This window comes from Pseudomonas sp. MWU16-30323 (genome assembly GCF_020515595.1).
Taxonomy (GTDB): domain Bacteria; phylum Pseudomonadota; class Gammaproteobacteria; order Pseudomonadales; family Pseudomonadaceae; genus Aquipseudomonas; species Aquipseudomonas yamanorum.
In genome coordinates this window covers 112,814-168,813 of record NZ_JAIWYM010000008.1, presented here as the reverse complement: position 1 = coordinate 168,813, position 56,000 = coordinate 112,814, and the positions used below count along the sequence as shown (strand labels likewise).

At 60.4% G+C, this 56,000-nt stretch carries 57 protein-coding genes (2 of these 57 running past the window's edge); 36 read left to right on the top strand and 21 right to left on the bottom strand.

Going from position 1 to position 56,000, the window contains the following annotated elements; translation table 11 throughout:
- Window positions 1-466, top strand: partial view of a response regulator transcription factor gene (locus tag LIY45_RS12615; protein WP_003216016.1) — the 3' portion only. Its footprint begins 95 nt before the window's first position; only the last 466 of its 561 coding nucleotides appear in the window; its start codon lies off the left edge, out of view; its stop codon occupies window positions 464-466.
- Window positions 467-566: 100 nt separating this feature from the next.
- Window positions 567-2,291 carry an ABC transporter ATP-binding protein/permease gene (locus LIY45_RS12610; RefSeq protein WP_026078005.1) on the top strand — a complete coding sequence of 575 codons (1,725 nt, stop codon included), beginning with the start codon at window positions 567-569 and terminating at the stop codon, window positions 2,289-2,291.
- A gap of 198 nt (window positions 2,292-2,489) precedes the next feature.
- Here LIY45_RS12610 and LIY45_RS12605 read toward each other — a convergent pair whose 3' ends face one another.
- Window positions 2,490-2,927 (bottom strand): DUF1043 family protein, encoded by a 438-nt coding sequence (locus LIY45_RS12605; protein ID WP_003216019.1) that lies wholly within the window; start codon window positions 2,925-2,927, stop codon window positions 2,490-2,492.
- Between the two features lie 147 nt (window positions 2,928-3,074).
- On the opposite strand from LIY45_RS12605, the gene LIY45_RS12600 reads away from it, so the two are divergent.
- The 3 genes from LIY45_RS12600 to zapE all read left to right on the top strand — a co-directional run bounded on the left by LIY45_RS12600 (window position 3,075) and on the right by zapE (window position 6,249).
- Window positions 3,075-3,704: an alpha/beta fold hydrolase gene (locus LIY45_RS12600; protein WP_226476510.1), complete on the top strand. Its 630-nt coding sequence runs from the start codon at window positions 3,075-3,077 to the stop codon at window positions 3,702-3,704.
- 16 nt (window positions 3,705-3,720) lie between these two features.
- Window positions 3,721-5,076, top strand: a complete 1,356-nt coding sequence (locus LIY45_RS12595; protein ID WP_017477755.1) for a tryptophan--tRNA ligase — start codon at window positions 3,721-3,723, stop codon at window positions 5,074-5,076.
- A 78-nt stretch (window positions 5,077-5,154) separates the two neighbouring features.
- Complete coding sequence (zapE, locus tag LIY45_RS12590) at window positions 5,155-6,249, top strand: cell division protein ZapE (protein ID WP_026078003.1); 1,095 nt, start codon at window positions 5,155-5,157, stop codon at window positions 6,247-6,249.
- Between the two features lie 193 nt (window positions 6,250-6,442).
- Here the strand turns inward: zapE and LIY45_RS12585 are convergent, their stop codons facing one another.
- Window positions 6,443-7,363 (bottom strand): GlxA family transcriptional regulator, encoded by a 921-nt coding sequence (locus LIY45_RS12585; RefSeq protein WP_172834601.1) that lies wholly within the window; start codon window positions 7,361-7,363, stop codon window positions 6,443-6,445.
- 220 nt (window positions 7,364-7,583) lie between these two features.
- On the opposite strand from LIY45_RS12585, the gene LIY45_RS12580 reads away from it, so the two are divergent.
- Entirely contained in the window at window positions 7,584-8,720 is a 1,137-nt protein-coding gene (locus LIY45_RS12580; RefSeq protein ID WP_003216028.1) for an acyl-CoA dehydrogenase family protein, read from the top strand.
- A 106-nt stretch (window positions 8,721-8,826) separates the two neighbouring features.
- Here LIY45_RS12580 and LIY45_RS12575 read toward each other — a convergent pair whose 3' ends face one another.
- Entirely contained in the window at window positions 8,827-9,867 is a 1,041-nt protein-coding gene (locus LIY45_RS12575) for an NADP(H)-dependent aldo-keto reductase (protein WP_226476509.1), read from the bottom strand.
- 248 nt (window positions 9,868-10,115) lie between these two features.
- On the opposite strand from LIY45_RS12575, the gene rplM reads away from it, so the two are divergent.
- The 8 genes from rplM (at window position 10,116) to LIY45_RS12535 (ending at window position 15,924) form a co-directional block, all read left to right on the top strand.
- A complete protein-coding gene (gene rplM / locus LIY45_RS12570) occupies window positions 10,116-10,544 on the top strand; it encodes a 50S ribosomal protein L13 (protein ID WP_003216032.1) in 429 nt (142 codons plus the stop codon).
- Between the two features lie 14 nt (window positions 10,545-10,558).
- Window positions 10,559-10,951, top strand: coding sequence for a 30S ribosomal protein S9 (gene rpsI / locus LIY45_RS12565; protein ID WP_003216038.1), 393 nt, complete (start codon window positions 10,559-10,561; stop codon window positions 10,949-10,951).
- Between the two features lie 266 nt (window positions 10,952-11,217).
- Window positions 11,218-11,814, top strand: coding sequence for a ubiquinol-cytochrome c reductase iron-sulfur subunit (petA, locus tag LIY45_RS12560; protein WP_017477750.1), 597 nt, complete (start codon window positions 11,218-11,220; stop codon window positions 11,812-11,814).
- Window positions 11,814-13,025, top strand: coding sequence for a cytochrome bc complex cytochrome b subunit (locus LIY45_RS12555; RefSeq protein ID WP_017477749.1), 1,212 nt, complete (start codon window positions 11,814-11,816; stop codon window positions 13,023-13,025). Before petA ends, LIY45_RS12555 begins: the two co-directional genes overlap by 1 nt.
- A complete protein-coding gene (locus LIY45_RS12550; protein WP_093205137.1) occupies window positions 13,025-13,804 on the top strand; it encodes a cytochrome c1 in 780 nt (259 codons plus the stop codon). Before LIY45_RS12555 ends, LIY45_RS12550 begins: the two co-directional genes overlap by 1 nt.
- A 145-nt stretch (window positions 13,805-13,949) precedes the next feature.
- Window positions 13,950-14,567 (top strand): glutathione S-transferase N-terminal domain-containing protein, encoded by a 618-nt coding sequence (locus LIY45_RS12545; protein WP_010170749.1) that lies wholly within the window; start codon window positions 13,950-13,952, stop codon window positions 14,565-14,567.
- Window positions 14,568-14,584: 17 nt separating this feature from the next.
- Entirely contained in the window at window positions 14,585-15,004 is a 420-nt protein-coding gene (locus LIY45_RS12540; protein WP_017477747.1) for a ClpXP protease specificity-enhancing factor, read from the top strand.
- Between the two features lie 170 nt (window positions 15,005-15,174).
- A complete protein-coding gene (locus LIY45_RS12535) occupies window positions 15,175-15,924 on the top strand; it encodes a FadR/GntR family transcriptional regulator (protein WP_008437251.1) in 750 nt (249 codons plus the stop codon).
- A 166-nt stretch (window positions 15,925-16,090) separates the two neighbouring features.
- Here LIY45_RS12535 and LIY45_RS12530 read toward each other — a convergent pair whose 3' ends face one another.
- Window positions 16,091-17,245 (bottom strand): phospholipase, encoded by a 1,155-nt coding sequence (locus tag LIY45_RS12530; protein ID WP_226476508.1) that lies wholly within the window; start codon window positions 17,243-17,245, stop codon window positions 16,091-16,093.
- Between the two features lie 224 nt (window positions 17,246-17,469).
- Here LIY45_RS12530 and kdgD point away from each other — a divergent pair, with 224 nt between their 5' ends.
- The 5 genes from kdgD to LIY45_RS12505 all read left to right on the top strand — a co-directional run bounded on the left by kdgD (window position 17,470) and on the right by LIY45_RS12505 (window position 24,206).
- A complete protein-coding gene (kdgD, locus tag LIY45_RS12525) occupies window positions 17,470-18,381 on the top strand; it encodes a 5-dehydro-4-deoxyglucarate dehydratase (RefSeq protein ID WP_003216058.1) in 912 nt (303 codons plus the stop codon).
- Between the two features lie 54 nt (window positions 18,382-18,435).
- Window positions 18,436-19,881 (top strand): aldehyde dehydrogenase family protein, encoded by a 1,446-nt coding sequence (locus LIY45_RS12520; protein WP_003216060.1) that lies wholly within the window; start codon window positions 18,436-18,438, stop codon window positions 19,879-19,881.
- A gap of 217 nt (window positions 19,882-20,098) precedes the next feature.
- Complete coding sequence (locus LIY45_RS12515; RefSeq protein WP_017477745.1) at window positions 20,099-21,463, top strand: MFS transporter; 1,365 nt, start codon at window positions 20,099-20,101, stop codon at window positions 21,461-21,463.
- Between the two features lie 13 nt (window positions 21,464-21,476).
- Window positions 21,477-23,030, top strand: a complete 1,554-nt coding sequence (gene garD / locus LIY45_RS12510; RefSeq protein WP_226476507.1) for a galactarate dehydratase — start codon at window positions 21,477-21,479, stop codon at window positions 23,028-23,030.
- 234 nt (window positions 23,031-23,264) lie between these two features.
- Entirely contained in the window at window positions 23,265-24,206 is a 942-nt protein-coding gene (locus LIY45_RS12505) for an AEC family transporter (RefSeq protein WP_010170731.1), read from the top strand.
- Here LIY45_RS12505 and LIY45_RS12500 read toward each other — a convergent pair.
- The 6 genes from LIY45_RS12500 to gatC form a co-directional block, all read right to left on the bottom strand.
- The gene (locus LIY45_RS12500) at window positions 24,203-24,583 is read right to left on the bottom strand and encodes a carboxymuconolactone decarboxylase family protein (protein WP_177040252.1); all 381 of its coding nucleotides are present in this window, start codon (window positions 24,581-24,583) and stop codon (window positions 24,203-24,205) included. The two genes, LIY45_RS12505 and LIY45_RS12500, sit on opposite strands and share 4 nt — an antisense overlap.
- Window positions 24,580-25,626: a calcium/sodium antiporter gene (locus tag LIY45_RS12495; protein ID WP_226476543.1), complete on the bottom strand. Its 1,047-nt coding sequence runs from the start codon at window positions 25,624-25,626 to the stop codon at window positions 24,580-24,582. The genes LIY45_RS12500 and LIY45_RS12495 overlap by 4 nt, the downstream gene beginning before the upstream one ends.
- 59 nt (window positions 25,627-25,685) lie before the next feature.
- Window positions 25,686-26,057, bottom strand: coding sequence for a septal ring lytic transglycosylase RlpA family protein (locus LIY45_RS12490; RefSeq protein WP_226476506.1), 372 nt, complete (start codon window positions 26,055-26,057; stop codon window positions 25,686-25,688).
- Between the two features lie 156 nt (window positions 26,058-26,213).
- Window positions 26,214-27,659: an Asp-tRNA(Asn)/Glu-tRNA(Gln) amidotransferase subunit GatB gene (gene gatB, locus LIY45_RS12485; RefSeq protein WP_010170723.1), complete on the bottom strand. Its 1,446-nt coding sequence runs from the start codon at window positions 27,657-27,659 to the stop codon at window positions 26,214-26,216.
- A 10-nt stretch (window positions 27,660-27,669) separates the two neighbouring features.
- On the bottom strand, window positions 27,670-29,121 hold the full coding sequence (gatA, locus tag LIY45_RS12480) for an Asp-tRNA(Asn)/Glu-tRNA(Gln) amidotransferase subunit GatA (protein WP_226476505.1): 1,452 nt from the start codon (window positions 29,119-29,121) through the stop codon (window positions 27,670-27,672).
- A 16-nt stretch (window positions 29,122-29,137) separates the two neighbouring features.
- Window positions 29,138-29,425, bottom strand: coding sequence for an Asp-tRNA(Asn)/Glu-tRNA(Gln) amidotransferase subunit GatC (gatC, locus tag LIY45_RS12475; RefSeq protein ID WP_003216077.1), 288 nt, complete (start codon window positions 29,423-29,425; stop codon window positions 29,138-29,140).
- A gap of 210 nt (window positions 29,426-29,635) precedes the next feature.
- On the opposite strand from gatC, the gene mreB reads away from it, so the two are divergent.
- The 8 genes from mreB to tldD all read left to right on the top strand — a co-directional run bounded on the left by mreB (window position 29,636) and on the right by tldD (window position 40,834).
- Window positions 29,636-30,673, top strand: coding sequence for a rod shape-determining protein MreB (mreB, locus tag LIY45_RS12470; protein WP_002555108.1), 1,038 nt, complete (start codon window positions 29,636-29,638; stop codon window positions 30,671-30,673).
- 140 nt (window positions 30,674-30,813) lie between these two features.
- Window positions 30,814-31,923 carry a rod shape-determining protein MreC gene (gene mreC / locus LIY45_RS12465; protein WP_081585352.1) on the top strand — a complete coding sequence of 370 codons (1,110 nt, stop codon included), beginning with the start codon at window positions 30,814-30,816 and terminating at the stop codon, window positions 31,921-31,923.
- A complete protein-coding gene (gene mreD / locus LIY45_RS12460; protein WP_003216081.1) occupies window positions 31,923-32,411 on the top strand; it encodes a rod shape-determining protein MreD in 489 nt (162 codons plus the stop codon). Before mreC ends, mreD begins: the two co-directional genes overlap by 1 nt.
- A gap of 50 nt (window positions 32,412-32,461) precedes the next feature.
- On the top strand, window positions 32,462-33,058 hold the full coding sequence (locus LIY45_RS12455) for a nucleoside triphosphate pyrophosphatase (protein ID WP_226476504.1): 597 nt from the start codon (window positions 32,462-32,464) through the stop codon (window positions 33,056-33,058).
- 70 nt (window positions 33,059-33,128) lie between these two features.
- Entirely contained in the window at window positions 33,129-34,586 is a 1,458-nt protein-coding gene (gene rng, locus LIY45_RS12450; protein WP_003216085.1) for a ribonuclease G, read from the top strand.
- 76 nt (window positions 34,587-34,662) lie between these two features.
- The gene (locus tag LIY45_RS12445; RefSeq protein ID WP_226476503.1) at window positions 34,663-38,478 is read left to right on the top strand and encodes a YhdP family protein; all 3,816 of its coding nucleotides are present in this window, start codon (window positions 34,663-34,665) and stop codon (window positions 38,476-38,478) included.
- 48 nt (window positions 38,479-38,526) lie between these two features.
- Window positions 38,527-39,375 carry a carbon-nitrogen hydrolase family protein gene (locus LIY45_RS12440; RefSeq protein ID WP_226476502.1) on the top strand — a complete coding sequence of 283 codons (849 nt, stop codon included), beginning with the start codon at window positions 38,527-38,529 and terminating at the stop codon, window positions 39,373-39,375.
- A 16-nt stretch (window positions 39,376-39,391) separates the two neighbouring features.
- Entirely contained in the window at window positions 39,392-40,834 is a 1,443-nt protein-coding gene (gene tldD / locus LIY45_RS12435) for a metalloprotease TldD (protein ID WP_010170608.1), read from the top strand.
- 45 nt (window positions 40,835-40,879) lie between these two features.
- Here tldD and yjgA read toward each other — a convergent pair whose 3' ends face one another.
- On the bottom strand, window positions 40,880-41,401 hold the full coding sequence (gene yjgA, locus LIY45_RS12430; RefSeq protein ID WP_003216092.1) for a ribosome biogenesis factor YjgA: 522 nt from the start codon (window positions 41,399-41,401) through the stop codon (window positions 40,880-40,882).
- Window positions 41,402-41,509: 108 nt separating this feature from the next.
- On the opposite strand from yjgA, the gene pmbA reads away from it, so the two are divergent.
- The 6 genes from pmbA to LIY45_RS12400 all read left to right on the top strand — a co-directional run bounded on the left by pmbA (window position 41,510) and on the right by LIY45_RS12400 (window position 46,779).
- Window positions 41,510-42,856, top strand: coding sequence for a metalloprotease PmbA (gene pmbA / locus LIY45_RS12425; RefSeq protein WP_063027149.1), 1,347 nt, complete (start codon window positions 41,510-41,512; stop codon window positions 42,854-42,856).
- Window positions 42,857-43,005: 149 nt separating this feature from the next.
- Window positions 43,006-43,401 (top strand): FagA protein, encoded by a 396-nt coding sequence (locus tag LIY45_RS12420; protein ID WP_076014430.1) that lies wholly within the window; start codon window positions 43,006-43,008, stop codon window positions 43,399-43,401.
- Window positions 43,394-44,770, top strand: a complete 1,377-nt coding sequence (locus tag LIY45_RS12415; RefSeq protein WP_226476501.1) for a class II fumarate hydratase — start codon at window positions 43,394-43,396, stop codon at window positions 44,768-44,770. The genes LIY45_RS12420 and LIY45_RS12415 overlap by 8 nt, the downstream gene beginning before the upstream one ends.
- A 27-nt stretch (window positions 44,771-44,797) precedes the next feature.
- Complete coding sequence (locus LIY45_RS12410; protein ID WP_226476500.1) at window positions 44,798-45,241, top strand: hypothetical protein; 444 nt, start codon at window positions 44,798-44,800, stop codon at window positions 45,239-45,241.
- 1 nt (window position 45,242) lies between these two features.
- Window positions 45,243-45,854, top strand: coding sequence for a superoxide dismutase (locus LIY45_RS12405; protein ID WP_076014428.1), 612 nt, complete (start codon window positions 45,243-45,245; stop codon window positions 45,852-45,854).
- 31 nt (window positions 45,855-45,885) lie between these two features.
- Window positions 45,886-46,779: a ZIP family metal transporter gene (locus LIY45_RS12400; protein ID WP_226476499.1), complete on the top strand. Its 894-nt coding sequence runs from the start codon at window positions 45,886-45,888 to the stop codon at window positions 46,777-46,779.
- A 39-nt stretch (window positions 46,780-46,818) separates the two neighbouring features.
- Here the strand turns inward: LIY45_RS12400 and LIY45_RS12395 are convergent, their stop codons facing one another.
- From LIY45_RS12395 to LIY45_RS12350, 10 genes are all read right to left on the bottom strand, one after another.
- Window positions 46,819-47,091 carry an HPr family phosphocarrier protein gene (locus tag LIY45_RS12395; protein WP_017138240.1) on the bottom strand — a complete coding sequence of 91 codons (273 nt, stop codon included), beginning with the start codon at window positions 47,089-47,091 and terminating at the stop codon, window positions 46,819-46,821.
- 16 nt (window positions 47,092-47,107) lie between these two features.
- Window positions 47,108-47,965, bottom strand: coding sequence for an RNase adapter RapZ (gene rapZ / locus LIY45_RS12390; RefSeq protein WP_027604814.1), 858 nt, complete (start codon window positions 47,963-47,965; stop codon window positions 47,108-47,110).
- Between the two features lie 2 nt (window positions 47,966-47,967).
- Complete coding sequence (ptsN, locus tag LIY45_RS12385; RefSeq protein WP_226476498.1) at window positions 47,968-48,432, bottom strand: PTS IIA-like nitrogen regulatory protein PtsN; 465 nt, start codon at window positions 48,430-48,432, stop codon at window positions 47,968-47,970.
- Between the two features lie 12 nt (window positions 48,433-48,444).
- Window positions 48,445-48,750: a ribosome-associated translation inhibitor RaiA gene (gene raiA / locus LIY45_RS12380; protein ID WP_017477729.1), complete on the bottom strand. Its 306-nt coding sequence runs from the start codon at window positions 48,748-48,750 to the stop codon at window positions 48,445-48,447.
- 75 nt (window positions 48,751-48,825) lie between these two features.
- A complete protein-coding gene (locus LIY45_RS12375) occupies window positions 48,826-50,319 on the bottom strand; it encodes an RNA polymerase factor sigma-54 (RefSeq protein WP_026078000.1) in 1,494 nt (497 codons plus the stop codon).
- Between the two features lie 184 nt (window positions 50,320-50,503).
- Window positions 50,504-51,229 carry an LPS export ABC transporter ATP-binding protein gene (gene lptB, locus LIY45_RS12370; RefSeq protein WP_154744722.1) on the bottom strand — a complete coding sequence of 242 codons (726 nt, stop codon included), beginning with the start codon at window positions 51,227-51,229 and terminating at the stop codon, window positions 50,504-50,506.
- Window positions 51,229-51,801 carry a lipopolysaccharide transport periplasmic protein LptA gene (lptA, locus tag LIY45_RS12365; RefSeq protein WP_023659193.1) on the bottom strand — a complete coding sequence of 191 codons (573 nt, stop codon included), beginning with the start codon at window positions 51,799-51,801 and terminating at the stop codon, window positions 51,229-51,231. Before lptA ends, lptB begins: the two co-directional genes overlap by 1 nt.
- Window positions 51,788-52,360: an LPS export ABC transporter periplasmic protein LptC gene (gene lptC, locus LIY45_RS12360; RefSeq protein WP_003216122.1), complete on the bottom strand. Its 573-nt coding sequence runs from the start codon at window positions 52,358-52,360 to the stop codon at window positions 51,788-51,790. Before lptC ends, lptA begins: the two co-directional genes overlap by 14 nt.
- A gap of 8 nt (window positions 52,361-52,368) precedes the next feature.
- Window positions 52,369-52,893, bottom strand: coding sequence for an HAD family hydrolase (locus LIY45_RS12355; protein ID WP_010170579.1), 525 nt, complete (start codon window positions 52,891-52,893; stop codon window positions 52,369-52,371).
- Window positions 52,894-53,868 carry a KpsF/GutQ family sugar-phosphate isomerase gene (locus tag LIY45_RS12350; RefSeq protein ID WP_017477726.1) on the bottom strand — a complete coding sequence of 325 codons (975 nt, stop codon included), beginning with the start codon at window positions 53,866-53,868 and terminating at the stop codon, window positions 52,894-52,896.
- Between the two features lie 289 nt (window positions 53,869-54,157).
- Between LIY45_RS12350 and LIY45_RS12345 the strand changes: the two genes are divergently transcribed.
- The 3 genes in view from LIY45_RS12345 to mlaD are tightly spaced (each overlapping or abutting the next) and all read left to right on the top strand, a layout consistent with a single transcriptional unit that may run on beyond the window.
- The gene (locus LIY45_RS12345) at window positions 54,158-54,967 is read left to right on the top strand and encodes an ATP-binding cassette domain-containing protein (protein WP_003216128.1); all 810 of its coding nucleotides are present in this window, start codon (window positions 54,158-54,160) and stop codon (window positions 54,965-54,967) included.
- A complete protein-coding gene (gene mlaE / locus LIY45_RS12340; protein ID WP_226476497.1) occupies window positions 54,967-55,764 on the top strand; it encodes a lipid asymmetry maintenance ABC transporter permease subunit MlaE in 798 nt (265 codons plus the stop codon). Before LIY45_RS12345 ends, mlaE begins: the two co-directional genes overlap by 1 nt.
- Window positions 55,764-56,000 carry the 5' portion of an outer membrane lipid asymmetry maintenance protein MlaD gene (gene mlaD / locus LIY45_RS12335; RefSeq protein WP_017477724.1) on the top strand. The gene runs 231 nt beyond the window's last position, so the window shows 237 of its 468 coding nt (coding positions 1-237); it begins with the start codon at window positions 55,764-55,766; the stop codon falls past the right edge of the window. The genes mlaE and mlaD overlap by 1 nt, the downstream gene beginning before the upstream one ends.

Genomic DNA, 56,000 nt, shown 5'->3' with positions numbered 1-56,000 from the left:
GAGCCGTCGTGGCTTTCGCGTGAGCACCGCCGGTTCCGCCGAGGAAGGCCTGGCCATCGCCACGGCCGACCTGCCGGAATACGCGGCCCTGGACCTGAAAATGGACGGCGACTCCGGCCTGGTGCTGCTGCCCAAGCTGCTGGAGCTGGACCCGGAAATGCGCGTGGTGATCCTCACCGGCTATTCCAGCATTGCCACCGCCGTCGAGGCGATCAAGCGGGGTGCCTGCAACTACCTGTGCAAGCCGGCGGACGCCGACGACGTGCTGGCCGCCTTGCTCTCCGAGCACGCCGACCTCGACACCCTGGTGCCGGAAAACCCGATGTCGGTGGACCGCCTGCAGTGGGAACACATCCAGCGGGTGTTGACCGAGCACGAAGGCAACATCTCCGCCACGGCCCGCGCCCTGGGCATGCACCGTCGAACGTTGCAGCGCAAGTTGCAGAAACGCCCGGTTCGACGTTGAACGGCGACTGAACAATCTGCGTCAGGCCGCACGGAGCCCTGAACCGATCGTCTATGATCGGTTCAAACGCCTGTTATTTTTTTCCTACCGAGCCTGAACAATGAATCAGAACGCTGAGTATTCCGCGGTCAATGACGCGGTGCGTGGGCAATTTTTAAGGAAAGTGTGGGCGCTGATCACCCCTTACTGGCGCAGTGAGGAGAAGGGCAAGGCCTGGCTGTTGCTGCTGGTGGTGCTGGGGCTGTCACTGTTCAGTGTGGCGGTGTCGGTGTGGTTCAACAGCTGGAACCGCGACTTCTACAACGCCCTGGAAAAGAAGGACTACGACGCCTTCACCCACTTGCTGATGTATTTCAGCGTGATCGCCGTGGTGGCGATCGTCACCGGGGTGTTCACCTCCTATTTGCAGCAAATGCTCACCATCCGCTGGCGGCGCTGGCTGACCGAAACCTATTTTGCCAAGTGGCTGAGCCAGAAGAACTACTACCACCTGGAATACGGCGGCTACACCGATAACCCCGACCAACGTATCTCCGAAGACCTCAACGCCTTTACCAGCAGCACCCTGAGCCTGGGCCTGGGTTTTATCAGTAACCTGGTGAGCCTGGTGTCGTTCTCGGTGATCCTGTGGGGCGTGTCCGGCAGCATCGAAGTGTGGGGCATCACCATTCCCGGCTACATGTTCTGGGCGGCGCTGGTCTATGCGGTGCTGGGCAGTTGGCTGACCCACTTGATTGGTCGAAAACTGATCGGCTTGAGCAACCGTCAACAACGGTTCGAGGCTGACTTGCGTTTCAGCCTGGTGCGGGTACGCGAGAACGCGGAAAGCATCGCGTTGTTCAATGGCGAGCCCAATGAACACCAGCAGCTGAGTGCGCGTTTCGGGCGGGTGTGGAGCAACTTCTGGAGCATCATGCAGCTCAAGAAGCGCCTGAATTTCTTCACCAGCGGTTACTCGCAGATCGCGATCATCTTCCCGTTTGTGGTGGCAGCGCCGCGTTACTTTTCCGGCAAGATCGAATTGGGCGTACTGATGCAAGTGGCCCAGGCGTTTGGCAGTGTGCAGGGCAGCCTCAGCTGGTTTGTCGACGCGTACACCGTGTTGGCCAGCTGGCGTGCGACCTGTGATCGTCTGCTGAGCTTCGGCGAGGCGATGGAAGAAAACGAAGGCCGCAACATGGGCATCGAGTTGCAGCGCCAGGGCGGCGGCTTGCAGGTGAACAACCTCAGCCTGGACCTGGCGGATGGTCGTCACCTGCTCGAAGGCGCCAACCTGACGGTTGCCGAAGGTGAGCGCCTGATGCTCAGCGGTCGTTCCGGCAGCGGCAAATCAACCTTGCTGCGGGCCATGGGCAATTTGTGGCCAAACGGCCACGGCAACATTCGTTTGCCGGCCGAGCGTTACCTGTTCCTGCCGCAGAAGCCGTATCTACCGATTGGCACTCTGCGTGGCGTGTTGAGTTATCCACAGGAGGAGGGCGCGTACCCGGCGGAACGTTATGCACAGGTCCTGGAAACCTGCCGCCTGGCGCACCTGATTCCACGCCTGGACGAAGCCAATCACTGGCAGCGCATGCTGTCACCGGGTGAGCAGCAGCGCCTGGCATTTGCCCGGGCGTTGTTGTTTGAGCCGCAATGGCTGTACATGGATGAGGCCACGTCGGCAATGGACGAAGAGGATGAGGCGGCGCTTTATCAGGCGTTGATCGATGAGTTGCCGGGCTTGAGCATCGTCAGCGTCGGCCATCGCAGCAGCCTCAAGCGTTTCCATGGGCGGCATGTGCGGATACAGGACGGGCAGCTACAAGAACAACCCGTGTCCTGAGGCAGGGCGCGGTCAATGTGGGAGCGGGCTTGCTCGCGAAGGCGGTGTGTCAGTCACTCGATGTATTCACTGACCCACCGCCTTCGCGAGCAAGCCCGCTTCCACAATGGACCAGTGTTGTCTGGTCGACCTGCGTCCAACAAAAAAGCCCGGCTGATCATCGATCAGCCGGGCTTTTTCATGTCGCTTGAAAAGGTATTACTTCTTCAAGCCGTAATGCTCATCCAGCATCCCCGGGGCGTTTGGCGTTTTTGGCGCGTAGTCCCGTGGCGGTTCCTGATTTTCCCGGGGTGGGGTCAGGCGTTCCCGTGGAGCGTGCGGTGCATCGGAATGCAGCGCGGCCAGCAGGCGCTGGCGGGTGATGTCGTCCAGGGCCAGGCGGTTGGCACCCTCGGCGAGATGATCCTGTACTTCCTGATAGCTCTGAGTGAGCTTTTTCACCAGGGTCGCGGTGCTGTTGAAGTGGGTAACAACCTCGTTCTGATAACTGTCAAAACGTTCCTGAATGTCATCCAGCTGACGCTGCGTGCGGTTAGGCGCGGCATTCGGCAGCAGGCGGGCAACCAGGAATCCAATGGCGACACCGGCAACCAAGGCGAGAGTCGGCAACAACCAAACTAAGAGCGAGTGTTCCACGAGTCCTTCCTCTATAAACGGCTTTGCTTTACGTTAACGGCTCGGACCTGCGCTGTATACCGCGATTAAGCTCGCAATGATGCCATGCACAGACTTTTAGCTAGACGAGTCGACCCCTTGAGAGGTCACGGAGTTCCTTCCTTGCTGATGCGTGAAACCCCCGTTTTGATCGATGGCCCGGTAGGCCAACTGGAAGCCCTGTATCTGGATCACCCCGCGCCACGTGGCCTGGCGCTGATCTGCCACCCTAACCCGGTGCAGGGCGGCACCATGCTCAACAAAGTCGTATCGACCCTGCAACGCACTGCGCGGGATGCCGGCCTGATCACGTTACGTTTCAATTATCGCGGTGTCGGCGCCAGCGCCGGTACGCACGATATGGGCACCGGTGAAGTCGACGACGCCGAAGCCGCGGCCACCTGGCTGCGTGAAAAGCATCCCGACCTGCCGATCACCCTGCTGGGTTTTTCCTTCGGCGGGTTTGTGGCGGCCACCCTCGGCGGCCGTCTGGAAGCCAAGGGCGAAAAACTCGCGCACCTGTTCATGGTGGCCGCGGCGGTGATGCGCCTGCGGGATAACGACGTGCTGCCACAAGGCTGCCCATTGACCGTGATCCAGCCGGAAACCGACGAAGTGGTCGACCCACAACTCGTCTACGACTGGTCCGCCGCCTTGAATCGCCCCCATACGCTTCTGAAAGTGGCAGAATGCGGACACTTTTTTCATGGCAAGCTGACCGATCTCAAGGATCTTGTGCTGCCACGTCTTTCGAATTGATGACAAGCGATCACCCATGACGACCCGTACCCGCATCCTTACCGGCATCACCACCACCGGCACGCCGCACCTGGGCAACTACGCCGGCGCGATTCGCCCGGCGATCCTTGCCAGCCAGGACGCCAACGCCGACTCCTTCTACTTCCTGGCCGACTACCACGCCCTGATCAAGTGCGATGACCCGCAGCGCATCCAGCGCTCGCGCATGGAAATCGCCGCGACCTGGCTGGCCGGTGGCCTGGATGTGAACCGGGTGACGTTCTACCGTCAGTCCGACATCCCGGAAATCCCCGAGCTGACCTGGTTGCTGACCTGCGTGGCGGCCAAGGGCCTGCTCAACCGTGCGCACGCCTACAAGGCCTCGGTGGACAAGAACCTGGAAAACGGCGAAGACCCGGATGCGGGCATCACCATGGGCCTGTACAGCTACCCGGTGCTGATGGCCGCGGACATCCTGATGTTCAACGCCCACAAGGTGCCGGTCGGCCGTGACCAGATCCAGCACGTGGAAATGGCCCGCGACATCGGCCAGCGCTTCAACCACCTGTTCGGCAACGGTAAAGAATTCTTCACCATGCCCGAGGCGCTGATCGAAGAAAGCGTCGCCACCTTGCCGGGCCTGGATGGCCGCAAGATGTCGAAGAGCTACGACAACACCATCCCGTTGTTCACCAGCGCCAAGGACATGAAGGACGCGATCTCGCGGATCGTCACCGACTCCCGCGCGCCGGGCGAAGCGAAAGATCCGGACAACTCGCACCTGTTCACCCTGTACCAGGCATTTGCCACCAAGGCCCAGGAAGAAGCGTTCCGCGGCGAGCTGCTGCAAGGCCTGGGCTGGGGTGAGGCGAAGAACCGTCTGTTCCAGCTGCTGGACGGCCAACTGGGGGAAGCGCGCGAGCGTTACCACCAATTGATGTCGCGCCCGTCAGACATGGAAGACCTGCTGCTGATCGGTGCCCGTAAAGCCCGCGCCGTGGCTGCACCGTTCCTGGCCGAGCTGCGTGAAGCGGTGGGCCTGCGTTCGTTCGTCAACCCGGTCGCCGTTGCCGCTACCACCAAGAAAAAAGCGGCGAAAGCTGCACGTTTTGTCAGCTTCCGCGAAGACGACGGCAGCTTCCGCTTCCGTTTGCTGGCGGCCGAAGGCGAACAACTGCTGCTGTCGCGCAACTTCGCCGACGGCAAAACCGCCGGCGCGGTGACCAAGCAGTTGCAATCGGGGCAGGCGCTGGATGTACGCAGCGAAGCCCTGAGCTTCAGCGTATGGCTGGAAGGTGCTGCCGTCGCCGACAGCCCGGCGTTCGCCGACAGCGCCTCGCGGGATGCCGCGATCGAAGCCTTGCGCGTTGCGTTGACCCCAATCGAGGATTGACCCGACCAAGGGTTGATTGCCATTCTTCAGGGCCGTCGTTACAGTGGCGGCCCGTTTTTGTTGCCTTGCTAACGAATTATGACGCCCCTAGAACGATATCAAGCTGATCTGAAACGCCCTGAATTCTTCCATGACGCTGCCCAGGAAACTGCGGTGCGTCATTTGCAGCGCCTGTACGACGACCTGGTCCAGGCCTCGCAGAACAAGCCGGGCATGTTCAGCAAGTTGTTTGGCAAGAAAGACCACACGCCGGTCAAGGGCTTGTACTTTTGGGGTGGCGTCGGCCGGGGCAAGACTTACCTGGTGGATACCTTCTTCGAAGCGCTGCCGTTCAAGGAAAAGGTCCGCACTCACTTCCACCGCTTCATGAAGCGCGTGCACGAAGAGATGAAGACCCTGCCGGGCGAGAAGAACCCGCTGACCATCATCGCCAAGCGTTTCTCGGAAGAAGCCCGGGTGATCTGTTTCGATGAGTTCTTCGTCTCCGACATCACCGACGCGATGATCCTCGGCACCTTGATGGAGGAGCTGTTCAAGAACGGCGTGACCCTGGTCGCCACCTCGAACATCGTGCCTGACGGCCTGTACAAGGACGGCCTGCAACGCGCACGCTTCCTGCCCGCCATCGCCCTGATCAAGCAGAACACCGACATCGTCAACGTCGACAGCGGCGTCGACTACCGCCTGCGTCACCTTGAGCAAGCGGAACTGTTCCACTTCCCGCTCAATGAAGTGGCCCAGGAAAGCCTGCGCAAGAGCTTTCGTGCCCTGACGCCGGAATGCACCCAGGCGGTGGAAAACGACAAGTTGATTATCGAAAACCGCGAAATCATCGCGCTGCGCACCTGCGACGACGTGGCCTGGTTCGACTTCCGCGAACTGTGCGACGGCCCTCGCAGCCAGAACGACTACATCGAACTGGGCAAGATCTTCCATGCGGTGATCCTGAGCGGCGTCGAGCAGATGAGCGTCACCACCGACGACATCGCGCGGCGCTTTATCAACATGGTCGATGAATTCTACGACCGTAACGTCAAGCTGATCATCTCGGCGGAAGTTGAGCTCAAGGACCTCTACACTGGTGGCCGCTTGAACTTCGAGTTCCAGCGCACCTTGAGCCGCTTGCTGGAAATGCAGTCCCACGAGTTCCTGTCGCGGGCGCACAAGCCTTAAGCGATGTGTTCGAAATGAAATAGGCCCGCAGCGATGCGGGCCTTTTTTATGCAGAATTTCCAGGTCAACGGAAATCAACTGTGGGAGCCGGGCTTGCCCGCGATAGCGGTCTGCCAGCTAATGCACCTGGTGTCTGACACGCCGCCATCGCAGGCAAGCCAGCTCCCACCTTTTTACTGTGTATACCCTTTGGTTACGCGGCCTGCTGGAATTGCTGGCGGTACTGGTTGGGCGACAGCTCGGTGTGCTGCCGGAACAGCCGCGCAAAGAAGCTTGCGTCGTCGTAGCCCACTTCGTAACTGATGGTCTTGATGCTTTTGCGGCTGCCGGACAGCAAGCCCTTGGCGGTCTCGATGCGCAGGCGTTGCAGGTAATGCAGCGGCTTGTCGCCGGTGGCGGTCTGGAAGCGGCGCATGAAGTTGCGGATGCTCATGCCGTGTTCCCGGGCCACGTCTTCGAAGCGGAACTTGTCGGCGAAGTGTTCTTCGAGCCAATGCTGGATCTGCAGGATGATCACGTCCTGGTGCAGCTTCTGGCCGCCAAAACCGATGCGCCCCGGCGCATAGCTGCGCTGTACTTCGTAAAGGATGTCGCGGGCCACGGCCTGGGCGATGTTGGCGCCGCAGAAGCGTTCGATCAGGTAGATGTAGAGGTCGCAGGCTGAAGTGGTGCCGCCGGCGCAGTAGAGGTTGTCGGCATCGGTCAGGTGCTTGTCCTGGTTCAGTTGCACCTTGGGAAAGCGTTCGCTGAAGGCGTTGAAGAAGCGCCAGTAGGTGGTCGCTTCCTTGCCGTCCAGCAGGCCGGCTTCGGCGAGCCAGAACACGCCGGTGGCCTCGCCGCACAGCACGGCGCCACGGGCATGTTGTTCGCGCAGCCAGGGCAGCACTTGGGGGTAGCGTTGGCACAACGAGTCGAAGTCGTCCCAGAAGGCCGGGAGCACGATGATATCGGCGTTTTCGAGGCCGCCGTCCACCGGCATGATCACATCGCTGAAGCTGCGTACCGATTGCCCGTCGGGGCTGACCAGGCGCGTTTCGAAAGCGGGAGTAAGGCCCTGGCCCAGCTGTTTGCCGTAGCGCAGGCTCGCGAGGTGGAAGAAATCCTTGGCTTGCATGAGGGTTGAAGCGAATACCCGATCAATGGCCAAAATGCTGACGCGCCGCAAAGGCGTGGAGATTTGGTTAGACATAATTTCATTTATTCTTATAGGGGAAAGTGGTCACCAGACGGCTGGATCGTCTTATTTTTTGTCGCATGTGTCCAGTGTCCTGTGACGCCTTCGCGGCTTAGGCTCTGTGATCCCGGTCTTGTCCGACAATTCACGCAGGTGACCCATGATTCCCAGAACCTTGTTCAGCTCGGAGCACGAACTCTTCCGCCAGAGCGTGCGTACCTTCCTCGAAAAAGACGCGGCACCGTTCCACGGGCAATGGGAAAAGCAGGGCTACATCGACCGTAACCTGTGGAACAAGGCAGGGGAGGCGGGGATGCTCTGCTCGCATTTGCCGGAGGAGTACGGCGGCCTCGGGGCGGACTTTCTCTACAGCGCCGTGGTGATCGAAGAGATCAGTCGCCTGGGTCTGACCGGGATCGGTTTCTCCCTGCATTCGGACATTGTCGCGCCATACATCCTGCATTACGGCAGTGAGGCGCTGAAGCACAAGTACCTGCCCAAGTTGATCTCCGGGGAGATGGTCACGGCCATCGCCATGACCGAACCGGGGGCCGGGTCCGACCTGCAAGGGGTCAAGACCACGGCTGTGCTGGACGGTGATGAATATGTGATCAACGGCTCCAAGACGTTTATCACCAATGGCTTCCTCGCGGACCTGGTGATTGTCGTCGCCAAGACCGATCCCAAGGCGGGTGCCAAGGGTACGAGCCTGTTCCTGGTGGAAGCCAATACGCCGGGCTTCGACAAGGGCAAGCGCCTGGAGAAGGTCGGGATGAAGGCCCAGGACACGTCGGAGCTGTTCTTCCAGGATGTGCGGGTGCCCAAGGAGAATCTGCTGGGGCAGGCGGGGATGGGCTTTGCCTACCTGATGCAGGAGTTGCCGCAGGAGCGTCTGACGGTGGCGATTGGTGCGCTGTCGTCAGCCGAGGCGGCGTTGCAATGGACGCTGGAGTACACCCGCGACCGCAAGGCGTTCGGCAAGGCGATCATCGACTTCCAGAACACCCGCTTCAAACTGGCGGAGATTGCGACGGAAACCCAGATTGGCCGGGTGTTTGTCGACAAGTGCATGGAACTGCACCTCGAAGGCAAGCTTGATGTGCCGACGGCCGCGATGGCCAAGTACTGGGCCACAGACCTGCAATGCAAGGTGCTGGATGAGTGTGTGCAACTGCACGGGGGTTACGGTTTCATGTGGGAATACCCGATTGCACGGGCCTGGGCGGATGCGCGGGTGCAGCGGATTTATGCGGGGACGAATGAGATCATGAAGGAGATTATTGCGCGGGCGCTTTGAATCTTCTGTGTTGCTGATGGCGCCATCGCGGGCAAGCCCGGCTCCCACAGGAATACTCGGTCAACTGTGGGAGCTGGCTTGCCTGCGATAGCGGTCTAGGAATCAATCAAGGTGCAGGATTCGGATGATCCTTCTGGATCGCCTCAATCCCCGCCAGCACCTCATCCGACAGTTTCAGGTCGGCACTGGCGATGTTGCTCTCCAACTGCTCCAGGGTCGTGGCGCCAATGATGTTGGTGGTCACGAACGGTTGCTGGGTCACAAATGCCAATGCCATCTGCGCCGGGTCCAGGCCATGCTCACGGGCCAGTGCCACGTAACGGCTGCACGCTGCTTCCGATTGCGGGTTGAAGTAGCGGCTGAAGCGGCTATAGAGGCTCAGGCGACCCTTGGCCGGGCGTGCGCCGCCTTCGTACTTGCCACTGAGCATGCCGAACGCCAGTGGCGAATACGCCAGCAAACCACATTGCTCACGGATGGCGATTTCCGCCAGGCCCACTTCAAAGCTGCGGTTGAGCAGGTTGTAAGGGTTCTGGATCGATACCGCGCGGGTCCAGCCGCGGGCTTCGGCCAGGGCCAGGAACTTCATGGTGCCCCACGGGGTTTCGTTGGACAGGCCGATGTGGCGGATCTTGCCGGCCTTGACCTGCTCGTCCAGCGCTTCAAGGGTTTCTTCCAGCGGCGTCAGGTCTTCTTCGGCCTTGTGCTTGTAGCCCAGCTGTCCGAAAAAGTTGGTGCTGCGCTCGGGCCAGTGCAGCTGGTAGAGGTCGATCCAGTCGGTTTGCAGGCGCTTGAGGCTTGCATCCAGGGCTTCGACGATGTGTTTGCGGTTGTGCTTGAGGCTGCCATCGCGGATGTAGTCGATGGTGTTGCCGGGGCCGGCGATCTTGCTGGCGAGGATCCAGTCGGCACGGTCGCCGCGGCTTTTGAAGTAATTACCGATGTAGCACTCGGTGGTGGCGTAGGTATCTGCCTTGGGCGGTACCGGGTACATTTCCGCCGTATCGAGGAAGTTGATCCCGGCGGCCTTGGCCCGTTCGATCTGTGCGAAGGCCTCTGCCTCGCTGTTCTGCTCGCCCCAGGTCATGGTGCCCAAGGCTATCGCGCTCACATTCAGATCGGTTCGGCCCAGCTGTCGATAGTCCATCGGGTACTCCTTGAGGGAAAACAATCATAAAAGCAGGTTGAAATTTTTTTGGCAATCTGCATAATTGCCCACCTCTTTCTGCAGTGGAAGTGATGCGCCGCCTGCCGAAGAATCTTGCCGTTGAACGGACGCGCCGACCCGAGCCCCCGATAGCGTCTGTATCCGGCTGCCTTTGACTTGTCAAAGTACGCACTATTCAGTAAGATCCGCCGTCTAATTTACAGGGCGGCCCCTGAGGCTATTAAAGAATGACAACTTTTACTGCAAAACCAGAAACAGTTCAGCGCGACTGGTTTGTCGTCGACGCCGCTGGTCAGACCCTGGGTCGTCTGGCCACTGAAGTCGCCAGCCGTCTGCGTGGCAAGCACAAGCCTGAGTACACCCCTCACGTTGATACCGGTGACTACATTGTCATCATCAACGCCGAGCAGGTACGTGTTACCGGCAACAAAGCGCAAGACAAAATGTACTACCGTCACTCCGGTTTCCCAGGCGGTATCAAGTCTTCGAACTTCGAAGGCCTGATCTCCAAAAAGCCTGAAGCCCCGATTGAAATCGCGGTCAAAGGTATGCTGCCGAAGGGCCCACTGGGTCGCGACATGTATCGCAAGCTGAAAGTCTATGCGGGCGCTGCTCACCCTCATGCTGCTCAGCAGCCCCAAGAACTGAAGTTTTAACGGAATAGTTCATTATGTCGGCGACTCAAAATTACGGCACTGGCCGTCGCAAAACCGCTACCGCTCGCGTTTTCCTGCGTCCGGGTACTGGTAACATCTCGATCAACAACCGCACTCTGGAAAACTTCTTCGGTCGCGAAACTGCCCGCATGGTAGTTCGTCAGCCGCTGGAATTGACCGAGACCGTTGAAAAGTTCGACATCTACGTCACCGTTATCGGTGGCGGTGTAAGTGGTCAAGCTGGCGCAATCCGCCACGGTATCACTCGCGCTCTGATGCAGTACGACGAAACCCTGCGTGGCGCTCTGCGCAAAGCTGGCTTCGTGACTCGCGATGCTCGTGAAGTTGAACGTAAGAAAGTTGGTCTGCGTAAAGCGCGTAAGCGTCCGCAGTACTCGAAGCGTTAATTCGCTTTTACGTTCCAGAAAACGCCCAGCCTCCTCACGGAGCTGGGCGTTTTTTATTGCCTGCTATTTATGTAAAAAAATCTCTGTGACAACTTGCCACATCCGTAGAGCCCCTATACTCAAAGGCTTGGAGCCAGTGCCGGGGGTAATTACCTTGTCAGACGTGGGGCTTTTCATTACCATTCGGCAAAATTTTTATAAGTTCAGATTTAACACTTAGTAGACGCCTGATTTAACAGGCCACAAAGCTGATGGGAGAGGACTGAATGAGCAATGACGGCGTGAATGCAGGCCGGCGTCGCTTCTTGGTAGCAGCCACATCCGTGGTGGGTGCTGCAGGAGCGGTGGGGGCTGCGGTCCCGTTCGTGGGGTCATGGTTTCCCAGTGCCAAGGCGAAAGCCGCAGGTGCACCGGTGAAGGTGAATATCAGCAAGATCGACCCAGGCCAGCAAATGATTGCTGAATGGCGCGGTCAGCCGGTGTTCATCGTTCGTCGTACCGAGGAAATCCTGGGAAATCTGAAGAAGATCGAGGGCCAGCTGTCCGACCCCGACTCGAAGAATTCCGACCAACCCGCTTACGTCGATAAGGAAATTCGCTCGATCAAGCCGGAGATTCTGCTGCTGATCGGTATCTGCACCCACTTGGGTTGCTCTCCCACCTTCCGCCCGGAAGTGGCGCCCGCGGACCTGGGCAAGGACTGGGTCGGGGGCTATTTCTGCCCGTGCCACGGTTCTCACTACGACCTCGCTGGCCGCGTCTACAAGTCACAACCCGCACCACTGAACCTGCCAGTTCCGCCACATCACTACGAGACTGACAGTGTCATTGTCATTGGCGTCGACGAGGGGGAGAAAGCCTGATGAGCAAGTTCATGGATTGGGTGGATGCGCGCTTCCCCGCGACCAAGATGTGGGAAGACCATCTCAGCAAGTACTACGCACCGAAGAATTTCAACTTCTTCTATTTCTTTGGCTCCCTGGCACTTTTGGTACTGGTCAACCAGATCGTTACCGGTGTCTGGCTGACGATGAGCTACACCCCGTCGGCCGAAGAAGCCTTCGCCTCCGTCGAATACATCATGCGCGACGTCGAGTACGGCTCGATCCTGCGTCTGCTGCACTCCACCGGCGCCTCGGCGTTCTTCATCGTCGTCTACATGCACATGTTCCGTGGCTTGCTCTACGGGTCGTACCAGAAGCCCCGTGAGCTTGTGTGGGTGTTCGGCATGCTGATCTACCTGGCGCTGATGGCCGAGGCCTTCATGGGCTACCTGCTGCCGTGGGGCCAGATGTCCTACTGGGGTGCCCAGGTGATCATCTCGCTGTTTGGTGCGATCCCGGTCATCGGCAACGACCTGACCCAGTGGATTCGTGGTGACTACCTGATCTCCGGGATCACCCTGAACCGCTTCTTCGCCTTGCACGTGGTGGCCTTGCCGATCGTGATTCTCGGCCTGGTGGTGCTGCACATCCTGGCGTTGCACGAAGTGGGTTCGAACAACCCCGACGGCGTGGACATCAAGAAGCACAAGGACGAAAACGGCGTACCGCTGGACGGCATTCCGTTCCACCCGTACTACACCGTGAAAGATATCGTCGGCGTGGTGGTGTTCCTGTTCATCTTCTGCTCGATCGTGTTCTTTTTCCCGGAAATGGGCGGTTATTTCCTCGAGAAACCGAACTTCGAACAGGCGAACGCCTTCAAGACCCCGGAACACATTGCACCGGTCTGGTACTTCACGCCGTTCTACGCGATCTTGCGGGCGATTCCCGACAAACTCATGGGCGTCATGGCCATGGGCGCGGCGATTGCGGTGCTGTTCGTGCTGCCTTGGCTCGACCGTAGCCCGGTCAAGTCCATGCGCTACAAGGGCTGGCTGAGCAAGATCTGGCTGTGGGTGTTCTGCATCGCGTTCGTGATCCTGGGTGTACTGGGTGTACTGGCGCCGACCCCGGAGCGTACGTTGCTGTCGCAGGTCTGCACCTTCCTGTACTTCGCCTACTTCATTCTGATGCCGTTCTACACCCGGCTCGAGAAGACCAAACCGGTACCGGAAAGGGTGACTGGCTGATGAAAAAATTATTCGTTGCATTCATTCTTGCGGCCCTGCCGCTGCTGTCTTTCGCCGCTGAACACGGCCCAGAGCTGGAAAAAGTCGACATCGACGTGTCGGACAAGGCCGCGATGCAGGACGGGCTGCGTACGTTCACCAACTACTGCATGGGCTGCCACAGTGCCAAGTTCCAGCGTTATGAACGTGTGGCCGACGACCTGGGCATCCCCCATGACGTGATGCTCAGCCACTCGGTGTTCACCGGCGCGAAGATCGGCGACCACATGACCATCGGCATGCAACCGGCCGACGCCAAGACCTGGTTCGGGGCTGCGCCGCCCGACCTGACCCTGGTGGCTCGTGTGCGTGGCACCGATTGGCTCTACGGCTACCTGAAATCCTTCTACGAAGACCCGTCGCGTCCCTACGGCGTGAACAACAAAGTGTTCCCGAACGTCGGTATGCCGAACGTTCTGGTCGGCCTGCAAGGCCGCCAAGTGGTAGGATGCAAGCAAGTACAAATCGTCGAAGACGGCAAGAAGCAGTATGATCCGCTCACTGGTACGCCTTTGACTCATGAAGCGTGCGATCAGCTGACCATAGTGCCGAAGACCGGCGCGCTGAACGAAGAGCAGTTCGACGAGAAGGTCAAGAATCTGGTGACCTTCCTGGCCTACTCGGCCAACCCAGTGAAGCTGCAGCATCAGCGCATTGGTACCTATGTGTTGCTGTACCTGGCCTTCCTCTTCGTGTTCGCCTATCTGCTGAAACGCGAATACTGGAAGGATGTGCATTGATCCAACCGTAAGTAATTGCTGTTAATCTTGCGCGCCCAGCGGCATCTCTGAAGGTAAGCCTGGTTTATCCAGGCGTCACGGAGATGCTCACTGGGCGCGCTCGTTTTTGAGCTTCCGATAATTTCAACAAGCGAGGAGGACCGCCATGGGCGTGACCAATCGGTTGGCCTGTTACTCCGACCCCGCCGACCACTATTCCCACCGAGTACGCATCGTGCTCGCAGAGAAGGGTGTCAGCGCAGAGATCATCACTGTAGAGGCAGGTCGTCACCCGCCGAAACTGATCGAAGTGAACCCTTACGGCAGCTTGCCCACCCTGGTCGATCGTGACCTGGCGTTGTGGGAGTCAACCGTGGTGATGGAATACTTGGATGAGCGTTATCCCCATCCGCCGTTGTTGCCGGTGTATCCGGTGGCACGTGCCAACAGCCGCCTGCTGATCCATCGGATCCAGCGTGACTGGTGTGGCCTGGTGGACCTGATTCTGGACTCACGCAGCAAAGAAGCCGCCCGGGTTCAGGCGCGCAAGGAATTGCGCGAGAGCCTGACCGGTGTTTCGCCGTTATTTGCCGACAAACCTTTTTTCCTCAGCGAGGAACAAAGTCTGGTGGATTGCTGCCTATTACCCATACTCTGGCGCTTGCCTATCTTGGGCATTGAATTGCCGCGGCCTGCCAAGCCGCTGCTTGACTACATGGAGCGCCAGTTTGCGCGTGAGGCTTTCCAGGCGAGTCTGTCTGGTGTCGAACGCGATATGCGCTAAGGCTTAAGGAGCCGTTGATGAACTCCAGTCGACCTTACCTGGTCCGCGCGCTCTATGAGTGGATAGTGGACAACGATTGCACCCCGCACATGCTGGTCAATTCCGAGTTTCCTGCGGTTCAGGTACCGCAAGGTTTTGCCAGTGACGGACAAATCGTCCTGAACGTTTCACCCAGTGCCGTGCGACACCTGCACATGGACAATGAGGCGGTCAGCTTCGAAGGGCGTTTCGGCGGTGTGCCGCATACGCTGTTCGTACCCATCGGCGCCATCCTCGGGATTTACGCCCGGGAAAATGGCCAGGGCATGGTGTTTGATCTGGAGTCGTCCCTTGCGGATGACGAAGCGATCGAACTCGAAGGCGAAGATGATGTGCCGCCGCCGGATTCCGAGCCACCGCGTCCAAGCGGTCGGCCGAGTCTGAAAGTGGTGAAGTAACAAGGCGCAGGCCCTCGGGCCAGTGTTGAAAATGCCTCGGCGATGCCGGGGCATTTTTTTGTCTGGCGAAAACCCCGTCGTATATAGATGAAAGTCATGACAGGACGGTGATCGTACAACCGCCATGGGCTATCATGCGTGCTTCAGATCGCCGAGACAGATGATTCATCATGGAAAACTCCAGCGCCGCCCCTCGTCTTCCCCGCAAGCGCCGCAGCCTTGCCCAGGAATTGGTCACGGTGTTGTCCGAGCAGATCCGCGACGGCCAGCTCAAACGTGGCGACAAACTGCCCACCGAGTCGGCGATCATGGACGCCCATGGGGTCAGCCGCACCGTGGTGCGTGAAGCCATCTCGCGATTGCAGGCGGCCGGGCAGGTGGAAACCCGCCATGGCATCGGCACCTTCGTGCTGGATACGCCAAGCCCCAGCGGTTTCCGGATAGACCCGGCCACTGTTGTTACCCTGCGTGATGTACTGGCCATCCTTGAACTGCGGATCAGCCTGGAAGTGGAGTCTGCCGGGCTTGCTGCCCAGCGGCGTAGCGACGAGCAATTGGCAGGGATGCGTGCTGCCCTCGATGCCCTGAACGAAAGTGCGGCCCACGCCGGTGATGCGGTGGCATCGGACTTCCAGTTCCACCTGCAGATTGCCCTGTCCACCGGCAACCGCTACTTCACCGACATCATGACCCACCTGGGCACCAGCATCATTCCGCGCACGCGGCTGAACTCGGCACGCCTGGCCCATGATGATCAGCAGCACTACATGAGCCGCCTGAGCCGCGAACACGAAGAGATCTATGAGGCGATCGCTCGCCAGGACTCGGATGCGGCACGGGCGGCCATGCGGTTACACCTGACCAACAGCCGTGAGCGGCTGCGCCATGCCCATGAAGAGGCGGAAGCGCAGCGCGGTTGATTCCAGGCTGGACGTAAGCGTGTGGCTTGAAAGCTCATTGTGGCGAGGGAGCTTGCTCCCGTTGGGCCGCGCAGCGGCCCCAAAATCCATTCCCCCGTGTTCTTGCTGGGGCTGCTTCGCAGCCCAACGGGAGCAAGCTCCCTCGCCACAGGTTAATGCATGAGGCTTAACTCATGTCATTCGGCTTGTAGTCCTTGAGCAGCAGATACGTACTCCAACCCCACCAGTCATTGGTCCACTGCTTGTCGTTCAGGTTGTTGACGTCCTTGCGCCGCAGCACCTTGTCGCCTTCAGCCTTGAACAGCGGTGAGAAGTTGTTCGCCGGGTTTTGCGCGGCGTTCAGGTCCGGCACATACAGCGGCGCCTTGAAGTTGGCCGGGGAGGGCGCCACGCCGCTGATAAAGGTTTCGAAGATCTCATCCGCCGACGCCTGGACGGCGCGCTTGACCATGGCCCGGTTGGCCGCGTCGTTGCTGTCGAAATAACGTTTGTCACCGTAGGCGTGCCACTGATCGCCGAAGGCATTGCGTACGTTGAGCCCGAACTTGCTGTCTTCATCGTGCATGAAGCGGCTGATCAGCGAGCCCAGTTCACCCGGTGTTACCACTGCCGCCAGTTGCTTGCGCGGTACCCGCAGGTGGCCGGCGGAAAACAGGTCGGTCAAGAAGTGATCAGCGAAGCTGTTCATGGCGTAAGCCAGTTCCAGCGCCTGGTCGGTGCCGGTCTGATGAGCGACGACGGCTTGTTGCAGGGCTGCCGTATGCCCCGCCAGATACGCCGCCAACGCCCATTCGCCGAAGTGGTCGGCATTGTCTGCCGCCAGTTTCAGGTAGCGTCCCAGTGGAATCAGCGCCGACACGGCGCTGCCGCCGCCGGTGATGCGGTTCCATTCTTCGGACAAGGTGTCACCCAGTGCGTCATACGCTTCATGGGGTTGCTTGCCATCCTTGATCGCCTGGTTGACTGCATTGATCTCCTTTTGCATCACCGAGAGGATCTTGCCCGCTTCCTCTCGCGATGCCGGCAATACTGCCAACGAGTTGAACGCATCGGTAAAGCGCTGCACGCGGTCAGCAGGCGACGCTCCCTCGTTGATGGGGCGCCCGGGAATGCCATAGAAATCACCGCCCAGGGCAATGATCTGGCCGTAGCTCAAGGCCAGGCCATTGGGCAGGTGCAATTCGACCTGCCGGGCGGGAATCGGCGGGGCGTCCTTGGCGAAGCGCAACAGGGTGTCGTCGCCGATGGCGGTGTGTTCGCCGCCTTCGAAGCGCAGGGTGGGTGGTCTTTTTTCAGGTGTGGCGAGTTCAAGATCTGACATGTTAGCTCCTTGCTATGTCGTAGGAATCTTCCGTAATAGCTGTATGTATATACAGTCAATCCGAGCATAGAGGAAAAACTTCCTACGTCAAGAACGCAGCAATCGGGGAGGGCAGCGATGAATTGCAGTTGACGAATATTTTTATAGTTGTACGATGACGTACGACATCAAGATAACCGTCCGTAATCTCTCAACAGAAAGTCTTCGCCCAGGGTGTTCGAATAATGAATCCACAAGAACTGAAGTCCATCCTCTCTCACGGTCTGCTGTCTTTCCCGGTGACCGATTTCAACGCCCAGGGTGATTTCCACCAGGCGGGCTACATCAAGCGTCTGGAGTGGCTGGCCCCTTACGGCGCTACTGCCTTGTTCGCCGCTGGCGGCACCGGTGAGTTTTTCTCCCTGGCGGCCAGCGAATATTCGCAAGTGGTAAAAACTGCGGTCGATACCTGCGCCACCAGCGTGCCGATTCTGGCCGGTGTCGGCGGTGCCACCCGCCAGGCCATCGAGTACGCCCAGGAAGCCGAGCGTCTTGGCGCCAAAGGCCTGCTGCTGCTGCCGCACTACCTGACTGAAGCCAGCCAGGACGGGGTTGCCGCCCACGTTGAAGCGGTGTGCAAGTCGGTCAAGATCGGCGTCGTGGTCTACAACCGCAACGTCTGCCGCCTGACCGCGCCGCTGCTGGAACGCCTGGCCGAGCGCTGCCCGAACCTGATCGGCTACAAGGACGGCCTGGGTGACATCGAATTGATGGTGTCGATCCGCCGCCGCCTTGGTGACCGTTTCAGCTACCTGGGCGGCTTGCCGACTGCAGAGGTTTACGCCGCTGCCTACAAGGCCCTGGGCGTGCCGGTGTACTCCTCGGCGGTGTTTAACTTCATTCCAAAAACCGCGATGGATTTCTACCACGCCATTGCCCGGGAAGATCACGCCACCGTCGGCAAGATCATCGACGACTTCTTCCTGCCGTACCTCGACATCCGTAACCGCAAGGCCGGTTACGCCGTGAGCATCGTCAAGGCCGGGGCGAAAATCGTCGGCTACGACGCAGGCCCCGTGCGTACGCCGCTGACCGATCTGCTGCCGGAAGAATACGAAGCCCTGGCCGCGTTGATCGACAAGCAAGGCGCGCAATAACCCATCACCAAGGCCGCTGAGTAATCAGCGGCTTTTTGCGTCAGGAGAGAATTCGTGTCCCAAGCCAAGCGTTTTGAAAACTACATCGGTGGCCAGTGGGTTGCCGGCGCCGACTACTCGGCCAACATCAACCCGTCGGAGTTGTCTGACGTCATTGGCGAATACGCCAAGGCTGACCTCGCCCAGGTCCACGCGGCCATTGACGCTGCGCGCGCTGCATTCCCGGCGTGGTCCACTTCCGGGATCCAGGCGCGCCATGACTCCCTGGATAAAGTCGGCACCGAAATCCTCGCCCGTCGCGAAGAACTCGGCACCCTGCTGGCCCGGGAAGAGGGCAAGACTCTGCCGGAAGCCATCGGCGAAGTGACCCGCGCCGGTAATATCTTCAAATTCTTTGCCGGTGAATGCCTGCGCCTGTCCGGCGACTACCTGCCGTCGGTGCGTCCGGGCGTCAACGTCGAAGTCACCCGCGAAGCCTTGGGCGTGGTTGGCCTGATCACCCCGTGGAACTTCCCGATTGCCATCCCGGCCTGGAAGATCGCGCCGGCCCTGGCCTACGGCAACTGCGTGGTGCTCAAGCCGGCTGAACTGGTACCGGGCTGCGCCTGGGCCCTGGCCGAAATCATCTCCCGCGCCGGCTTCCCCGCCGGGGTGTTCAACCTGGTGATGGGCAGCGGCCGTGTGGTCGGCGATGCCATGGTCAACAGCCCGAAAGTCGACGGCATCAGCTTCACCGGCTCCGTTGGCGTAGGTCGCCAGATCGCCGTCAGCTGTGTATCGCGCCAGGCCAAGGTGCAGTTGGAGATGGGCGGCAAGAACCCGCAGATCATTCTCGACGACGCCGACCTCAAGCAAGCCGTCGAGCTGTCGGTACAGAGTGCGTTCTACTCCACCGGCCAGCGTTGCACCGCGTCCAGCCGCTTTATTGTTACCGCCGGGATTCACGACCAGTTCGTCGCGGCCATGGCTGAGCGGATGAAGTCGATCAAAGTCGGCCACGCCCTGAAAACCGGCACCGACATCGGCCCGGTGGTGTCCCAGGCCCAGTTGGACCAGGACCTGAAGTACATCGACATCGGCCAGAGCGAAGGTGCCCGGCTGGTCAGCGGTGGTGAACTGGTGACGTGCGACACCGAAGGCTACTTCCTCGCTCCGACGCTGTTTGCCGACAGCGAAGCCGCGATGCGCATCAGCCGTGAAGAGATCTTCGGCCCGGTGGCCAACGTGGTCCGCGTGGCGGATTACGAGGCGGCGCTGGCGATGGCCAACGACACCGAATTCGGCCTCTCGGCCGGTATCGCTACCACGTCGCTGAAATACGCCAATCACTTCAAGCGTCATTCCCAGGCCGGGATGGTGATGGTCAATCTGCCGACTGCCGGCGTGGATTATCACGTTCCATTCGGTGGCCGTAAGGGTTCATCCTACGGTTCGCGTGAGCAGGGTCGCTATGCGCAAGAGTTCTACACCGTGGTTAAAACCAGCTACATCGGTTCGTAATACGCAATATCTGTAGGCGCCGGCTCGTGTGGGCGCTGCTTTATGTGGGAGCCGGGCTTGCCCGCGATGGCGGTGTGTCAGGCAACGTAATTGTCGCCTGATGCACCGTCATCGCAGGCAAGCCAGCTCCCACACAGAGCAGATCTCTACAAAACGGACCACCCAGCAGCTTCAAAACATTACCCGCAAAAAAAATAATTAGTGGGAGTACATCTTCATGCAAGCGACCAAGCCGACCCATGTCCGCTATTTGATTCTGCTCATGCTGTTTCTGGTGACCACGATCAACTACGCCGACCGGGCCACCATCGCCATCGCCGGCTCCAGCCTGCAAAAAGACCTCGGCATCGACGCGGTCACCCTCGGTTATATCTTCTCCGCATTCGGTTGGGCCTACGTGGCCGGGCAAATTCCCGGCGGCTGGCTGCTGGACCGATTCGGTTCGAAAAAAGTCTACGCCCTGAGCATTTTCACCTGGTCACTGTTCACCGTGCTGCAAGGCTATGTCGGTGAGTTCGGTGTTTCCACGGCCATCGTTGCGCTGTTCATGTTGCGATTCCTGGTGGGCCTGGCTGAAGCGCCATCCTTTCCCGGAAACGCCCGCATCGTGGCGGCGTGGTTTCCTACGGCTGAACGGGGTACGGCCTCGGCGATCTTCAACTCGGCGCAGTACTTCGCCACGGTGTTGTTCGCGCCGCTGATGGGGTGGATCGTCTACACCTTCGGCTGGCAGCACGTGTTTGTGGTGATGGGCGGCATCGGTATCGTGTTCTCGCTGGTCTGGCTGAAAGTTATCCACAGCCCGCGCCAGCACCCGATGATCAACGAGGCTGAGTTCCAGCACATCGCTGCCAACGGGGCCATGGTCGACATGGACCAGGACAAGGGCAAAGGCAAGAAAACCGACGGGCCTAAGTGGGATTACATCCGTCAGTTGCTCACCAACCGCATGATGCTCGGCGTGTACCTGGGCCAGTACTGCATCAATGGCATCACCTATTTCTTCCTGACCTGGTTCCCGGTGTACCTGGTTCAGGAGCGTGGCATGACCATCCTCAAGGCTGGCTTCATCGCGTCCTTGCCGGCGATCTGCGGGTTTATCGGTGGTGTGTTGGGCGGGGTGATTTCCGACTACCTGCTGCGCAAGGGCCATTCGCTGACCTTCGCCCGCAAGGCGCCGATCATTGGTGGCTTGCTGATTTCCAGCAGCATTGTCGCGTGCAACTACGTCGACATCGAATGGATGGTGGTGGGCTTCATGGCCCTGGCTTTCTTCGGTAAAGGCGTTGGCGCACTGGGTTGGGCGGTGGTGTCCGACACCTCGCCGAAACAAATCGCCGGTTTGAGTGGCGGTTTGTTCAACATGTTCGGCAACCTGGCATCCATCAGCACCCCGATCGTGATCGGCTACATTATCAGCACCACTGGCTCCTTCAAGTGGGCGCTGGTGTTCGTCGGTGCCAACGCGTTGCTGGCGGTGTTCAGCTACCTGGTAATCGTCGGCCCGATCAAACGTGTGGTGCTTAAAGAGCCGCCGGCCAACGGCCCTGAGCTGACTAAACTTTCCCAAGCGCATTCCTGAAGGGGCCCGCGTCATGCAGTTGATTGAACATGCCGATTCACCACGCTCCATCCGTTTGCACGCGCTGGATAATGTGGTGATTGTGGTCAACGACCAGGGCGTACCGGCGGGGACCGAGTTTCCCGACGGCCTGGTGACGGTGGATTTCATTCCCCAAAGCCACAAGGTGACGCTGGAAGACATCCCCGAAGGCGGCCGGATCATTCGCTACGGCCAGACCATCGGTTATGCGTTGCGCCCGATTCCCCGCGGCAGTTGGGTCCAGGAAGATCAACTGCGCATGCCCACGGCGCCGCCGCTGGACAGCTTGCCGCTGTCCACTGAAGTGCCCGAGACCCAGGCGCCGCTGGAGGGTTTTACCTTCGAGGGTTATCGCAATGCCGACGGCACCGTCGGCACGCGCAATATCCTCGGCATCACTACCACGGTGCAGTGCGTGACCGGGGTGCTGGACCATGCGGTGAAACGCATCAAGGACGAGTTGCTGCCCAAGTACCCGAACGTCGATGACGTGGTGGCGTTGACCCACAGCTACGGCTGCGGCGTGGCGATTACGGCCACCGACGCCTACATCCCGATCCGCACCGTGCGCAATCTGGCGCGTAACCCGAACCTGGGCGGTGAAGCCCTGGTGATCAGCCTGGGTTGCGAGAAATTGCAGGCCGGGCAGGTGATGCACGACAACGACAGCTCGGTAGATCTGAGTGAGCCATGGCTGTATCGGTTGCAAGACTCCAGCCACGGCTTTACCGAAATGATCGAACAGATCATGGCATTGGCCGAAACCCGCCTGAAGAAACTTGACCTGCGCCGGCGGGAAACCGTCCCGGCGTCGGAGTTGATCCTCGGGATGCAGTGCGGTGGCAGTGATGCGTTTTCCGGGATCACCGCCAACCCGGCGCTGGGTTATGCCTCGGATCTGCTGCTGCGGGCGGGCGCGACGGTGATGTTTTCCGAAGTGACCGAAGTGCGCGACGCCATCTACCTGCTGACTTCCCGTGCCGAGAACCAGGACGTGGCCCGGGAGCTGGTACGGGAAATGGACTGGTACGACCGCTACCTGGCCAAGGGCGAGGCGGATCGCAGCGCCAATACCACGCCGGGGAACAAGAAGGGCGGGTTGTCGAATATTGTCGAGAAATCGTTGGGTTCTATCGTGAAGTCGGGCAGCAGTGCGATCAATGGCGTGCTTGGCCCGGGCGAGCGGTTCAATCGCAAGGGCCTGATCTTTTGCGCCACGCCCGCCAGTGATTTTGTCTGCGGGACGTTGCAGTTGGCGGCGGGGATGAATTTGCATGTGTTCACCACCGGGCGTGGCACGCCCTATGGGCTGGCGATGGCGCCGGTGGTGAAGGTCTCGACGCGGACTGAACTGGCGCAGCGTTGGCCGGACCTGATTGATATCGACGCCGGGCGGATCGCCACCGGGCGGGCGACGATTGAGGAGCTGGGTTGGGAGTTGTTCCACTTCTACCTGGATGTGGCCAGCGGTAAGAAGCAGACGTGGGCGGAGCGGCACAAGCTGCACAATGACATCACGTTGTTCAATCCGGCGCCTATCACCTGACCTGTCCACCGAGAGTGCTTTTTGTGGCGAGGGAGCTTGCTCCCGCTGGGGTGCGAAGCGCCCCCAAAAATGGGACTGCTGCGCAGTCCAGCGGGAGCAAGCTCCCTCGCCACAGGGTATTTACAGCTCGGGGCTTTCGCTTAACTGACTGGCATTAGGGCGAGCCCCACCATAAGGGCGCTAGGTGGCTTATCATTAGCCACCTATCGACGCCCACCCAAGGTTCTCCCCGGCATGCTGGCAATCTTCCTACAAACCCTGAACATCACCGCGCCGGTGTTTGCCATGCTGTTCCTGGGCGTCCTGCTCAAGCGCATCAACTGGATCAACGATAACTTTATCCACATCGCCTCGGCCCTGGTGTTCAACGTCACCATGCCGGCGTTGCTGTTCCTCGGGATTCTCCATGCCGACCTGCATTCAGCCCTCAAGCCCGGCCTGCTGATCTATTTCGCCGTCGCCACGCTGCTGAGCTTCGCCCTGGCCTGGGGCTGGGCGATCTTCCGATGCCCGCGGGAAGACCGTGGCATCTACGCCCAAGGCGCTTTTCGTGGTAACAACGGGGTGATTGGCCTGGCCCTGGCGGCCAGCATGTACGGCGACTATGGGATTTCCCTCGGCGCGGTGCTCGCGGCGCTGGTGATCCTGTTCTACAACACCCTGTCGACCATTGTGCTGGCGGTGTACAGCCCGGTGATCAAGTCCGACCCGTGGAGCATCTTCAAGAGCGTGCTGGCCAACCCGTTGATCATCAGCGTGATCGCGGCGGCGCCCTTCGCGTACTTTCAGATTGGCTTGCCTGGCTGGCTGGAGTCCTCCGGGCAGTACCTGGCGGACATGACGTTGCCATTGGCGTTGATCTGTATCGGCGGCACACTGTCGCTGGCGGCACTGCGTAAAAGCGGCGACATGGCCCTGAGTGCCAGCCTGATGAAGATGGTCTGGCTACCGGTGCTCGCCACCCTTGGCGCATGGCTGCTGGGGTTTCGCGGGCCGGAACTGGGGATTCTGTTCCTGTACTTCGGTGCGCCCACGGCGGCGGCGAGTTTTGTGATGGCGCGGGCGGCGGAGGGCAATCATGAGCTGGCGGCCGCGATTATCGTGATCACCACCTTGATGGCGGCAGTGACCACGAATATCGGGATTTTCGTGTTGCAGGCGGGCGGCTGGATCTAGGCGTCTTGCTGGTAGCTGTCGATCACTTCCTGAGCGGCGCGGAAGGCGTCAATCGCCGCCGGTACACCGGCATACACCGCACAATGCAGCAGCGCCTCGCGAATCTCCTCCACGGTGCAACCGTTATTCAGCGCGCCGCGTACGTGGCCCTTGAGTTCCTGCGGGCACTTCAGCGCGGTCAGCGCGGCGAGGGTGATCAGGCTGCGGGTTTTCAGCGGCAAGCCTTCGCGATTCCACACGCTGCCCCAGGCATGCTCGTTGACGAAATCCTGCAGCGGTTGGCTGAACTCGGTGGCATTGCCCAGCGCCCGATCGACAAACACATCCCCCATCACCTGACGGCGCATTTCAACGCCGGGCTTTTTCTGTTCGGTCATTGCGATTCCCTCTTGTGTTGGCGGCGCCAGGCTTGCAGCGAGGTGAACAACAGGAAAGCCGCCAGCGCTGGCAGGACGTAATACAGCATCAGTTGTTCAAGCTTGTTGGCCAACGGCATGCCGAACGTGAACGACACCACATGCAACCCATACACCAGATACAGGCCCAGGAACACCAGGCCTTCGGCCCGGGTGACGCGGTAGCCCGAATAAAATACCGGCAGGCACAGGGCGACCACGCCGAGCATCACCGGCAGGTCAAAATCCAGGGCGTTGGGCGACACCGACAAGGGCGAGGGTGCCACCAGCGCGGTAAAGCCCAGCACCCCAAGCAGGTTGAACAGGTTGCTGCCGATCACGTTGCCCACGGCAATTTCCCGCTGGCCGCGCAGGGCGGCGATCAATGAGGTGGCCAGGCACGGCAGGGAGGTGCCGACGCCAATCAGCGTCAGGCCGATGATGCGTTCCGACAGGCCCAGGTCAGAGGCCACGTCCACCGCCGCGCCCAGCAGCAGGTGCCCGGCCAGAACCAGGATCAACAGCCCACCGATCATCAGCAGCACGCTGCTCAGCCACGGGGCTTGCACCACGGTATCGCGAGTGCGGGGGCGGCGGGAATGGCGGGTCTGGTAGAGCAACACGCCGAGGTAGGCCACCAGGGCCACCAGCAGTAACAGGCCATCAATCGGCGTGAGTTCTTCATTGGCGGCGAGCACAAACACCAGCAGGCTGGCGAGGATCATCATCGGGATGTCCAGGCGCACCAGTTGCCGGGAGACTCGCAGCGGAATGATCAGGGCCGCCAGGCCAAGGGTGACGAGGGTGTTGAAGATACTGCTGCCGATCACACTGCCCACGGCGATGTCGGTGTTGTCCGCCAGGGTGGCTTGCAAACTGATCGCCATCTGCGGCGCGCTGCTGCCGAAGGCGACGATGCTCAGGCCGATGATCAGCGGACGCACCTTGAGGCTGGCCGCCAAGCGCACGGCGGCGCGCAGCAATACTTCGGCACCGAAGATCAACAGCAGCAGGCCGCTGATCAGTTCGATCACGCTAAAGGGCGAGAGGGCGGTTAATGCGGAAATGGCCAGGGCTCCGTCGGTCAGTTGCTGAGGGCTTGCACGCGAACACGCGCGGTGCCGCTGCCTATCATACCCAGCTGTTCGGCGGCTTTGCGTGAAAGGTCGATCAGGCGCCCACGGGTGTGCGGGCCGCGATCGTTGATGCGCACAACGACGCTTCTGTTGTTGCCGAGGTTGGTGACCTTCACTTGCGTGCCAAAGGGCAGGCGACGATGGGCGGCGGTCAGGGCATTCTGGTTGAACGGTTCACCGCTGGCAGTGCGGTTGCCGTGGTGTTTGGCGCCGTAGTAGGAGGCGGAGCCGGTTTCGTCGTAGCCGTTGGGGTCGATGAGGCCGCTGGCGCAGCCGGCGAGCAGAGAGAACAGGGCCAGCAGGCCGAGTAGACGCTTCATTCAAGGTGTCCCCAAAAGTGATGTGGAAACCGGCTTATGTGGGAGCCGGGCTTGCCCGCGATGCAAGCGCCTCGGTCTTTCGCGTGCACCGAGGTGATGCTATCGCAGGCAAGCCAGCTCCCACACAAGCCGGCTCCCGCAGTGAGGCGACCGCGTTTAGCCTTCGAGTTTGCTTTTCAGCAGTTCGTTGACCTGTTGCGGGTTGGCCTTGCCTTTGGAGGCTTTCATCGCCTGGCCGACAAAGAAGCCGAACATCTTGCCGCGCTTGGCTTCATCCGCCGCACGGTACTGTTCAACCTGCTCCGCGTTGGCTGCCAGCATCTCATCGAGCACCGCCGAAATCGCGCCGCTGTCGGTGACTTGCTTCAGGCCACGCTTCTCGATGATCTCGTCAGCATTGCCTTCGCCTGCGGCCATGGCTTCAAACACGGTCTTGGCGATTTTGCCGGAGATGGTGTTGTCCTTGATCCGCAGCAACATGCCGCCCAGTTGCTCGGCCGATACCGGTGCTTCGTCGATTTCCAGGCCCTGTTTGTTCAACAGGCTGCCCAGCTCAACCATCACCCAGTTGGCCGCCAGTTTGGCATCGCCGGCGATGCTCACGACTTTTTCGAAGTAGTTGGCTTGCTCGCGGCTCGACGCCAGCACGCTTGCGTCGTACACCGAAAGACCGAACTGCTCCTGGAAACGCTCGCGTTTTTGCGGCGGCAGTTCCGGCAGGGTGGCGCGTACGTCAGCCAGGAACGAGTCCTCGATGACCACCGGCAACAGGTCCGGATCGGGGAAGTAACGGTAGTCGTTGGCTTCCTCCTTGCTGCGCATGGCGCGGGTTTCGTCTTTGTTCGGGTCGTACAGGCGGGTCTGCTGGATCACCTTGCCGCCGTCTTCGATCAATTCGATCTGGCGACGTACTTCGGTGTTGATCGCCTTCTCGATGAAACGGAACGAGTTGACGTTCTTGATCTCGCAGCGGGTGCCGTACTCGGCCTGGCCTTTTGGCCGCACCGACACGTTGCAGTCGCAACGCAGGGAGCCTTCGGCCATGTTGCCGTCGCAGATCCCGAGGTAACGCACCAACGCGTGGATCGTCTTGACGTAGGCCACGGCTTCCTTGGCGCTGCGCATGTCCGGCTCGGAAACGATTTCCAGCAGCGGGGTGCCGGCACGGTTCAGGTCGATGCCGGTGGCGCCGTTGAATTCTTCATGCAGGCTCTTGCCGGCATCTTCTTCCAGGTGCGCACGGGTCACGCCGACACGTTTGATGGTGCCGTCTTCCAGCGGGATGTCCAGGTAGCCCTTGCCAACGATCGGCAATTCCATCTGGCTGATCTGGTAGCCCTTGGGCAGGTCCGGATAGAAGTAGTTCTTGCGGGCAAACACGTTGTGCTGGCCGATCTCGGCATCGATGGCGAGGCCGAACATCACCGCCATGCGCACCGCTTCCTGGTTCAGCACCGGCAGCACGCCGGGCATGCCCAGGTCTACCAGGCTGGCCTGGGTGTTGGGCTCGGAGCCGAACGTGGTGGCGCTACCGGAGAAAATCTTCGATTGGGTGGCGAGCTGGGTATGAATCTCCAGCCCGATCACGACTTCCCATTGCATAGTGTTCTCCTCAGAAGCCGGTAGGGGTGCGAGTGTGCCAGTCAGTGTTCAACTGGTACTGGTGCGCCACATTGAGCAGGCGGCCTTCCTGGAAATACGGGGCGAGCAGTTGCACGCCCACCGGCAAACCGTCGACGAAACCTGCAGGCATGGACAAGCCTGGCAGCCCGGCGAGGTTGGCGGTGATGGTGTACAGGTCTTCCAGGTACTCGGCGATCGGGTCGCCGGTCTTGGCGCCGATCTTCCAGGCCGGGTTTGGCGTGGTTGGGCCGAGGATCACGTCGACTTCATTAAAGGCTGCCATGAAGTCGTTCTTGATCAGGCGACGGATCTTTTGCGCCTTGAGGTAGTACGCGTCGTAGTAGCCGGCCGACAGGGCGTAGGCACCGACCATGATCCGGCGTTGTACTTCCGCGCCGAAACCTTCGCCACGGGAGCGCTTATAAAGGTCGGTGAGGTCTTTCGGGTTTTCGCAGCGGTAGCCGAAACGCACGCCGTCGAACCGCGACAGGTTGGAGGAAGCCTCTGCCGGGGCAATCACGTAGTAGGCAGGAATCGCGTGCTGGTTGTTCGGCAGGCTGATTTCCTTGATCACGGCACCGAGCTTTTCCAGCGCCTTGATGCTGTTGTGCACCAGTTCGGCGATGCGCGGGTCGAGGCCGGCGCTGAAATACTCTTTCGGCACGCCGATGCGCAGGCCTTTGATCGAGGAATTCAGGCTGGCGCTGTAGTCCGGCACAGGTTCATCGATGCTGGTGGAGTCCTGCGTATCGAAGCCTGCCATGCCTTGTAACAAAATTGCGCAGTCTTCAGCGGTGCGAGCCAGAGGGCCGCCCTGGTCGAGGCTGGAAGCGTAGGCAATCATGCCCCAGCGGGAAACGCGACCGTAGGTCGGTTTCAAACCGGTGAGGTTGGTGAACGCGGCCGGTTGGCGGATCGAACCGCCGGTGTCGGTGGCCGTGGCGGCAGGTAACAGACGAGCGGCAACCGCTGCAGCCGAACCACCGGACGAACCGCCGGGCACGTGCTCAAGGTTCCACGGGTTTTTCACCGCGCCGTAGTGGCTCGACTCGTTGGCCGAGCCCATGGCGAATTCGTCCATGTTGGTCTTGCCCAGGGTCACGGCACCGGCAGCAGCCAGCTTGGCGACCACGGTGGCGTCGTAGGGCGCCTTGAAGTTGTCGAGCATCTTCGAGCCGCAGCTGGTGCGAATGCCCTGGGTGCAGAACAGGTCTTTGTGGGCGATCGGCGCACCCAACAGGGCGCCGTTCTCACCGTTGGCGCGACGTGCGTCGGCGGCCTTGGCCTGGCTCAGGGCCAGCTCTTCGGTGATGCTGATGAAGCTGTTGACCTTGGGGTTCAGCTCGGCGATACGCGCCAGCAAGGTCTTGGTCAGCTCTTCGGAAGAAAACGTTTTGTCGGCGAGACCGCGGGCGATCTCGGCCAGAGTCAATTGATGCATTGCAGGCTCTTTCCCTTTAGTCGATGACTTTCGGAACCAGGTACAGGCCGTTTTCGACCGCTGGCGCGATGGACTGATAGGCCTCGCGATTATTGCGCTCGGTCACGACATCGGCGCGCAGGCGCTGGCTGGCTTCCAGCGGGTGAGCCAGGGGCTCGATGCCGTCGGTATTCACGGCTTGCATTTGGTCGACCAGCCCGAGAATGCTGTTCAGGGCTGCGGTGGTCTGTGGAAGATCGGCTTCATTGAGGCCAAGACAGGCCAAATGAGCGATTTTTTCCACGTCGGAGCGTTCAAGCGCCATGGGATTCTCCAGTGGAAAACAGAACGGAAGCTATCCGTGTGTTAGATTGTAGGAACACTACCGCATTTCTACGGTCATATGGCCGCGATTGTGGGGGTTGGTGCACAGAAAGTCGGCCAATTTAGCACATTGGCGCCTTGCCCAAAATCCCTGTCGTTGTTAGAGTTTGCCGCACTTTTTTACCCACGCGTTGCCTAGGGTCCCTTTCCCATGTTCAAGAAACTGCGTGGCATGTTTTCCAGCGATCTTTCCATCGACCTGGGCACTGCCAACACCCTTATTTACGTGCGCGAGCGCGGTATCGTCCTGAATGAGCCATCGGTTGTGGCCATTCGGACCCATGGTAATCAGAAAAGTGTCGTTGCCGTTGGCACCGAGGCCAAGCGCATGCTTGGCCGAACACCGGGCAACATCGCTGCCATTCGTCCGATGAAGGATGGCGTGATTGCCGACTTCAGCGTCTGCGAAAAGATGCTGCAGTACTTTATCAACAAGGTTCACGAAAACAGCTTTTTGCAGCCCAGCCCTCGTGTGCTGATCTGCGTTCCGTGCAAGTCCACCCAGGTGGAGCGTCGTGCCATCCGTGAATCGGCCCTTGGCGCCGGTGCCCGTGAAGTGTTCCTGATCGAAGAGCCAATGGCGGCTGCGATCGGTGCCGGCCTGCCGGTTGAAGAAGCGCGCGGTTCGATGGTGGTGGATATCGGTGGTGGTACCACTGAAATCGCCCTGATTTCCCTCAATGGTGTGGTGTATGCCGAATCCGTACGGGTTGGCGGCGACCGCTTCGACGAAGCGATCATCACCTACGTGCGTCGCAACTACGGCAGCCTGATCGGCGAATCCACCGCCGAGCGCATCAAGCAGGAAATCGGTACCGCTTACCCGGGCGGCGAAGTTCGCGAAGTTGATGTTCGCGGTCGCAACCTGGCCGAAGGCGTTCCACGTGCCTTCACCCTGAACTCCAATGAAGTGCTGGAAGCTCTGCAAGAGTCCCTGGCCACCATCGTTCAGGCTGTGAAGAGCGCCCTGGAGCAATCGCCTCCGGAATTGGCTTCCGATATCGCCGAGCGTGGCCTGGTACTGACCGGTGGTGGCGCCTTGCTGCGCGACCTCGACAAGTTGCTGGCCCAGGAAACCGGTCTGCCAGTGATCGTCGCTGAAGACCCGCTGACCTGCGTCGCCCGTGGCGGTGGCCGTGCACTGGAAATGATGGATAAACACACCATGGACCTGCTCTCCAGCGAATAAGCGTTTGCTGGTTTGCCCATGTTTCGCTCACAGGCAGCACTTTGCAGTGCTGCCTGTTGGCGTTTATCTTCTTCAATCTGCATCCAGGCCGGTTTGATGCCGTATGAATAAAGAAAACATTTGCCTGGGAGGAGCGGCTTATTAAACCGCTTTTTTCCAAAGGCCCCTCATTGGGCGTGCGCCTGTTGGTGCTGGTCGTGCTATCGGTTGCGCTGATGGTGGTCGATGCCCGCTTCACACTGCTCAAGCCAGTGCGTAGCCAGATGTCGCTGGTCCTGATGCAGACGTACTGGATCACCGACCTGCCGCAACGTCTCTATCAGGGGGTGGCCAGCCAGTTTGGCAGCCGTACCGAACTGGTGGCCGAGAACGAAAAACTCAAGACCGAAAACCTGCTGCTGCAGGGGCGCATGCAAAAGCTGGCGGCCCTCACCGAGCAGAACGTTCGGCTGCGTGAGTTGCTCAATTCCTCCGCACTGGTCAACGAGAAGGTCGAAGTGGCCGAGTTGATCGGCATGGACCCGAACCCCTTCACCCATCGCATCATCATCAACAAGGGTGAGCGCGACGGCGTGGTCCTTGGCCAGCCGGTGCTCGATGCCCGTGGTTTGATGGGCCAGGTGGTGGAGTTGATGCCTTATACGTCCCGCGTGTTGTTGCTGACCGACACCACCCACAGCATTCCGGTGCAAGTTAACCGCAACGGCCTGCGGGCGATTGCCAGCGGTACCGGTAACCCGGAACGCCTGGAGTTGCGTCACGTCGCAGACACCGCCGATATCAAGGAAGGCGACCTGCTGGTCAGCTCCGGCCTGGGGCAGCGTTTCCCGGCGGGTTACCCGGTTGCGACGGTCAAGGAAGTGATCCACGATTCCGGCCAGCCATTCGCTATCGTACGTGCGGTGCCGACCGCTGCGTTGAACCGCAGCCGTTACCTGCTGCTGGTGTTCAGCGACAACCGCACCCCGGAAGAGCGCGCCAACGAAGCCGCCCAGGCCCAGGAAGCGGAAGACAAGCAAAACGGCACGGCGCCGATCATTCCTGCGACCGTGCCAAAGCCGGCCGCACCCGCTGCACCGGCAGCGGTTCCGGCAACGCCAGCCGCGCCGGTCGCGACGCCGGTCAAGCCTGTGGCCCATAGCGCACGTCCGGCCAAGCCTGCGGCTGCAACACCTGCCGCTGCCAAACCGCCCGCCGCCACCAAGCCACCGGCTGCGGCCCCGGCAACCACTCGGCAGAGGGAAGAATAATGGCCGGTACTCATTCGCGTAACGGCTGGATTGTCTGGCTGACCTTTGCCATCGGCTTGCTGCTCAGCGTTTCGCCGCTGCCGCAATTCATGGAAATCCTGCGCCCGTTGTGGCTCGCCTTGTTGCTGGCGTTCTGGGCCCTGGCGCTGCCGCACAAGGTCGGGATGGTCACGGCCATGTGCCTCGGGCTGATGGAAGATGTGCTCTACGGCACCTTGCTCGGCCAGAACGCGCTGATCCTGACCCTGATCACCTTCCTGGTGCTGTCGTTGCAGCAGCGTCTGCGCATGTTCCCCATGTGGCAACAGTGCCTGGTGATCCTGGTGATCTTCGGCCTGGCGCAATTGGTACAGCTGTGGCTCAGTGCCTTGACCGGCAACCGCCAACCGACCCTCGCGCTGGTGTTGCCGGCGCTGGTCAGCGCGCTGTTGTGGCCTTGGGTCAGTTTTGGCCTGCGTGGGTTGCGTCGTCGCTATAAAATCAATTGAATGGATCGCGAGGCTCTGCCTGGTTATCGAACCCTACAGGGAGAGTCTGCATGAATTCGCTTTATCTGGCCTCGGGCTCCCCGAGGCGGCGTGAACTGCTGACACAGATCGGCGTGCCGTTCACCGTCGTCAGCGCCGCCATTGATGAAACTCCCCTTACAAATGAATCGCCCGCGTCCTACGTAGAACGCCTGGCGCGCGGCAAGGCTGCGGCCGGCCGCGCGGCCCTGGCCGATGCAACCGGCGCCTGCGTGCTTGGCGCCGATACGGCGGTCATCCTCGACGGCCAAATCCTCGGCAAGCCCGTGGACCAAGCCGATGCCCTGGCCATGTTGCTGGCCCTTTCTGATCGTGAACATGAAGTGTTGACTGCCATCGCCCTGATTGACGGCGAGCGTTGCGAAACGCGGCGGGTCAGCAGCCGCGTGCGGTTTCGCAAGATTTCAGCGGATGAAGCCACCACTTATTGGCACAGCGGCGAGCCCCAGGACAAAGCGGGCGGCTATGCTATTCAAGGCTTGGCGGCGGTGTTTGTCGCCGGACTCAATGGCAGCTACTCCGCCGTCGTAGGCCTGCCTGTCTGCGAAACCGCAGAACTGCTGGCTCAATTCGGCATACCCTGTTGGCAAAACCTTACCGTGCGCTAAACGCCGTATCCCAGCGCCAAGCCTTAAGCGATCGGTCACTATTGTGAAAACGCCTGAACGAGACCCAGCCATGAGTGAAGAGATTCTGATCAATATCACGCCGATGGAATCGCGCGTGGCGGTGGTAGAGAACGGTGTTCTGCAAGAAGTGCACGTCGAGCGCACCCAAAAGCGCGGGATCGTTGGCAATATCTATAAAGGCAAGGTCGTGCGCGTGTTGCCGGGGATGCAGGCGGCTTTCGTCGACATCGGCTTGGACCGCGCTGCGTTTATCCATGCTTCGGAAATCTCCCTGCGTGAAGGCCCGGCGGTCGAAAGCATCAGCGCCCTGGTGCACGAAGGGCAGAGCCTGGTGGTGCAAGTCACCAAGGACCCGATTGGCTCCAAAGGTGCGCGGCTGACCACGCAACTGTCGATCCCTTCGCGCTACCTGGTGTACATGCCGCGCACCGCCCACGTTGGCATTTCCCTGAAAATCGAAGACGAAGCCGAGCGCGAGCGCCTGAAAAAGGTGGTCAGCGATTGCGTGGCGCTGGAAGGCATCAAGGAGGCCGGTGGCTTTATCCTGCGTACCGCCGCTGAAGGCGCGGGTGCCGATGAAATCCTCATGGACATCCGCTACCTGCGTCGCCTCTGGGACCAGATCGGCGCGCAGATCAAGACCATCGGTGCGCCCAGCGTGATCTACGAAGACCTCGGCCTGGCCCTGCGCACCTTGCGCGATCTGGTCAGCCCGAAGATCGAGAAAATTCGCATCGATTCGCGGGAAACCTTTCAGCGCACCACGCAATTTGTTGCCGAACTGATGCCGGAAATCGCCGACCGCCTCGAGCACTACCCGGGGGAGCGGCCGATTTTCGACCTGTATGGCGTCGAAGACGAAATCCAGAAAGCCCTTGAGCGCAAAGTGCCACTTAAGTCCGGCGGCTACCTGGTGGTGGACCCGGCGGAAGCCATGAGCACCATCGACGTCAACACCGGCGCCTTTGTGGGCCATCGCAACCTCGAAGAAACCATCTTCAAGACCAACCTCGAAGCGGCCACCGCGATTGCCCGCCAGCTGCGCCTGCGCAACCTGGGCGGAATCATCATCATCGACTTCATCGACATGGAAGACGAAGAGCACCAGCGCCAGGTGTTGCGTACCCTGGAGAAACAGCTGGAGCGCGATCACGCCAAGACCAACATCATCGGCATTACCGAGTTGGGCCTGGTGCAGATGACCCGCAAGCGCACCCGCGAAAGCCTGGAGCAAGTGCTGTGCGAGCCGTGCAGCAGTTGCCAGGGGCGCGGCAAGTTGAAAACTCCGGAAACGGTTTGCTACGAGATTTTCCGTGAAATCCTACGGGAGGCGCGCGCCTACCAGGCCGAGGGCTATAGAGTCCTGGCTAACCAGAAGGTGGTCGACCGCTTGCTGGATGAAGAGTCCGGCAACGTGGCCGAGCTGGAGGGTTTTATCGGGCGCACGATTCGCTTCCAGGTCGAAACCATGTATTCCCAGGAACAATATGACGTGGTGCTGCTCTGATTCGCGTTAGCTCTTATCAACGAGACGGGCAGACCTTGATCTGCCGTCCGACTATTGCCTTTGAGGGTCGCCTGACATGGAGCGTCTGATACGCTTTTTTGCCGCATTGACCCGCTGGGGCCTCGGCCTGTGCGCCTTGCTGCTGGTATTGGCAGCGGTGTACGTGAGCCTTGGCCGTGAATTGACGCCGCTGGTGGCGGAATACCGTGGCGAAATCGAAGCCAAGGCCCGTACGGCGCTGGATATGCCCTTGAGCATCGGCAGCCTGGAAGGGCGCTGGAGCGGCTTTGCCCCGGTATTGATGGCTCACGACGTGATGGTCGGCGAGGGCTCCCATGCTCTGCGCCTGGACCAGGTACAAGTGGTGCCGGACATCTGGGCCAGCCTGCTGGCGCGCGAAGTGCGCATTGCCCACCTGGAAGTCAGCGGCCTGCAGGTCAGCGTGAAGGAAGACCAGGACGGTCATTGGGCGCTGCAAGGCCTGCCGGTACAGGACGACCAGCCGCTGGATCCCGAACAACTGCTGACGCGCATGCAAATGGTCGGGCAGGTTTCATTGCTCGACAGCCAGGTGACGCTGCAGCCATTCGACCAGGCGCCGCTGACCTTGACCTATGTCGGCATGAGCCTGCAGACCGGAGCCAACCGCCAGCGCCTGGACGCGCGCTTGACCCTGCCCGACGGCCAGCCCCTGGCGTTGAACCTGAGCACCCGGATCCGCGCCAGCCAGTGGAAAGACGGCGAAGCCCAGGCTTACCTGAGCTTGCCCCAGAGTGACTGGGCAAAATGGATCCCGGCGAAACGGCTCCAGCAATGGAAACTCACCGAATTCAAGGCGGGCGGCGAATTCTGGCTGACCTGGGCCAAGGGTACTGTGCAAAGTGCTGCCGTACGCCTCAACGCCCCGCAACTCAAAGGCAGCTATGCCGATCGCAAGCCGACACACATCGAGAACCTGGCCCTCACCGCCTACCTGCAACGCAGTGACAACGGCCTTAAGGTGCTGTTTGACTCGCTGGCGATGAACCTCGGCGACACCCGCTGGGAATCGCGCCTGCAACTGCAGCAAACCCTGGCGACCGACAAGGCCCAGGAAGTCTGGAACCTGCAGGCCGATCGCCTCGACCTGACGCCGATCACGCCATTGCTGCACGCCTTGGCGCCCTTGCCGGAAGCCGTGGCCACGACCCTGGATCATCTGAAGGCCACCGGCACGCTGCGTAACGTGCTGCTCGATTACCGTCCTCAAGACACCACCGACCAGCGCGTGAGCTTTGCGGCCAACCTCGACCGCATCGGCTTTGATGCCTACTTCGGCGCGCCGGCCGCCCGCAATGTCAGCGGCAGCATCAGCGGTGACCTGGGCAAGGGCGAGTTGCGCATGGACAGCAAGGATTTCTCCTTGCACCTGTTTCCGATCTTCGCCAAGCCCTGGCAGTACATCCAGGCCAACGCCCGCCTGACGTGGAAGCTGGACAAGGAAGGCTTCACCCTGATCGCGCCGTATATCAAGGTGCTGGGCGAGGAGGGCAAGGTCGCCGCCGACTTCCTGATTCGCCTGCATTTCGACCATAGCCAGGAAGACTACATGGACCTGCGGGTCGGTATGGTCGATGGCGATGGCCGCTTCACCCCCAAATACCTCCCGGCCGTGTTGAGCCCGGCACTCGATGAGTGGCTGCGCACCGCAATTCTCAAGGGCGCGGTGGACGAAGGTTTCTTCCAGTACCAGGGCTCGCTGAATCACGATGCGCTGCCCGCCTCACGCAATATCAGCCTGTTCTTCAAGGTGCATGATGCCGAGCTGGCCTTTCAGCCGGGCTGGCCGCACGTCAGCAAGGTCAAGGGTGAAGTGTTTGTCGAGGAGAGCGGCGTGCGCATCCTGGCCAGCAAGGGCCAGTTACTCGACACCAAGGTCAATGACATCTACGTCAACATTCCCCATGCGCCCGAAGGCAAGGACAGTCACCTGCTGCTCACCGGCAACTTTGCTGGCGGCCTGGGCGATGGGCTGAAAATCCTTCAGGACGCGCCGATCGGTACCGCTTCGACCTTCGCCGGCTGGAAAGGCGAGGGTGACCTGCAAGGCAAGCTGGACCTGGATATTCCCCTGGCCAAGGACGCCGATCCCAAGATTGTGGTGGACTTCAAGACCGACAAGGCGCGCCTGCAACTGGCCGATCCTGCGCTGGACCTGACCCAGCTCAAGGGTGACTTCCGCTTCGACAGCGCCAAGGGCCTGAGTGGCCAGAACATCAGCGCACAGGCCTTCGACCGGCCGATCACCGCGCAGATTTTCGCCGATGGCAAGCCAGGCAACCTCAACACCCGCGTCACCGCGAAAGGGCAGGTGACCGTCAAGCGGCTGACTGACTGGCTGAAGGTCAGCCAGCCGTTGCCGGTGTCCGGCGATATCCCCTACCAGTTGCAGCTCAACCTCGACGGCGCCGACAGCCAACTGATGGTCAGTTCCAACCTCAAGGGTGTGGCCGTGGACCTGCCGGCGCCGTTCGGCATGCCGGCGAGCCAGGGCCGTGACAGCGTGTTCCGCATGACCTTGCAGGGCAAGGAGCGCCGTTACTGGTTCGATTATGGCGAGTTGGGCAGCTTCACCTTCGCCGCCCCGGCCGACAATTTTGCCGATGGCCGTGGCGAGCTATTCCTGGGGGATGGCGATGCGGTGTTGCCGGCCGGCAAGGGCTTGCGTATCCGCGGTGTGTTGTCGGAGCTGGATGTCGATCCCTGGAAAAAACTCGTGGACCGCTATGCCGGTAACGATCCGGGGGGCAGTGCCAAGCAGCTGTTGAGCGGGGCGGACTTCAAGATTGGAAAGCTGACGGGCTTCGGCACCCAGTTTGATCAGGTCAACCTGCAACTGGATCGCAAACCCGCCGCCTGGGGCTTGCAGTTCGACAGCCAGCAGGCCAAGGGTACCGTGGGGTTGCCGGATGCCAAGGGCGCGCCGATTGCGGTCAACTTGCAGTACGTTAAGTTGCCTGCTGTGGATCCGACGGTGCAGGCAGATGAAAATGCGCCGGACCCGCTGGCTGACGTTAATCCCAAGGATATTCCTGCGCTGGATATCGCGATTGCCCAGTTGTTCCAGGGCCCTGACCTGATAGGTGCATGGTCGTTGAAAGTGCGGCCGACGGCCAAGGGCATGGCGTTCAACAGCCTCAATCTGGGCCTCAAGGGCATGTTGCTCCAGGGCGCCGGCGGTTGGGAGGGCGCTCCCGGCGCCAGCAGCAGTTGGTACAAGGGCCGCCTGGACGGCAAGAACATCGGGGACGTGCTCAAGGGCTGGGGGTTTGCGCCGAGCGTGACCAGTGAAGAGTTTCATGTGGACGTGGACGGCCGCTGGCCGGGCTCGCCAGCCTGGGTCGGTCCAAAGCGCTTCTCCGGCAGCCTGGACGCAAGCTTCCGCAAAGGCCAGTTTGTTGAAGTGGAAGGTGGCGCCCAGGCGCTTCGGGTATTTGGCTTGCTGAACTTCAACTCCATCGGTCGCCGGCTGCGCCTGGATTTCTCGGACTTGCTCGGCAAAGGCTTGAGCTATGACCGGGTCAAGGGCTTGCTGGCGGCCAGTAATGGTGTGTTCGTGACCCGTGAGCCGATCACCATGACTGGCCCGTCGAGCAACCTCGAGATCAACGGCACCCTGGACCTGGTGGCTGATCGTGTCGATGCCAAGCTGCTGGTGACGCTGCCGGTCACCAACAACCTGCCGATTGCTGCGCTGATCGTCGGCGCGCCGGCCATTGGCGGGGCGCTGTTCCTGATCGACAAGCTGATTGGCGACCGTGTTTCGCGTTTCGCCAGCGTGCAGTACAAGGTAGAAGGCCCGTGGAAGGACCCGAAAATCACCTTCGACAAGCCATTTGAAAAGCCAAACTGAGTACCTGTGGAGTAGCATGGCCTCATGCCTTTTCTGGAGTGTAGGCCCATGTCCTTTGCGGTAATCCAAATGGTCAGCCAAAGCGATGTGCTGGCCAACCTGGCCCAGGCTCGGCGCCTGCTGGAGCAAGCGGCGGCGGGTGGTGCAAGGCTTGCGGTACTCCCGGAAAACTTCGCCGCCATGGGCCGTCGCGATGTGGCCGATATCGGTCGCGCCGAGGCCTTGGGCGAAGGGCCGATCCTGCCATGGTTGAAACAGACCGCCCGCGACCTCACCTTATGGATAGTGGCCGGCACTTTGCCGTTGCCTCCAAAGGACCAACCAAACGCCAAGTCCAACGCCTGCTCGTTGCTGATCGATGATCAGGGCGAAGTCGTTGCCCGCTACGACAAGTTGCACCTGTTCGATGTCGATGTGGCTGATGCCCGGGGTCGTTATCGTGAATCCGATGACTATGCTCATGGTAGCCAGGTGGTGGTGGCGGATACGCCGGTCGGCCGCCTGGGGCTGACAGTGTGTTACGACTTGCGTTTTCCGGAGCTGTACAGCGAATTGCGCGCGGCGGGTGCTGAACTGATTACCGCACCCTCCGCCTTTACGGCGGTGACGGGTGCCGCGCACTGGGATGTGCTGATTCGTGCCCGGGCCATCGAGACCCAGTGCTACCTGCTGGCGGCCGCCCAGGGTGGCGTGCATCCGGGGCCCCGGGAAACCTTCGGGCATGCGGCGATCATCGACCCATGGGGGCGCGTGCTGGCACAACAGGATCAAGGCGAAGCGGTGTTGTTGGCCGAGCGCGATAGCAGCGAACAGGCGTCGATACGGACGCGCATGCCGGTGGCGGGCCACCGGCGCTTTTTCTCGCAGGGCGCGCAGCGACCTGCTTCAGAACGATGAATTTAAGGCCAAACCTATGAGCGAGTTGTTGTCCTCAGTCAGTGAACACCTCCTGGCGCCCGGTGGCGTGACCATCGAAAGCTTGCAAACGGTCCTCGGCGATCTGGCCGGGCCAGGCATCGACGCCGCCGACCTGTATTTCCAGGGGCAGATTTCCGAGTCCTGGGCCCTGGAAGACGGGATCGTCAAGGAAGGCAGCTTCAACCTCGACCAAGGTGTGGGCGTGCGTGCGCAGTCCGGTGAAAAAACCGGCTTTGCCTACAGCAATGCCATCACCCTTGAAGCCCTGGGCCTGGCGGCTCGCGCGGCGCGTTCGATCTCCCGTGCCGGTCAAAACGGCACGGTGCAGGCGTTCAGCACCCAGGACGTGGCCCAGTTGTATGCCCCGGATAACCCGCTGGAAGTGATCAGCCGTGCTGAAAAGGTCGAGTTGCTCAAGCGTGTTGACGCGGCCACCCGTGCGCTGGACCCGCGTATCCAGCAAGTCACCGTGAGCATGGCCGGTGTGTGGGAGCGCATTCTCGTAGCTTCCACCGATGGCGGCCTGGCGGCGGATGTGCGGCCACTGGTGCGTTTCAATGTCAGCGTGATCGTTGAACAGAACGGCCGCCGCGAGCGCGGTGGCCATGGCGGTGGCGGGCGTACCGACTACCGTTATTTCCTCACCGAAGACCGCGCCATGGGCTATGCCCGTGAAGCGCTGCGCCAGGCCCTGGTTAACCTCGAAGCGATTCCAGCACCCGCCGGCACGTTGCCGGTGGTGCTGGGGTCCGGCTGGTCCGGCGTGCTGCTGCATGAAGCCGTAGGCCACGGCCTGGAAGGTGACTTCAACCGCAAGGGCAGTTCGGCCTACAGCGGGCGCATGGGCGAGATGGTTGCGTCCAAGCTCTGCACCATCGTCGATGACGGCACCCTGGCCGGGCGTCGCGGCTCGTTGAGCGTCGATGACGAAGGCACCCCGACCGAGTGCACCACGCTGATCGAAAACGGCGTGCTCAAGGGCTACATGCAAGACAAGCTCAACGCGCGCCTGATGGGCGTGGCCCGTACCGGTAACGGTCGTCGCGAGTCCTACGCGCACCTGCCGATGCCGCGCATGACCAACACTTACATGCTCGGCGGCGAAAGCGACCCGGCCGAGATCATCGCCTCGGTGAAGCGCGGGATCTACTGCGCCAACCTCGGTGGTGGGCAGGTGGACATCACCAGCGGCAAGTTCGTGTTCTCCACCAGCGAGGCGTACTTGATCGAAGACGGCAAGATTACTGCGCCGGTCAAAGGGGCAACGTTGATTGGCAACGGCCCGGAAGCCATGAGCAAGGTGTCGATGGTCGGTAACGACCTGTCGCTGGACAGCGGTGTGGGGACGTGCGGCAAGGATGGTCAGTCGGTGCCGGTGGGTGTCGGCCAGCCAACCTTGAAAATTGATGCGATCACCGTGGGTGGCACGGGGTCGTAAGAGCGGGAGCTTCGGGTGGCGAAGGTCGCCACCCGGGGAAGAGGGTCAGCGCAGGCCGCGTTGACTATCGTCCAGCTCACGGATGTACTTGAAGATTTTTCGGCTGGAGGCCGGTGGCTTGCTTTGCGCCAGTTCGTGCTGGGCCTGACGGATCAGGGAGCGCAATTGTTGGCGATCGGCATCCGGGTACTCGATGACGAACTTCTCCAGTACCGCGTCATCGCCGGCGATCAAGCGATCACGCCAGCGTTCCAGGTTATGGAAACGCTCGTTGTATTGGCGAGTGGAGGCATCGAGTTGATCGAGCAACGTCAGAATGGCGTCAGTGTCCTGGTCGCGCATCAGTTTGCCGATAAACATGAGGTGCCGTTTACGCGCGATATTCGCGGTGTGCTTGGGCGCATCGTTCAGAGCCCGGCGCAGGGCGTCGGTCAATGGCAGTTTTGCACACAAGTCAGGCTTGAGTGTTGTAAGGCGCTCGCCGAGGTCAACCAGAGCATGCAGCTCGCGTTTGACCTGAGATTTGCTTTTCTCCCCATCGAGGGAGTCGTCGTAAGAATCAACCATGGTGGCAGTCCGCAAAGAAACGCCGCCATGATAACCAGTCGGGGGCCGCTTGTCCGGCCCGGTCGCTAGAAGGCCTTAACCGAAAGCAGAATTTGAGTGGAGAAAACCATGAGTGCAACCCAAAGCGTCGGTCCGCAAGCGTTACCGGCACTGCAGGAACAAGTCGAGCAGATCATTGCCGAGGCCAAGCGCCAGGGGGCCAGTGCCTGTGAAGTGGCGGTGTCTCTGGAGCAGGGGTTGTCGACATCGGTACGCCAGCGGGAAGTGGAAACGGTTGAGTTCAACCGCGACCAGGGGTTTGGCATCACCTTGTACGTGGGCCAGCGCAAAGGCTCGGCCAGCACCTCCGCCAGTGGCCCGGAAGCGATTCGCGAAACCGTCGCCGCCGCACTGGCGATTGCCAAGCACACCTCCGAAGATGAAAGCTCCGGCTTGGCCGATGCGGCCCTGATGGCTCGGGACTTGAAGGATTTTGATCTGTTTCATGCCTGGGATATCACCCCGGAGCAGGCGATTGAACAGGCACTGACCTGTGAAGCGGCGGCATTTGATGCTGACAGCCGGATCAAAAATGCCGATGGCACTACCTTGAGCACCCATCAGGGTTGCCGCGTGTATGGCAACAGCCATGGTTTTATCGGCGGTTATGCCTCGACGCGTCACAGCCTGAGCTGCGTGATGATCGCCGAAGCCAACGGCCAGATGCAGCGTGATTACTGGTACGACGTGAACCGCCAGGGCGAATTGCTGATGGACCCGGTGCTCATCGGCCAGCGTGCTGCGCAACGTGCGGCCAGCCGCTTGGGCGCGCGCCCGGTGCCGACCTGCGAAGTGCCGGTGTTGTTCTCGGCGGAACTGGCCGGTGGTTTGTTCGGCAGCTTCCTTGGGGCGATTTCCGGCGGCAACCTGTATCGCAAGTCGTCGTTCCTGGAGGGCGCGATTGGCCAGAAGCTGTTCCCGGAATGGCTGACCATCGATGAGCGTCCGCACCTGATGCGCGCCATGGGCAGTTCGTCGTTTGACGGTGATGGCCTGGCGACCTATGCCAAGCCGTTCGTCGAGAACGGTGAGTTGGTGTCCTACGTGTTGGGCACTTATGCCGGCCGCAAGCTCGGCCTGCCAAGCACGGCCAACTCGGGCGGCGTGCACAACCTGTTCATCACCCATGGCGATGAAGACCAGGCGGCGCTGTTGCGGCGCATGGGGCGTGGCTTGCTGGTCACCGAGTTGATGGGCCATGGCCTGAATATGGTCACGGGGGATTACTCCCGTGGTGCGGCGGGTTTCTGGGTGGAAAACGGTGAAATCCAGTTCGCCGTGCAGGAAGTGACCATCGCCGGCAATATGCGTGACATGTTCAAACAGATTGTCGCGGTGGGTAATGACCTGGAACTGCGCAGCAACATCCGCACCGGTTCGGTGTTGATCGAGAAGATGACCGTCGCTGGCAGCTAACCCGCCGAAAGACGCTGTAAAAAAGGCGCGCCATCCATTGGATGGCGCGCCTTTTTTTGTGCCTGGAATTCCGAGTGATTTCCTCAGGCTCTTGTTTTGATTCTCAATATCATTTAATAATAAATATCATTACCGGATGAGTGTGGATCATGAGTTCTGTCCTGCATGAGGATCCCTACCTGGAAAGCTGGCGTTGGATGAGTCGTCAGATTCGCTGCGGCCTTGATCCCGACGAGCCCCGCCTGATCGAACATTACCTGGCCGAAGGCCGGTACCTCGCCTGTTGCACCGCGACCCACCCGTGGACCATCGGCGAAACCTCATTCCGCCTGCTGCTCGACACCGCCTCCGACATCGCCTTGCCCTGGCACTGGCGGTCCATGTGCCTGGACCAGGCCTGGCGCCCGTTGCGCGACCTGGAAAAACTGTCCCACTGTGCCTGCCGCCTCAAGCGCTGGCAGACCTTTGCCTGGCAATTGGCGACCTGCGAATTGCTGCCGTCTATTTCTGTTTCTGACCTGGTGCAAGGATCTTCCGATGAGTAACACCCGTATCGAACGCGACAGCATGGGCGAATTGCAAGTGCCCGCCAAAGCCTTGTATGGCGCGCAAACCCAGCGTGCGGTGAACAACTTTCCCATTAGCCATCAGCGCATGCCGGCGCAATTCATTCGTGCGCTGATCCTGGCCAAGGCTGCCGCTGCCAAGGCTAACGTCGAGTTGAAACAACTGAGCGAAGCCCAGGGCAAGGCCATCGTCGATGCCGCCCAAGGCTTGCTGGAAGGCGACTTCATGCAGCACTTCCCGGTGGATATCTTCCAGACCGGCTCCGGCACCAGTTCCAACATGAATGCCAACGAAGTGATTGCGACCCTCGCCAGCCGTTTGCTGGGGGAGCCGGTGAATCCCAACGATCACGTGAACTGCGGCCAAAGCAGCAACGACATCATCCCGACCACCATTCACGTCAGTGCGGCGCTGGTGTTGCATGAGCAAACCCTGCCGGCGCTGTTGCACCTGGTCCAGGTGATCGAACACAAGGCCGAAGAGGTGCACCGCTTCGTCAAGACCGGCCGGACGCATCTGATGGACGCGATGCCGGTGCGCATGAGCCAGGTGCTCAATGGTTGGGCGCAGCAGCTCAAGGCCAACATCGGCCATCTGCAAGACCTGCTGCCGAGTTTGCAGGCGCTGGCCCAGGGTGGCACTGCCGTCGGTACCGGGATCAATGCACATCCGGAGTTTGCGGCGCGTTTCAGCCAGCAACTGAGCAGCCTGACCCACGTTCAGTTCACGCCGGGCAAGAACCTGTTTGCATTGATCGGTTCCCAGGACACCGCCGTCGCGGTCTCGGGGCAGCTCAAGACCACCGCCGTGTCCCTCATGAAAATCGCCAACGACCTGCGCTGGATGAACTCCGGACCGTTGGCCGGCCTCGGTGAAATCGAGCTGGAAGGCCTGCAGCCGGGCTCCTCGATCATGCCGGGCAAGGTCAACCCGGTGATCCCGGAAGCCACCGCGATGGTTGCCGCGCAAGTCATCGGCAATGACACGGTGATCACCATCGCCGGCCAGTCCGGCAACTTCGAACTCAACGTGATGCTGCCGATCATTGCCCAGAACCTGCTCAGCAGCCTGGAATTGCTGGCCAACTCCAGCCGCCTGCTGGCCGACAAGGCCATCGCCAGCTTCAAGGTCAACGAAGCCAAGCTCAAGGAAGCGCTGTCGCGCAATCCGATCCTGGTGACCGCACTCAACCCGATCATCGGTTACCAAAAGGCCGCCGAAATCGCCAAGAAGGCCTATCAACAAGGCCGCCCGGTGATTGACGTGGCGCTCGAGCACACCGACTTGCCCCGCAGCCAACTGGAAATCCTGCTGGATCCGGAAAAGCTCACGGCCGGCGGCGTGTAATCACCGACCCTGCTTTGGAGGCTCACCATGGAGCACTGGAAACGCACGATCGAACGGGCCAATCGCTGCTTTATGGCGGGCGAGCTGGTAGATGCCCGCGAGGCCTATCTGCAAGCCCTGGCCCTGGCTCAAGTGTTGTTTGAGCGCTGGGCGGATGCCGACGAAGCGGTGGCGGCCTGCGTCATTTCCCATCACAACCTGGCCGACCTGCACCTGCGCCTGAACCAGCCGGAGGAGAGCGCGGAATACCTCTGCGCCATTCACCAGCGCCTGTTGCAGACCATGCAGGACACCCGCCTGAACCCGCAATTGCGGGAAGCGGCCCTGCGCCAGAGCAGCAAGACCTACGTCGAACTGCTGAATTTCATCAGCGATCACGGTGAGTACCCACGTACCCACCGCCTGCTGGGCAGCAACGTGGCGCCATCGCATGCGTCGACCCGCAACAGCCCTTTTTATGGAGCTCATTGATATGTCCTACACCTTGCCGGCCCTGCCTTACGCCTACGATGCCCTTGAACCGCATATCGACGCGCAAACCATGGAGATCCACTACACCAAGCACCACCAGACCTACATCAACAACCTCAACGCAGCCGTCGAAGGCACCGAGTTTGCCGGTTGGCCGGTGGAGAAGCTGGTGTCCAGCGTCCAGCAACTGCCGGAAAAGCTGCGGGCGGCGGTGATCAACCAGGGCGGCGGTCACGCTAACCACTCGTTGTTCTGGGCAGTGATGTCGCCCAAGGGCGGCGGCAAACCGGACGGTGCGCTGGGCAAAGCCATCGACGAACAGCTGGGCGGTTTCGATGCGTTCAAAGAGGCCTTCACCAAAGCGGCCTTGACCCGTTTTGGCAGTGGCTGGGCGTGGTTGAGCGTGACCCCGCAAAAGACCCTGGTGGTGGAAAGCAGCGGCAACCAGGACAGCCCGCTGATGAACGGCAACACGCCAATCCTGGGCCTGGACGTCTGGGAACACGCTTACTACCTGCTGTATCAGAACCGTCGTCCGGAATATATCAATGCGTTCTACAGCGTCATCAACTGGCCAGAAGTTGCCGGACGCTACCAGGCTGCGCTGGGCTGAAATTCCTCCATAACAAGATCTAAGGCCGACTATGGGCACTGAAACACTGGCGATCAGCAGCGTGCGAATGTTTCGTTATGCGTTTGGCTCGCTGCTGCTATTGGCAGGCACTGCATTGCTGGTGGCCCAAGGGCTGGCCTGGCTGGACCTGGAACCCCGCATTCTGCGGGCCTTGCAAGGTGGTGCGATTTGCGCGCTTGGCACTGCCTTGGGCGCCGTGCCGGTACTGGTGATCCGCCGAATGCCGTTGGCGGTGAGCGACACGCTGCTCGGCTTCGGCGCCGGGGTAATGCTGGCCGCGACGGCGTTTTCGCTGATCGTGCCGAGTATTGCGGCTGCGCAAAGCCTGGGGCTGACGCCCTGGGCTGCCAGTGGCTTGATCAGTTTCGGCATCATGCTGGGCGCATTCGGGTTGTACCTGGTGGATCGCAAGGTCTCCGGCGCCAGCCCGGAAATGCTGGTGGGCAGTCCGGAACATCCGATGATACCGCCGCGTATCTGGCTGTTTGTGTTCGCCATCATTGCCCACAACATTCCCGAAGGCATGGCGGTGGGTGTCTCGACAGGCGGCGGCATGCCCGATGCCGACAGCCTGGCCATGGGCATCGCCTTGCAGGATGTGCCGGAGGGATTGGTGATTGCGCTGGTGCTGGCCGGAGCGGGTATGTCGCGGGTCAAGGCGTTCCTGATCGGCGCGGCGTCAGGGCTGGTGGAGCCGGTGTTTGCGGTGCTATGTGCCTGGCTGGTGAGCCTGGCGGAGGTGCTGTTGCCGTTGGGGCTGGCGCTGGCGGCCGGGGCGATGCTGCTGGTGGTGACTCACGAAGTCATTCCCGAGTCGCGGCGCAATGGCCATGACAAGCTTGCCAGCTTGGGGCTCTGCATCGGGTTTTGCTTGATGATGGTGATGGATACGGCGTTGGGGTGAAGCCGCCTGCCGGCTTCACGCTGTCACAGGGAGGCGGGTTTACTCGCCTTCGTCGAAGTAGTTATTGATCAGCTTCACCAGCGCATCCATCGCTTCCTGCTCTTGCTCGCCTTCTGTCTTCAAGTGAATCTTCGTGCCCTTGCCCGCAGCCAGCATCATCATGGCCATGATGCTCTTGCCGTCGACCATGGATTCCGGGGTGCGCCCGGCGCGAATCTGGCAAGGGAACTGCCCGGCGACGCCGACGAACTTGGCCGAGGCCCGGGCGTGCAGGCCCAGCTTGTTGATGATTTCAATTTCCAGAGCGGGCATCGCGGGGGTGTTCCTTTCAGCTGAGGTCGCGGTGGCGAACCTGGACGTTCTTGAGGGTTTGTTGCAGCACCTGGCCCAGGCGTTCGGTCAGGTAGACGGAGCGGTGGTGGCCGCCGGTGCAGCCAATGGCGATGGTGACATAAGCCCGGTTGCTGGCCGCAAAACGCGGCAGCCATTTGAGCAGGTAGCTGGAGATGTCCTGGAACATCTCCTCGACATCCGGTTGCGCCGCCAGATAATCGGCCACAGGTTGGTCCAGCCCCGACTGATCGCGCAATTCCGGCTTCCAGTACGGGTTGGGCAGGCAACGCACATCAAATACCAGGTCGGCATCCACCGGCATGCCGCGCTTGAAGCCAAACGACTCCACCAGGAAAGCGGTGCCCGGCTCTGGCTGATTCAGCAGGCGCAGCTTGATCGCGTCGCGCAGTTGATACAGGTTCAGGCTGGTGGTGTTGATCTTGAGGTCGGCCAGGTCAATGATCGGCCCGAGCAGCTTGGTCTCGTCTTCGATGGCTTCGGCCAGGGAGCGATGAGGGCTGCTCAGTGGGTGGCGGCGACGGGTTTCGGAGAAGCGCTTGAGCAGGGTCTCTTCGTCGGCGTCCAGGTACAGCACATCGCAATGGATGTGCTTGGCCCGCACTTCTTCAAGCAGTTCCGGGAAACGTGTGAGGTGGCTGGGCAGGTTGCGGGCGTCGATCGACACGGCGACCAGCGGTTGTGCCAGCTCGGTATGAATCAGTGCCCGCTCTGCCAGTTCAGGCAGCAGGCCAGCGGGCAGGTTGTCGATGCAATAGAAACCGTTGTCCTCAAGCACATTGAGGGCCGTACTTTTACCTGAGCCGGAACGGCCGCTGACGATGATCAAACGCATGATTAATGCCCGTTTTGTTCATCCAGGACAACCTGATAGAGCGCCTCATTGCTTGAGGCACTACGCAGTTTGTCGCGTACTTCCTTGCGGTCGAGCATGCTGGCGATCTGCCGAAGCAGTTCCAGGTGCGCATCGGTGGCAGCTTCGGGGACCAGCAGCACGAACAGCAGGTCGACCGGCGCGCCGTCGATGGCGTCGAAATCGATAGGTTTTTCCATGTGCAGCAGGGCGCTGACTGGAGACTCACAGCCTCGCAGGCGGCAGTGAGGAATGGCGATGCCGTTGCCAAAACCGGTCGAACCGAGTTTTTCACGGGCAATCAGTGCCTCATACACAATCTGCTCATCCAGCTCAGGCACTTCGCGGCTGATCAGGTTGGCAATTTGTTCGAGGGCGCGCTTTTTACTGCCGCCCGGCACGTTCACGAGGGAACGGCCGGGGGTCAGGATGGTTTCAAGTCGGATCATGGGTGGGGAGTGTTAGCGGCCGGTGCCTTGAAGAAGGCTCTGCTGCTTTTCCTTATGCTTTTTAAGTTGGCGGTCAAGCTTGTCTGTGAGCAAGTCGATTGATGCATACATGTCTTCATGTTCGGCATTGGCGACCACTTCGCCACCAGGTATCTGAAGTGTCGCTTCGATTTTCTGCTGAAGCTTGTCGACCTTCATGATGACCTGCACGTTGGTGATCTTGTCGAAATGGCCCTCAAGCTTCCGCAGCTTCAGCTCGACGTATTCGCGCAATGGAGGGGTGACTTCTACATGGTGTCCACTGATGTTGACTTGCATACAGCTTCTCCTTCGTTGCCAGTGCATAAAGCGACGGGTAGGAATACCCGCCACTGGAACGCTATGGCCCGCCCGTCACATCAAACGCTTACGCTCGCTGGAAGGCGCGATCCCAAGGGACTCGCGGTACTTGGCGACGGTTCGACGGGCGACCTGAATGCCTTGTGCCTCCAGTAAACCAGCGATCTTGCTGTCACTCAACGGCTTTTTCTGATTTTCCGCGGCAACCAGTTTTTTGATGATCGCGCGGATCGCCGTGGACGAGCATTCGCCGCCTTCGGAGGTGCTGACGTGGCTGGAGAAAAAGTATTTCAGCTCATATATACCCCGTGGGGTATGCATGAATTTTTGCGTGGTCACCCGGGAAATCGTTGATTCGTGCATGCCTACCGCCTCGGCGATGTCATGCAATACCAGCGGTTTCATGGCTTCGTCGCCGTATTCCAGGAAGCCGCGCTGGTGCTCGACGATCTGGGTGGCGACTTTCATCAGGGTTTCGTTGCGGCTCTGCAGGCTCTTGATGAACCAGCGGGCTTCCTGAAGCTGGTTGCGCATGAAGGTGTTGTCGGCGCTGGTGTCGGCGCGGCGCACAAAACCTGCGTATTGCGGATTGACCCGCAGGCGCGGTACCGATTCCTGGTTCAGCTCCACCAGCCAGCGCTCGTTGTCCTTGCGCACGATCACATCGGGCACGACATATTCGGCTTCACTGGACTCGATCTGCGAGCCAGGGCGAGGGTTGAGGCTTTGCACCAGCTCGATGATCTGGCGCAGGTCATCTTCCTTGAGCTTCATGCGGCGCATCAGCTGGCTGTAGTCGCGGCTGCCCAGCAGGTCGATATAGTCGGTGACCAGGCGCTGCGCTTCGGCCAGCCAAGGGGTCTTGGCCGGCAATTGGCGCAATTGCAGCAGCAGGCACTCGCTGAGGGTGCGGGCGCCGATGCCGGCGGGCTCGAATTGCTGGATGCGGTGCAGGACGGCTTCGATTTCGTCCAGCTCGATGTCCAGTTCCGGGTCGAAGGCCTCGAGGATCTCCTCAAGGGTCTCGTCCAGGTAGCCCTGATTGTTGATGCAATCGATCAGGGTCACAGCGATCAGGCGATCGGTGTCGGACATCGGGGCCAGGTTCAGTTGCCAGAGCAAATGGCTCTGCAGGCTCTCGCCGGCGGACGTACGGGTGGTGAAGTCCCACTCGTCATCATCGTTGCTGGGCAGGCTGCTGGCGCTGGTCTGGTAGACGTCTTCCCAGGCGGTGTCCACGGGAAGCTCGTTGGGAATGCGTTCGTTCCATTCGCCTTCCTCGAGGTTGTCGACCGTGGGGGCGGTTTCCTGGTAGGAGGGTTCCTGTACGTCGGGGTTGGGCTTTTGCTCGATGTTGTCGGCCAGCGGGTCTGCATTGTCGAAGTCGTCGCCTTCTTCCTGGCGTTCGAGCATCGGATTGGACTCCAGGGCCTCCTGGATTTCCTGTTGCAGGTCCAGGGTCGACAATTGGAGCAGGCGGATGGCCTGTTGCAGCTGCGGTGTCATCGTCAGCTGCTGGCCCATTCTCAGGACTAGCGATGGTTTCATGGCAGGGGCTTAACACCTTATTCGCCGGCGCAATGCGCCATCCACGACAGGGCGCGTGAGCGCCAAACATAAGCAAATTATATGCCTGATATCGGGGGCTTTGCCTAGAGCGCGGTAACAATAAAAATACTGAGGTTTTTATTGACTACCGCGCTCCATGGCGAATGGCCTGATACCACCGTGTTTACAGGCGGAACTCGTGACCCAGATACACTTCCTTGACCAGTTCGTTGGCCAGGATAGTGGCGGAGTCACCTTCGGCAATCAGCTGTCCATCGTTGACGATATACGCGGTTTCGCAGATATCGAGGGTCTCGCGGACGTTGTGGTCGGTGATCAACACACCGATGCCCTTGGCCTTGAGGTGATGGATGATCTGCTTGATGTCGCCGACGGAGATCGGGTCGACACCGGCGAAAGGTTCGTCCAGCAGGATGAACTTCGGTGCAGTGGCCAGGGCGCGGGCGATTTCCACGCGACGACGCTCGCCGCCGGAAAGGCTCATGCCGAGGTTGTCGCGAATGTGGTTGATGTGGAATTCCTGCAGCAGGCTTTCCAGCTCTTTCTTGCGCCCGGCGCGGTCGAGTTCCTTGCGGGTCTCGAGGATGGCCATGATGTTGTCGGAAACCGACAGTTTGCGGAAGATCGATGCTTCCTGGGGAAGATAGCCGATACCCGCCCGCGCACGGCCGTGCATAGGCTGGTGGCTCACGTCCAGGTCGTCGATCAGCACGCGGCCTTGATCGGCCTGTACCAGGCCGACGATCATGTAGAAGCAGGTGGTCTTGCCGGCACCGTTGGGGCCGAGCAAGCCGACGATCTGCCCGCTGTCGATCGACAGGCTGACATCGCGCACGACCTGACGGCTTTTATAGGCCTTGGCCAGATGCTGGGCTTTCAGGGTTGCCATTAATTCGCCTTCTTCGCGTCGGGTTTCGGCGCCGGCTGGGCTGCGCCCGGTTTCTGCTTCGGCTGGATAACCATGTCGATACGCGGCTTCGGCGTGCTGATTTTCGAGCCGGTGGCACGACCGGCCTGGGCAATCTGCTTCACCGTGTCGTAGACGATTTTTTCGCCGTCGGTGGTGTTGCCGTCGTTGATGACACGGGCCTGGTCGATCAGCACGATGCGGTTTTGCTGGGCGTGGTACTGGATCGTCTTGCCATAGCCCTTGACCGGCGTAGGGTCGCCCACTTTCTGCAGTTGTTCGAAATACGCCAGATTGCCCACCGAAGTGACCACGTCGATATCGCCTGCCGGGGTACGAGTCAGCGTCACGGTGTTACCCGTCACCTTCATCGAGCCCTGGGTGATGATCACGCTACCGGTGTAGGTCGCGATACCTTGCTTGTCATCCAGCTGCGCATCGTCAGCCTGAATGTGGATCGGTTGCTGGCTATCGTTCGGCAGAGCCCAGGCGCTCACGCTTCCCAGTGCTGCGCCCAGGCCGAGCAAAATAGGGAGGGTTTTAACGAGCCTCATACTGTCCTCTTACGTTCGATAGCAGGTGTATCCTGCTTTCTTTCAAATACGCTTTCATTCCCTTGCCAGTCGATACACCGCCAGCGCCGTCAATTCTAACGTCTTGCTCGGTCTGCGCATATTGCTTCTGTGGGAATACGGTCATGCGACTGCTGGTAATAATGGTGTCGCGGTTCTTGGCGTCAGTGCGGGCTACCCGTACCGAGTCAATCAGTTCCACTTGGGTGCCGTCCGGGTTGACCTCGCCACGCTCGCTGGTGACGTGCCACGGAAATTCGGCGCCGCGGTACAGGTTCATGTCCGGCTTGGTCAATAACGTGACCTCGGATGCCTTCAAGTGTTCGACCTTGTCGGAGGTCATCTCATACTGGACCTTGCCATCGGGCAGGTACTGAATGCTGTGGGCGTTGATGGCGTAATAGTCGATAGCGCTCTCGTCAACCTGTGCAACCGGCTTGTCGAGGAAGCGCTCCGGGCTGATATTCCAGTAGCCGACCGCGAGAAAAACCGCGGCGATGACTGCAAGTATCAGGAAATTGCGAATCTTTTTACTCAGCATAAAACGCTCTATAGGTAGGCGGCGTGAGCCGCTTCAAGGCTGCCTTGGGCGCGCAGAATCAACTCGCAGAACTCGCGGGCGGCGCCTTCGCCGCCACGGGCTGTCGTCACACCATGGGCGTGTTCGCGAACGAACGCCGCCGCATTGGCCACGGCCATGCCCAGGCCGACCCGGCGAATCACCGGCAGGTCGGGTAAGTCGTCACCGAGGTAGGCAACCTGTTCATAGCTTAGGTTGAGTTGGCCAAGAAGCTCGTCCAGAACCACCAGTTTATCCTCGCGGCCCTGATACAGGTGAGGAATCCCCAGGTTTTGTGCGCGGCGTTCAACAACCGGGGTCTTGCGACCGCTGATGATGCCGGTTTGCACGCCCGCTGCCATCAGCATCTTGATGCCTTGGCCGTCGAGGGTATTGAAGGTCTTGAATTCGCTGCCGTCTTCCAGGAAGTACAGGCGGCCATCCGTCAGCACGCCGTCGACGTCGAAAATCGCCAGCTTGATGTTTTTGCCCCGTTGCAACAGGTCGGTGGTCATTTACATCACTCCCGCACGCAGCAAATCGTGCATGTTCAGGGCGCCAACCGGGCGGTCGTCACTGTCGACCACCACCAGCGCCAGGATTTTATGGTCTTCCATGATCTTCAGCGCTTCGGCCGCAAGCATGTCAGGGCGGGCGGTCTTGCCGTGGGGCGTCATGACTTCGTCGATGGTGGCGGTCTGGATGTCGAGGTTGCGGTCCAGGGTGCGACGCAGGTCACCGTCGGTGAAAACCCCGGCCAGGCGCCCATCGTCTTCCAGAATCACGGTCATGCCCAGGCGCTTGAGGGTCATTTCCATCAAGGCGTCTTTAAGCAGGGTGCCCCGCGCCACTTGCGGCAACTCGTCGCCGGCGTGCATCACATTTTCCACTTTAAGCAGCAGACGACGGCCCAAGGCGCCGCCCGGGTGGGAAAACGCGAAGTCTTCGGCGGTAAACCCGCGGGCTTCCAGCAGGGCCACGGCCAGCGCATCGCCCATGACCAGGGCGGCGGTGGTGGAGGAGGTCGGTGCCAGGTTCAGCGGGCAGGCCTCGTGGGCAACGTGTACGTTCAAATTCACTTCGGCGGCTTTTGCCAGCGTCGAGTCCGGGTTGCCGGTCACGCTGATCAACTGGATGCCCAGGCGCTTGATCAGCGGCAGCAGGGTCACGATTTCGTTGGTGGTGCCGGAGTTGGACAGTGCCAGGATGATGTCGTCCCGGGTGATCATGCCCATGTCGCCGTGGCTGGCTTCGGCCGGATGCACGAAGAACGCGGTGGTCCCGGTGCTTGCCAGGGTGGCGGCGATCTTGTTGCCAACATGCCCGGATTTGCCCATGCCGACCACGACGACGCGGCCCTTGCTGGCCAGAATCATCTCGCAGGCGCGTACGAAATCCGCGTCGATATGGGCCAGTAAACCTTCTACGGCTTCAAGCTCGAGGCGGATGGTGCGTTGTGCGGATTGAATAAGGTCGCTGGATTGGCTCATGTCTGAAATCGTATAGCCTGACGAAAAGTCGGCGATTATAGCGGTAATGATCGAATCGCTCACGTAAGTTCGTCAGCCTTTATTTAGTCAAGCCTCCGAGCAACCCTTAATATTGCGATTTATTACCTGTCCTGTTTCTGAACAAGCTCTGTTCCGGCCTTGGGGGCGCTGCACCAGCAGTGATATAGTTCGCCGCCAGTTCGGTCCGCGCAGCCTTTTTGTCTATTCGGCGCAAGCATTTGTCGAAAACAAGGTGTCTGAGTGAAAGGCTGCATCCCAAGGAGTTTAGATGAGTGCCGATAACGCCTACGCGGTCGAGCTGAAGGGTCTGTCCTTCAAGCGCGGTACGCGCAGCATCTTCAATAATGTGGATATTCGCATTCCCCGCGGCAAAGTCACGGGCATCATGGGGCCTTCCGGCTGCGGCAAGACGACGCTGTTGCGCCTGATGGGCATGCAATTGCGCCCCTCCGCCGGTGAAGTCTGGGTCAATGGCCAGAACCTGCCGACCCTCTCGCGCAGCGATCTGTTCGATGCGCGCAAGCACATGGGAGTGCTGTTCCAGAGCGGTGCGTTGTTTACCGATCTCGACGTATTCGAAAACGTGGCGTTCCCGCTGCGGGTGCACACACAGCTGTCCGATGAGATGATTCGTGACATTGTGTTGCTGAAATTGCAGGCCGTCGGGCTGCGCGGTGCCATCGATTTGATGCCCGACGAGCTGTCCGGTGGCATGAAGCGTCGTGTCGCCCTGGCGCGTGCCATCGCCCTCGACCCGCAAATTCTCATGTACGACGAGCCTTTCGTTGGCCAGGACCCGATCGCCATGGGCGTCCTGGTGCGCCTGATCCGCCTGCTCAACGACGCACTGGGTATCACCAGTATCGTGGTCTCCCACGACCTGGCCGAGACCGCGAGCATTGCCGACTACCTTTATGTCGTGGGCGATGGTCAGGTGCTGGGGCAGGGCACGCCTGAAGAGCTGATGAACGCTGATAACCCGCGCATTCGCCAATTCATGACCGGCGATCCCGATGGCCCGGTGCCTTTTCACTTTCCGGCAGCGGACTACCGCTCAGATCTTCTGGGGAAGCGCTGATGCGCAAGAAATCTTTACTCGAAAAGGTTCGCCTTTTCGGCCGCTCCGGCATCGATATCATCGGTGTGCTGGGCCGCTCGACGATTTTCCTGTTTCATGCCTTGCTCGGCCGCGGCGGTATTGGCGGCGGTTTCGGCCTGCTGATCAAGCAACTGCACTCGGTGGGCGTAATGTCCCTGGTGATCATTGTGGTCTCCGGGGTATTCATCGGTATGGTGCTGGCGCTGCAGGGCTTTAATATCCTGTCCAGCTATGGTTCCGAGCAGGCGGTGGGGCAGATGGTCGCCCTGACGCTGTTGCGCGAGTTGGGCCCGGTGGTGACTGCGCTGCTGTTTGCCGGACGTGCCGGCTCGGCGCTGACGGCCGAAATCGGCAACATGAAGGCCACCGAGCAACTGTCCAGCCTGGAAATGATCGGTGTCGACCCGCTCAAGTACATTGTTGCCCCGCGCCTGTGGGCCGGCTTCATCTCCCTGCCACTGCTGGCGATGGTATTCAGCGTGGTGGGCATCTGGGGCGGTTCGTGGGTGGCGGTTGACTGGCTGGGGGTCTACGACGGTTCCTACTGGGGCAACATGCAAAACAGCGTGACCTTCAGCGGTGATGTGCTCAATGGCATCATTAAAAGCATCGTTTTCGCCTTTGTAGTGACCTGGATCGCCGTATTCCAAGGCTACGACTGTGAGCCCACTTCAGAGGGGATCAGTCGCGCCACCACCAAGACCGTTGTGTACGCCTCGCTGGCGGTACTGGGCCTTGACTTCATTTTGACCGCCTTGATGTTTGGAGATTTCTGATGCAAAACCGCACTGTGGAAATCGGTGTCGGCCTTTTCTTGCTGGCTGGCATCCTGGCTTTACTGTTGCTCGCCCTGCGAGTCAGCGGCCTATCGGCCAGCCCCACCGCCGATACTTATAAACTTTACGCCTACTTCGACAATATCGCCGGTTTGACTGTCAGAGCTAAAGTGACCATGGCGGGTGTAACCATCGGCAAGGTCACGGCGATCGATCTGGACCGCGACAGCTTCACC

Coding starts and splice junctions, on each gene's coding strand:
- LIY45_RS12610 (WP_026078005.1), top strand. CDS start 567: ATGAATCAGAACGCTGAGTATTCCGCGGTCAATGACGCGGTGCGTGGG.
- LIY45_RS12600 (WP_226476510.1), top strand. CDS start 3,075: ATGCGTGAAACCCCCGTTTTGATCGATGGCCCGGTAGGCCAACTGGAA.
- LIY45_RS12595 (WP_017477755.1), top strand. CDS start 3,721: ATGACGACCCGTACCCGCATCCTTACCGGCATCACCACCACCGGCACG.
- zapE (WP_026078003.1), top strand. CDS start 5,155: ATGACGCCCCTAGAACGATATCAAGCTGATCTGAAACGCCCTGAATTC.
- LIY45_RS12585 (WP_172834601.1), bottom strand. CDS start 7,363: ATGCAAGCCAAGGATTTCTTCCACCTCGCGAGCCTGCGCTACGGCAAA.
- LIY45_RS12580 (WP_003216028.1), top strand. CDS start 7,584: ATGATTCCCAGAACCTTGTTCAGCTCGGAGCACGAACTCTTCCGCCAG.
- LIY45_RS12575 (WP_226476509.1), bottom strand. CDS start 9,867: ATGGACTATCGACAGCTGGGCCGAACCGATCTGAATGTGAGCGCGATA.
- rplM (WP_003216032.1), top strand. CDS start 10,116: ATGACAACTTTTACTGCAAAACCAGAAACAGTTCAGCGCGACTGGTTT.
- rpsI (WP_003216038.1), top strand. CDS start 10,559: ATGTCGGCGACTCAAAATTACGGCACTGGCCGTCGCAAAACCGCTACC.
- petA (WP_017477750.1), top strand. CDS start 11,218: ATGAGCAATGACGGCGTGAATGCAGGCCGGCGTCGCTTCTTGGTAGCA.
- LIY45_RS12555 (WP_017477749.1), top strand. CDS start 11,814: ATGAGCAAGTTCATGGATTGGGTGGATGCGCGCTTCCCCGCGACCAAG.
- LIY45_RS12550 (WP_093205137.1), top strand. CDS start 13,025: ATGAAAAAATTATTCGTTGCATTCATTCTTGCGGCCCTGCCGCTGCTG.
- LIY45_RS12545 (WP_010170749.1), top strand. CDS start 13,950: ATGGGCGTGACCAATCGGTTGGCCTGTTACTCCGACCCCGCCGACCAC.
- LIY45_RS12540 (WP_017477747.1), top strand. CDS start 14,585: ATGAACTCCAGTCGACCTTACCTGGTCCGCGCGCTCTATGAGTGGATA.
- LIY45_RS12535 (WP_008437251.1), top strand. CDS start 15,175: ATGGAAAACTCCAGCGCCGCCCCTCGTCTTCCCCGCAAGCGCCGCAGC.
- LIY45_RS12530 (WP_226476508.1), bottom strand. CDS start 17,245: ATGTCAGATCTTGAACTCGCCACACCTGAAAAAAGACCACCCACCCTG.
- kdgD (WP_003216058.1), top strand. CDS start 17,470: ATGAATCCACAAGAACTGAAGTCCATCCTCTCTCACGGTCTGCTGTCT.
- LIY45_RS12515 (WP_017477745.1), top strand. CDS start 20,099: ATGCAAGCGACCAAGCCGACCCATGTCCGCTATTTGATTCTGCTCATG.
- garD (WP_226476507.1), top strand. CDS start 21,477: ATGCAGTTGATTGAACATGCCGATTCACCACGCTCCATCCGTTTGCAC.
- LIY45_RS12505 (WP_010170731.1), top strand. CDS start 23,265: ATGCTGGCAATCTTCCTACAAACCCTGAACATCACCGCGCCGGTGTTT.
- LIY45_RS12500 (WP_177040252.1), bottom strand. CDS start 24,583: ATGACCGAACAGAAAAAGCCCGGCGTTGAAATGCGCCGTCAGGTGATG.
- LIY45_RS12490 (WP_226476506.1), bottom strand. CDS start 26,057: ATGAAGCGTCTACTCGGCCTGCTGGCCCTGTTCTCTCTGCTCGCCGGC.
- gatB (WP_010170723.1), bottom strand. CDS start 27,659: ATGCAATGGGAAGTCGTGATCGGGCTGGAGATTCATACCCAGCTCGCC.
- gatA (WP_226476505.1), bottom strand. CDS start 29,121: ATGCATCAATTGACTCTGGCCGAGATCGCCCGCGGTCTCGCCGACAAA.
- gatC (WP_003216077.1), bottom strand. CDS start 29,425: ATGGCGCTTGAACGCTCCGACGTGGAAAAAATCGCTCATTTGGCCTGT.
- mreB (WP_002555108.1), top strand. CDS start 29,636: ATGTTCAAGAAACTGCGTGGCATGTTTTCCAGCGATCTTTCCATCGAC.
- mreD (WP_003216081.1), top strand. CDS start 31,923: ATGGCCGGTACTCATTCGCGTAACGGCTGGATTGTCTGGCTGACCTTT.
- LIY45_RS12455 (WP_226476504.1), top strand. CDS start 32,462: ATGAATTCGCTTTATCTGGCCTCGGGCTCCCCGAGGCGGCGTGAACTG.
- rng (WP_003216085.1), top strand. CDS start 33,129: ATGAGTGAAGAGATTCTGATCAATATCACGCCGATGGAATCGCGCGTG.
- LIY45_RS12445 (WP_226476503.1), top strand. CDS start 34,663: ATGGAGCGTCTGATACGCTTTTTTGCCGCATTGACCCGCTGGGGCCTC.
- LIY45_RS12440 (WP_226476502.1), top strand. CDS start 38,527: ATGTCCTTTGCGGTAATCCAAATGGTCAGCCAAAGCGATGTGCTGGCC.
- tldD (WP_010170608.1), top strand. CDS start 39,392: ATGAGCGAGTTGTTGTCCTCAGTCAGTGAACACCTCCTGGCGCCCGGT.
- yjgA (WP_003216092.1), bottom strand. CDS start 41,401: ATGGTTGATTCTTACGACGACTCCCTCGATGGGGAGAAAAGCAAATCT.
- pmbA (WP_063027149.1), top strand. CDS start 41,510: ATGAGTGCAACCCAAAGCGTCGGTCCGCAAGCGTTACCGGCACTGCAG.
- LIY45_RS12420 (WP_076014430.1), top strand. CDS start 43,006: ATGAGTTCTGTCCTGCATGAGGATCCCTACCTGGAAAGCTGGCGTTGG.
- LIY45_RS12415 (WP_226476501.1), top strand. CDS start 43,394: ATGAGTAACACCCGTATCGAACGCGACAGCATGGGCGAATTGCAAGTG.
- LIY45_RS12410 (WP_226476500.1), top strand. CDS start 44,798: ATGGAGCACTGGAAACGCACGATCGAACGGGCCAATCGCTGCTTTATG.
- LIY45_RS12405 (WP_076014428.1), top strand. CDS start 45,243: ATGTCCTACACCTTGCCGGCCCTGCCTTACGCCTACGATGCCCTTGAA.
- LIY45_RS12400 (WP_226476499.1), top strand. CDS start 45,886: ATGGGCACTGAAACACTGGCGATCAGCAGCGTGCGAATGTTTCGTTAT.
- LIY45_RS12395 (WP_017138240.1), bottom strand. CDS start 47,091: ATGCCCGCTCTGGAAATTGAAATCATCAACAAGCTGGGCCTGCACGCC.
- rapZ (WP_027604814.1), bottom strand. CDS start 47,965: ATGCGTTTGATCATCGTCAGCGGCCGTTCCGGCTCAGGTAAAAGTACG.
- ptsN (WP_226476498.1), bottom strand. CDS start 48,432: ATGATCCGACTTGAAACCATCCTGACCCCCGGCCGTTCCCTCGTGAAC.
- raiA (WP_017477729.1), bottom strand. CDS start 48,750: ATGCAAGTCAACATCAGTGGACACCATGTAGAAGTCACCCCTCCATTG.
- LIY45_RS12375 (WP_026078000.1), bottom strand. CDS start 50,319: ATGAAACCATCGCTAGTCCTGAGAATGGGCCAGCAGCTGACGATGACA.
- lptB (WP_154744722.1), bottom strand. CDS start 51,229: ATGGCAACCCTGAAAGCCCAGCATCTGGCCAAGGCCTATAAAAGCCGT.
- lptA (WP_023659193.1), bottom strand. CDS start 51,801: ATGAGGCTCGTTAAAACCCTCCCTATTTTGCTCGGCCTGGGCGCAGCA.
- lptC (WP_003216122.1), bottom strand. CDS start 52,360: ATGCTGAGTAAAAAGATTCGCAATTTCCTGATACTTGCAGTCATCGCC.
- LIY45_RS12355 (WP_010170579.1), bottom strand. CDS start 52,893: ATGACCACCGACCTGTTGCAACGGGGCAAAAACATCAAGCTGGCGATT.
- LIY45_RS12350 (WP_017477726.1), bottom strand. CDS start 53,868: ATGAGCCAATCCAGCGACCTTATTCAATCCGCACAACGCACCATCCGC.
- LIY45_RS12345 (WP_003216128.1), top strand. CDS start 54,158: ATGAGTGCCGATAACGCCTACGCGGTCGAGCTGAAGGGTCTGTCCTTC.
- mlaE (WP_226476497.1), top strand. CDS start 54,967: ATGCGCAAGAAATCTTTACTCGAAAAGGTTCGCCTTTTCGGCCGCTCC.